Genomic DNA, 57,671 nt, shown 5'->3' on the forward strand with positions numbered 1-57,671 from the left:
AGCAAAAAAAATAGAAGACTCTAATAAAGATAGACTAAACCCTGTAGCTAAAGCATCAATACTCGTAGCGATCGCTAAAGCAAATAAAGTATAATTATCAAGAGGATTAAACTTTTTATCATCTTCTAATTGAAAAGCTTCATAAATCATTTTTCCGCCAATAAAAGATAATAAAATAAAGGCTATCCAGTGATCAAAATTAGATAAAAGATTTCTAAAAGTCAGTCCAGTTATCCAACCAATTAAAGGCATAACACCTTGAAATACACCAAAGAATAAAGCAATTTTTAACGCCTTATTAATCTTAATATGTTGAATTAGACAGCCACTGGTTACAGAAACAGCAAAAGCATCCGCCGCTAACCCAATTGATAAAAAAGTTGTATTGAGTAATTCCATTTATTTTTAATTTAGCTCTTTCTAAAGCATAGCTAATTTATTCAGGAAAAACTTTCATTTTTCTTTCATTATTAACTCATATATTGCTCAAATTTTATTGTTTTAAGATTAGGGAGAAAAAAATATAATTAATTTATATAAGTACAAATAACGACTTTTTCAAGTAATATTACTTAAATATTTTTATACTATTAGGCTAACGCGATATATATAAGCAATATATACGAATATAAATAGTTGTTATTTAAAGTTTTGTAACATTATACGAAAAATGTAAATTCTTGCTGAATCAATACTTTAATCATCTGGTTATTCGAGAACAGTTTTTATGACAAACACAACTACGAGTATACAAAAGCCAAAAATAGTGACTCCAATTGCTGTTGTTGGTATGGGCTGCTATTATCCTGGAGCTAGTGAATTATCAATGCTTTGGGAAAATATATTAACTAGACGATGCCAATTTCGACAAATTCCAGACCAACGCTTGCCCTTGGCAGACTATTACGATGCTGATCGCAACGCACCCGATAAAACCTATGGCAGTCGGGCAGCCGTCCTTGACGGGTTTGAGTTTGATTGGGTCAAACGACGGGTTCCTAAATCCGCCCTTGACTCCACAGATATTGTTCATTGGTTAGCCTTAGAAGTTGCCTTAAAAGCCATAGAAAATGCAGGTTACAGCCGTGAAAATGTACCTACCCAAAAATCCGGGGTCATCTTAGGCAACTCCTTGACAGGGGAACATACCCGCGCTCAGACCATGCGTTTGCGTTGGCCTTTTGTCAAACGGTCTTTGCAGGCCGCAGGAGCAGCCAAAGGCTTACCTAATCAAGTGATCGAAGAATTGAGCCAAACAATGGAACAATTCTATAAATCTGTGTTTGCAACCATTACGGAAGACACTTTAGCAGGGGGACTTTCTAATACTATCGGTGGCAGAATTTGTAATTTCTTTAATTTTGATGGGGGAGGATACACAGTAGATGGTGCTTGTTCTTCTTCTCTAATCGCCGTCACAACAGCCGCGACAGCTTTAGCAACTGGGGACTTAGATCTGGCCTTGGCCGGTGGGGTTGATATTAGCTTAGACACTTTTGAACTGATTGGCTTTGCGAAAACTGGCGCCTTAACCGCCCAAGATATGACCGTTTATGACCGTCGTGCTAGCGGTTTTATCCCAGGAGAAGGCTGTGGTTTTGCTGTTCTCAAACGTCTTGAAGATGCACGCGCAGATGGAGACTACGTTTACGCCGTTCTTAATGGTTGGGGAATCTCATCTGATGGCAAAGGAGGTATCACCGCTCCCTCAAAAACTGGACAAGCTAAAGCCTTGCGTCGCGCTTATGAGAAAGCTGGATATAGTCCTCAACAACTTCATTTTGTAGAAGGACACGGTACAGGAACCCCCGTCGGCGATCGCACAGAAATCGAAGGAGTGGCATTAGCTCTCAGTGCCGATGGAGCCATTAAACCGCGCTCTTGTGGTATGACTTCTTTTAAATCCCTTGTGGGACATACCAAAGCCGCCGCAGGGATTGGTGGATTTATTAAAGCCGTCATGGCGGTCAATCAAAGAATTTTGCCCCCAACAGTCAACTGTCAAGAACCCAACGCCTTGTTTGATGGTGTAGCCCAGGGACTCTATCCGATTGTACAAGGAGAAGTTTATCCCCCCACAGAAATCATCTACGGGGGGGTTTCTGCAATGGGTTTTGGTGGGATTAATTCCCATGTGACTCTATCTTCGGGAGATGCTCCCGCACCGTCGTTAAAATCGACCCTAGACGAAAGAGCGTTATTGGTTTCTCATCAAGATACAGAAGTATTTGTGTTGACTGGGGCTTCAGTAAGTTCCTTATTGGAACGGACTCAGATCATAAAACAACAAGCTCAAGGCATGAGTTTAGCGGAATTAGTTGATTTAGCCGCAGAACTTTCGAGCCAAGTTAATTCTCAGTTTCCCTTACGAGCAGCCATAGTCGCAGGTACACCCAAAGAGTTATTAGAACGGTTGGGACAGTTAGAGCAAATGCTTAACGATACCCCTCCTGCTCCCCAGGAAATCAAAGTCAGTCAGCAACGGGATATTTGGATTTCTAATCAAGTCAAACGCGATCGCGTAGCCTTTTTGTTCCCAGGGCAAGGTTCACAACGGTTAAACATGGCTCGGACTTTAGTAGAGCGTTATTCTTGGGCCCGAGAATTTTTACAACAGAGCGATCGCTGGCTCGAAGAAATGGGATTTTCACCCATTAGTGACTATATTTACCGTCCACTAGATCGGGCAGTCAACGCCGAACAAGTCCAGAACTGGTTTCAAGAATTAACTCAAATAGCTCCCAGTGCCATTTGTTTTGTTTCCTTACTTTGGAACCGTTATCTTGAACGTTTGGGCATTAAACCGGTTGCTGTCGCTGGTCACAGTCTCGGAGAACTGGTTGCTTTCCATATTGCCGGTGCTTATGACGAAAAAGCATTACTAGGATTTGCCGCCATGAGAGGAAAATTAATGAGGGCAAAGGCAACTCAGGCCGGAACTATGGCTAGTTTAGGTTGTGATTATTTAACTGCTCAACAACTTTTATCGGGAATAGCTGGTTACGTTGTTGTAGCGAATATTAATAGTCCGATACTTTTTCACTAACATTCACTAACATTTCTATTAATGGGTTAACAATGCACAATCAAAGAGTCTTTGATTGAGGGTGTATCTACCAAAGCACGAAGGAAAATCCCCCGTGCGCCATTTAGATCCCTGTCCATTTTTTGCCCGTCAATTTTAGATTTAATTACTTTTCTACCACCCAAGTTATGTATTAATTCACCAGTCCAGCTAACAGTTTTAGACGTATAAGCTTCACAACAATCTATTACCAATTTACCTGTTTCAAAAGCTTTATGCTTAAGAAATTCAGAAAATCGATAATGCGACCAACTAAGCATTTGTCTAACTGATTTTGTGCGAATTTTTCTGCTATTTTTAAGAACCATTTCTGATACTTCAAAAGTAGGCAAAAGAATAACATCATAGTTATCGACCAAAAAACGGGCAATTTTATGATGAAGTTCATCAATCAAATTCCTGATTCTTGTTCTTAACCTATCACACGCTTTTCGATAACGTTTTCTGGTTTTGGCATTAACTTTGGTAGAACGGGAAATTAAATTATCTAATTGATAGCATAAACGTTGAATCTTTCCTATGTCCCGATTACCAATCCAACCGAAACTATTGGGAGAAAATAATGTTAGAAAACTTCTAACACCAGGATCTAAGGCAACGATACGTCCTTGGTTATCGGATTCGTATCGTTGCACTTCATAGGGGACAGTTAAATAGTATTCACCATTCCTGGCTACTAATCGACTATCCCCAAGCTTAACAGGCAATATTTCAGTGTAGCGAATTGCCCCTAATATTGTATGGTATATTCCTTTATCTGAAATAGCCGATTTAGGGATATAACAAGATTGTTGTTTATCTTTGCGGGAACGAAATTTAACTCGTTGAATTTCTTTTGTTTTTATATACTTTTGCTTTGCATTTTTAACCGCAGTACAAGCATCTTTGATAGCAATACTTTTTATTTGATAAGGAACTTCTTTAGCCCATTCTGGAAGATCGTTTATAATACCTGTTTTAATTGCTTTCCAGTTAGCCTTTGTTTCTGGTTCCTGCAAATATTTAACAGTTTTATTGAAAACAAAACGAGAAACCCCAAACCAGTGTTTAATGGTTTTCTTCTGCTCCGTTGTGAGGTAAATTCTTATCTTCTTTGATTTTCTTAGAGTATTTTCTAAGTCCGTGCATTCGACAAGAGAAGATGTGAAGTATTGAGAGTAAATCGGCGGTAAGCTCAGATTCGGGACTGTGTACAGTTTGGTCGAGAACCATGATTTGTCCACCGTTTCGCTCAACCATGTATTGTATAAGCTCGAATCCGAATCGACATAATCTGTCTCTATGGGCAACAACAAGTGTGAGCTTATCTCCTTGCAATAATCTGTCCAGTATGGTTTTAAGCCCTTTTCGTTTGAAGTTAAGCCCACTTCCAATATCTTTGATGATTTCTGCTTCTGGATAGAATGAGTACATGAAGTTAACTTGTCGGTCAAGGTCGTCTCGTTGCTTTGTTGAACTGACTCGGCAATAGCAAACAAGGGAAGTTCTAGTTACACCATTAATGTAGGATTGGACATCGTACAATCGTTGTCCAGCTTCATTTTTAATGCTTTTGATTTTTCCTTCGTCGGCATATTTTCTTAATGTATTGGGATGAAAACCCAAAATTTCAACAGCTTTTCGTAATGGAACAAACATTCGCTGATTTGTTAGCGTTTGTTAGTTAATGTTAGCAAAATGGTAGCTAGTTGTCAACCCTATTTTGTTTGTGCGCTTAACCCCTAGGCATATAGTAACACAAATTAATTTGTTTTAGTATGTAAAATACACAAAACTTAATATAAAGCCGCCCGGCGGGGTTTTAAACCCAATTTCTCGATAAACCGCGACTTGTACTGAGCTTAGCCCAAGTAAGCGTCCATATTCTCTAATTTTGTGTTATGCTATTTAGCGTAAAATGATGGTAGTGACGAAACCTTAATTATTAATCTGCCTCATGAGAAAAAGTGCTTTTTTGGTGACTATTCTAGTTTGTTTTTCCCTTGTATTTAATTATTTTGTTTGGACTCCCAATGCAGTAGCATTTACTGAACAACAAAAACTTGTTTTACAGTCTTGGAGACTGGTTAATCAATCTTATTTAGATGATACTTTTAACCATCAAAATTGGTGGGCATTGCGGCAAGATTTCCTCAAACGTCCTTTACATGATAGCAAGGAAACTTACCAGGCTATTGATGAAATGTTAGCCACTCTTGATGAACCTTTTACCCGATTATTACGCCCTGAACAATATCATAATCTACAAGTAACAACCGCAGGTTCTTTATCGGGAGTTGGGTTACAAATTAATATTAATTCTGAGACGGGAAATTTGGAGGTTGTCTCTCCTTTGGCGGGATCTCCAGCCGAAAATGCTGGCATTCAACCCCATGATCGCATTCTTCAAATTGATGGAGTTGATACTATTACTCTAACTCTTGATGAAGCTGCGACTAAAATGCGTGGCCCCAGTGGAACTAAAGTGTCTTTAACTGTTCAATCTCACGAAAATAATAGCAAAATTCGTGAATTAGAAATTGTACGGCAACGAATTGCTTTAAGTCCTGTTGTTGCTAATTTAGATAATCAAACTAATCATATTCCTATTGGTTATATTCGCTTGAATCAATTTAGTGCTAATGCAGCCCAAGATATGACTAAAGCAGTGAATGATTTAGAAAAAGAAGGGGCTAAAGCTTATATTTTGGATCTGAGAAATAATCCTGGGGGACTGTTACAAGCAGGGATAGAAATTGCCCGTCTTTGGTTAGATAAAGGAACGGTAGTTTATACTGTTAATCGTCAAGGAATTCAAGATAGTTTTGTGGCTAATGGCCCTGCTTTAACTGAAGATCCTTTAGTTATTTTAGTGAATCAAGGAACAGCTAGTGCGAGTGAAATTTTAGCGGGTGCATTACAAGATAATGGACGGGCTTTATTAATAGGAGAAAAAACTTTTGGCAAGGGTTTAATTCAATCTTTATTTGAGTTACCTGATGGGGCAGGTTTAGCAATTACAGTAGCTAAATATGAGACTCCTAGTCATAAAGATATTCATAAATTAGGAATTATTCCTAATGAAGTGGTTACTCAAGAACCTATTACTTATCAGGAAATTGGCACTGAAGTTGATGTACAATATCAAGCTGCTATTAAGGCGTTAATAGCTAATACTGTATTAGCTGATGCTTCTAAAATAGATGATGTGGAGGTAGTGAAATAATATGTTTGTAAATAGGTGTTTATAAATAAATATAGTGAACTGGCACAACTAATTTAGTTTATTATAATTTGGGTTTGTTGACCTCAGTTCGACATAAGGTAATTTGTGGAAAACTCGCCATAAGCAGGAGTCTGGCAACCCTTATTTTCTCGAATTATCCACGACGAACTCCGAACTCCTAACACCGAACTCCTAACACTGAACTCATGTTGTTGGGTTTCGTGCCTCAAACGCCACTTCCTCTAAGCTGTTGTGCATTTAAACCGCTTATTTTGAACTTTGGTACAGACGTTAAAACCCCCTCTCCCTGCTCCGAAGCTCCCTGCTCCCATGCAGTCACAACAGGTCAATTAAATGCGTGACAGCTTACTTGGGGAAACCCCAAGATCGGAGTGGCTTCCCAACCTACAATAAAAAATATCAATACATATTTTATGAAAGTTGCTAGTTGGAATGTTAACTCAATTCGTACTCGACAATCTCAGGTTATAGACTGGTTAAAAAATAATCCAGTTGAGGTACTTTGTTTACAAGAAACTAAAGTCATTGATCAAGATTTTCCTCGACTTCCTTTTGAAGAATTAGGTTATCATCTCTATATATTTGGACAAAAAGCTTACAATGGTGTAGCTATTTTTAGTCAACAACCAATGGAAGATGTAACAATGGGATTTACTTCTATTGTTGGAGAAAGTTTAACTCAAGAATTTGATGAGCAAAAACGGGTTATTACAGGTATTTTTCAAGGGGTAAGAATTGTTAATTTATATGTTCCTAATGGTTCAGAAGTAGGTAGCGAAAAATACCATTATAAATTACGATGGTTTAAAGTTCTTAAAGAATACTTGAAAAAAATATTAGAAGAATCTACTCAAGAATTATGTGTTTGTGGTGATTTTAATGTAGCCTTAGAAGATAAAGATATTTATGATTCTAAACGGAAAGAGAATCATATTATGGCATCCCCATTAGAAAGAGAAGCGTTAAGAGATATATTAACAATTGGCTTAAAAGATGGGTTTCGTAAATTTAACGATGAAGGAGGACATTTTAGCTGGTGGGATTATCGAACAGGGGGATTTGAACGTAACCGAGGTTGGCGTATTGATCATCATTATTTGACGGATAAATTGTACGAAAAAGCAATTAGTTGTATAATAGATATAGCACCAAGAAAATTAATAAAACCTAGTGATCATACTCCCGTTATTGTTGAATTTTAAGCTTAATAATGAATCAAAAAAGACCGATTGCCGTTGATTTATTTGCTGGCGCAGGAGGAATGACATTAGGCTTTGAACAAGCAGGGTTTGATGTCTTAGCTTCAGTAGAAATTGATCCTATTCATTGTATAATTCATGAGTATAATTTCCCCTTTTGTACAGTAATTTGTCGGAGTTTAGAGAATGTATCAGCAAGAGAAATCAGGGCATTATCTAAAATAGGAAATCAGACAATTGATGTAGTATTTGGTGGCCCTCCCTGTCAAGGATTTTCTCTTATAGGTAAACGATGTTTAGAAGATGAGCGAAATGCTCTGATTAAGCATTTTATCCGCTTAGTTTTAGAATTACAACCCAAATATTTTGTTATAGAAAATGTGCCAGGAATGGCAATCGGAAAACACCAGAAGTTTTTAGAAGAAATTTTTGATGAGTTTAGAGAGATTGGTTATCAAGTTCATCCTAATTATCGTATTTTAAATGCAGCTAATTATGGCGTACCCCAAAATCGAGAAAGACTATTTTTAATAGGTAGTCAGTTAGGATTACCTTTACCTAATTATCCTCAAATTATCACAGAATTCAAAAATAATAAAGTCAATGAAACAAATATTAATATTCTCAAAACACCTACCGTTTTAGAAGCAATTCAAGACTTACCAGAGGCTAACAATTATCCTGAACTTAATTATCAAGATTGGGTAATAACTGATTATGGAGAAGCTAGTAATTATGGAAAAAAACTAAGAAATTTATCTAAGATTGATGATGACTATTCCTATAAAAGAGACTATGACTTTAAACTACTTACGGGTAGTCTTAGGACAAATCATAACCAGACATCAATTTACAGATTTGCTAAGACTCCTCAAGGAAAAATTGAGCCAGTGAGTCGCTTTTATAAGTTGCATCCTGATGGTTTATGTAATACTTTAAGAGCAGGTACACCGAGTAACCGAGGGGCCCATACTTCACCCCGTCCAATTCATCCTTTTACCCCTAGATGTATCACTGTAAGAGAAGCAGCTAGACTCCATTCTTATCCTGATTGGTTTAGATTTCATGTGACTAAATGGCATGGATTTCGTCAAATTGGTAATTCAGTTCCTCCTTTATTAGCAAAAGCTGTTGCTGAAGAAATCATTAAAATTCTTGATATTAATCCTCTTAAATCTAATGCTATTTATTATTTAGAAAATGAGCAAAAATATCTCAGTTTTAATCTGTCTCAAGCATCCCAATATTACGGAGTTGATCCTAAAATATTTGGCACAAGAATTCGTAAAAATAGTCAAGAAAAACAGTTATGATCGATTAGTTAATTTTCCATCTTCCATATAAATAATACGATCAGCCACATCTAAAATACGATTGTCATGAGTGACTAGCAAAATGGTACATCCATTATTTTTCGCTAAACGTTGCATGATATCAACCACATCTCGACCCGTTTGACTATCTAAAGCAGCAGTCGGTTCATCTGCTAAAATCATCTTAGGATGACTAACTAAAGCACGAGCGATCGCAACTCGTTGTTTTTGTCCCCCTGAGAGACTATCAGGATAATAATTGACACGGTGTTCTAACCCAACTTCTTTAAGAATAGCTTCAGATTTATCTTGAGCTTCCCGATAATTAATCTTATCGTGTAACTCCATTGACATTTGTACATTTTGTCTAGCGGTGAGAAAAGGTAACAAATTATGTGCTTGGAAAATATAACCAATTCGACGACGAATTTGCACTAACTTGTCTTCATTTGCTCCCTTTAACTCTTCTCCTAAATTTCTTAAACTCCCTTCTTGAACTGTTCGTAATGCTCCAATTAATGACAATAAAGTAGTTTTCCCTGAACCAGAAGGCCCAGTTAAAATAACAATTTCTCCGGCATATATACTGATATTTATATCAAATAAAACTTGTTTTTTCAAACTAGTTTTACCGAAATAGTGATTAAGATTACTAATTGAGAGAACTTCCATAATTTACCTTAACCGTTAAAAGATATCGGCTGGATCGGCTGCTTGTAGCTTTCTCACAGCAGTAGCACCAGAAACAAAACACATAACTATAGTTAAGACTAAAACCCAAACGGCTCTGTTAACCGTCATTTCAATGGGCAACAAGGTAGATTGTTTAGCAAAATGATATTGAACCATAGAAAAGACAAATCCTGGCAAATACCCTAAAATAGCGATTAGCAAAGATTGTTTTAAGGTCATAGATAACAGATATCGATGTCTATATCCGATTGCTTTAAGGGTAGCATATTCTGATAAATGCTCAGAAACCGCAGTATAGAGAATCTGATAAACAACCACTACTCCCACTAGAATTCCTAAGAAAACTCCCAAGTTGAAAATAAACCCGATCGCTGTACTCGACTGCCAATAGTTTTTTTCAAACTTAATTAACTCTTCCTTGGATAAAATTTTAATATCTTGGGGAAGATAATTTTTGAGTTTTTCCATAAACATTGGGGTATCGGTAGACGATTTTAATTTAATTAAACCAATATCAATAAATCCTTTATCTCTAGTTTTGAAAATTCTTAAAAAATTAAGATAGCTAGTAAATAAATTACCATCAGATCCAAAAGACGTTCCTAATTCAAATAAACCCACAACCTCAATTTTACGATTATCTCCAGCATTATTACTTACTTCAGTTGTTACCGTTCCTGCTTGCTCAAAATTCTTCACAATAGTACCAAATTCAGCGCGAGAATTTTTATCAAAAAGAACCACATTAGGCAATTTTAATTTATCTAGATTTTCCAAAATTCCTGGTAAATCAAAATTAGGATATCTGAGATCTACTCCAATAACAAATATATTGCGCCAATAGTTTTTAGTTAAGGGATTTTTCCACTGAGCAAAATCTAAATAAATAGGATTGACAAACTCGACTTCATCAAAAGATAACGCTTGAAGAAGACGACGTTCTGGGAAAGTTTCCATCGCAATTAAAGAAGTGGAACGAGGACTAATTAAAAAAACGTCTCCTTGTAACCCTTTGTGTAAATGAACAGCACTATCAAATAAAGCATCACGAATACCTAATTGCATAAAAATGATGACCACAGCAAAAACAACCCCGGACAAAGCAACAATTAACCGAGTTTTTTGGTGGACTAGCTGTAACCAAGCCGTGGGAATTTTTCTCATCATAATCAGTCTAAGAATTTAATGATTTAGGCTCATTTTTGAATTGCTTTAGTGGTATTAATTAATACTTTGACTTGTAAATTAGTCAATTCTGAGACTTTTCTACTATCTTCAGGATTCAGGCGTATTTTCACTTCTACAACTCTCGCATCCACATCAGCCACCGGATCAGTTCCCAAAATATTTTTTGTCCCAATTTGTAACCCAATTTCATCTACGATTCCTTGCAATTCACCCAAGGAACGATCAATTTTAATTGTTGCTGGTTGTCCAATTTGAACACGACCAATGTCGGTTTCATAAACTTCTGCGGTTACATACATTTGACTTGTTTGACCAAGATCAACAATGCCTTGATCTTTGACTAACTCCCCAGGCCAAGTATGAATCTTTAAAATTTGTCCCGTTTTGGGCGATCGCACATAAGATAAGTTTAAATCCGCTTCAGCTTTTTGAATTGCGGCTTGGGCTGTAATAACATCAGCTTGAGCCACTTCGACATCGACTGGACGTACTTCCTCAACCGCATCAAGAGTAGCACTAGCTTGTTCAATCTGTCTTTTTTGGGTAGAAACGATCCGATTGAGGTTAGCTTGAGCTTCGTTGATCTTTTCGTGTAAGGTCATTTCAATGCGACTTAAGTTCGCTTGTCCTTCCCTGAGAGTTTCTTGGGTTGTTTTGGCCAGTAAACAATTATTATCCCGTTCTTGCTCGGACACTGCCCCATTCTCATATAATAGACCATAGCGGTTACAATCGGTCTGAGCGTTGTTTAACTCAGCTTTAAGCCGCTCAATTGTGGCTTGTTGCGCCCCTTTTTCTCCTTGTAACTGAGCCACCAAACTGGCAATAGTGGCTTTTTGTGTGATGATTTGTCCGGTCAATTCTGCTTGAGATTGTTGAAATTTGGCATCTTGTGCTTGAATATCTCCAATTTTGGCACCTGCTTTAACTTGAGCTAAGCGAGCATTTGCACTAATGAGTTGGGATTGAGCCTGTTTTAAAGCTGCCTCTAACCGAGGATGACTGTCAAGAATGGCAATGATTTGTCCGGTTTTGAGGAGATCGCCGCGTTTGACCAGCAATCGCTCAATTCTGGCCCCTTCCGCAAAAGCTGGAGCAGAAATTTTAATCACTTCGTCTTTCGGCTCTAAATACCCCAAAGCCGCCACTTTGGGCGGTGCTTTTTCCGTGGGAGAGACAGCAGGAGTGATCGTTTTTGCTTCAGATTGGTATCGTAGCATGGTATAAGTAGCGATTGAACTTGCCCCTATGGCGGCGATAGTAATCATAAGGGTAGTAGTCCACTGTTCGGGTTTAGCAAGGATTGGAGATTTCATTTTGGTTCTTGGTAATTGAAATTACTTCCTTCAAAGTTGGTGTTGCTACATAATAAAATGTTTAATCAGCGATCTATCGTGAGCTTTTAATCGAGTAACTTTCGAGGGTGAGTAATTCGTTTTAAAAGTTGTACCATCATACTGCGGGGTAACAGACGAGGAATAACATTGGCCAAAAAATAATTTTTTAGTCCTGGAATAACATAACTGCGCCCTGCTTCTAAAGCTTTTAACGCTTCTGTCACCACTTGCAATGGTGGAGTGGCCCCTCCATCGTCAAATATTTTGACTAATGCTCCCGTGGAAGTCGGTCCAGGACAAAGGGCTAACACTCGTAATCCTCGATTTTGATACTCTGCCCAAAGAGCTTCACTAAATGAGAGAACAAATGCTTTAGTTGCGCCATAAACTGCCATATAAGGCATAGGCTGAAAAGCACCACTAGAAGAAAGGTTGATTATAGATCCATCTCCTTTGGCAAGCATTCCAGGAATAAATAGATGAGTTAAATCAACTAAAGCTGTAACGTTGACCATTATCTGGTTGTGATCTTGTTGAATTCCAATTTGCTCAAAGGGATCATAATTAAGAAACCCGGCATTATTAATTAGCATATCCACTGTTAGCTGCATTTGTTCGACAGTCTTAAAAATATCGAAAGCAACATTTTCACGACTGAGATCAGCAACAATAACTTCAGTGCTGACATTATAAAGTTCATGAAGATCTCTAGCTAACATTCGGAGTTTTTCTTCACTGCGGGCGACCAAAATAAGGTTCATACCTCGTTTAGCCAGATTTTTTGCAAATACTTCACCGATTCCAGAGGATGCTCCAGTGATTAACGCGGTCTTGCCTTGATAATGGAACATGGAAGTTTTCCTTAAACTTTTTGAACGTTTTTTGTATGTAGATGAATCTTATTTGCACGACAGGGTTTTAAACCCAAATCTTTGATAAAATAATTCCTCCTAATAGAACAAACCCCTGCCAAACATTTTGACCAAAAATCTCGCCATAGGTAGACATAGGAATTTCAGGAGAACTCAAACGAATATATTGTATCACCCATCCCACTAAAGCGATTCCCCAAGCGATCCAATATCCCACACTGAGAGGCATTATTACCCCCAAATAAGCGAATAATCCGGCTGTAGTGGCAAAAAAGACCCCCACTGCTTCGGCGGCATATTTCCCGAAAAATAAGGCACTAGAATTAATGCCAATTTTTTGATCATCTTCTCGATCAGACATGGCGTAAACTGTATCAAACCCCAATGTCCAAAAGATGGTTGCTCCCCATAATACCCAAGTAGCACCCTCTATATTGCCCGTTACTGCCGTCCAACTAATCAAAACGGCAAATCCCCAGGCCAAGGATAACACCAATTGAGGAATGGGAAAAATTCGCTTAGCTAAAGGATAACCCACAATCACGGGAACCGCCGCCACACATAGCCAAAAACTCAGGGAATTGAGATAAAATGCTAGAATAGCTGCACATCCTAATGCGATCGCGGCGATTCCTATGCCCACTTTAACGGATAGCGCACGGGAAGCTAAGGGACGGGTGCGGGTTCGTTCCACTTGGGGGTCAATATTTCTGTCCCACAAATCATTAATAACACATCCCATGGCACTTGTGGCTAGGGTTCCTAAAATAATAACCCCGACTAAGGGTAAGGGAGGAATACCCCGCGCAGCTAAAAAAATAGCCCATAATGCGGGAATCATCAAAATGAACCGTCCGGCCGGTTTATCCCATCGTAGCAGACGAATAATGGTTAACCATGTGGGTTCGGTGTTAAGTTGGGATTGAATCACCATAGTCAATAAACAAAAAATATAGTAAATAATTCAAATTACTAATTATAAGTTTAACATTATGGTTCTACCGAATTTAGTCTTAATTGGTGGAGGACATAGCCACGCGATCGCTTTAAAATTATGGGGAATTAATCCTATTCCTGGGGTGCGTCTAACTCTTATTACTAATACCTGCTATACCCCTTATTCGGGTATGTTACCAGGTCATGTGGCAGGTTTCTATAAGTTTGAAGAAATTCACTTAGATTTACGGTATCTATCCCAATTTTCTCAAGCTCAATTTTGTTTAGAGCAAGTGATAGGATTGGATTTAATTAATAATCAAGTAATTTGTCAGAATTATCCGCCTATTTCTTTTGATTATTTATCTATTGATATTGGCAGTACACCGAAAACTGATCAGGTTCCTGGTGCTTCTACATATGCGATTCGAGCTAAACCTGTACCTCAATTTTTAGAAGCTTGGAATCAATTAATTAATCAAGTTATTAATACCCCACAAAATACTTATTCTGTGAGTATTGTTGGTGGTGGTGCAGGGGGAGTTGAATTAGCCTTAAATATGCAAACTCGTCTCCAGAATATTTTACAAAATTCTCATCAACCGTTAGATAATTTAACTATTCATTTATTGCATCAAGGTTCAACTCTTTTGACAGGTCATAATGATTGGGTCAGTAAACGATTTCAGCAAATATTAAAGGAAAGAAAAATCCAAATTTATTTAAACGAAAAAGTAACAAAAATTGCTCCTAAAATAGACAATAATTATCAAATAATATGTCAATCTGGGTTAATAATTCCATCTAATCCTATTTTTTGGGTGACTCAAGCATCTGCACCTAATTGGATCAAAGAGTCAGGATTAATGACCGATGAAAAAGGATTTATTTTAGTCAATAATTACTTACAATCTCTTTCTCATCCTCATATTTTTGCCACAGGAGATATTGCCACAATAGAACATTATCCTCGTCCTAAAGCGGGGGTTTTTGCCGTTCGTCAAGGTCAACCTTTATTTAATAATTTACAGCGAATTATTTTAGACAAACCATTAAAAAGTTATATTCCTCAGAAGTATTATTTAAGTTTAATCGGAACTGGTGATAAAAAAGCGATCGCATCTTGGGGTTGTTTCGGATGGGAATCTTCCTGGTTATGGACTTGGAAAGACTATATTGATCGACAATTTATGGCTAAATTTAAGCCTAAATAAACTAGATTTTAGCTTATGATCTAGCTCGTAATTCAATCTGATTTTGTTTAATTGTTACATCATAGCTACCATAAAAATTTTGACCTAAAAGTCCAATTTTAGACAAAGAAGGATTAATAGAAACTTCCAAATTTTTAGCCATAAGTTCTCCAGCTTTTACAGAATAAACTCGGCCAATACCAATGGGAACCATACCACCTGCGGTTTGAGAATAAGCACTGTCATGAGCTTTTATTCCCATTGCAGATGCCATATCAGTCCCAATTGTAATACCACTCGCCCCTGTATCAAACAACATTTCAACTGTATATTTTCCATTAAAAGTAACATCAACTACTGGAATTCCAGACACTCGACGTTTAATAGGCAATTTAAACATTCCACTCTTAGGAGAAACAGTCTCTTGCGAAGGTGGAGAAGTTGGATTGCCACATAAATGACTAAGATCAATAAGTTGACCATTACTTCCCTGTAAAAAACAAGGTTGCTGAGCTTTAATTGTGGTAATATTAGGAGCAAAAGCAATACCAGCAAAGGCAACTACAGCAATAATCGTTTTCTTAATCATCATGACAAATTAATCAATCCGTTAAAAGTTTTCAATCTTAATATTCCCCAAGTATTAGCCGAAATTAACATAAAAAGTCTCTGCAATAAATTGACTTATTCCAAGTTAATTAGCTTTGTCTCATTCTATAACAACTCTTAGTTAATAAGAAATAAACATAATCTTAACTTAATGTCAGTGATCTTGATCACACTTAATAAGTGATTAAAATCATCATTGTTAAGGTAATTTTTGCAACAACTTCGGGAACACTAACGATAGCAGAATCATGAGAGTTAGTGCCACATGAGAACTCAGTCAGTTATCCTTGCTTCTTTAGTGTCGAGTAGTTTAATGATGGCTTTGCCCTTACAAGCTCAGCAAGTTTCTCGTCATAACCCCTATAATATTAATAGTTGTAATTACAGTCACTATTGGGTTAATAATCAGGGAAAGTGTATTGATTTACATGAACCGAATATTACTCGATATAATGGGTATGAAGAAAAATTTTTCAAGGCTTTAAAAAAAATTGGTATTGTCTTGAGTTATGAAAGCTGTGAACCTGGATTAATGGGTCATTATAAACCTTTCTATAATCGGTTAACAATTTGTCAAAATAATCGCAGAGACTTTTCTTTATATATCGAAACTCTTGCTCATGAAAGTTGGCACGTAGTTCAAGATTGTGCTACGGGTTTAAATAATGAGCGTGTTGCTCCTATTTTTAACTCAAATTCCTCTAGATTTCGAGCATCAATAAGCAGTTTAAAGTCTTCAGACTGGAAGGATTTGAATCTTTATGAATCTGAAGATTTACCCTATGAAGTTGAAGCATTTTTTATGTCAAAACATCCTGATGCTGTTTTAGAAGCGTTAGAGGTATGTTCAGCTAATATTACCAGGAAAAAATAGACTAAGAATTTAGATTTAATATTAGTCATCTAAAGATTACTTTGTGTATTAGGAAGGAACTTACGTTCCTTGCAAGCTAAGGTTTTAGAGCGTTAAGTTGACAGTAATAAATGATATTAGACACCTACAAAAGGTATCTTTTTCTGCTTAAACTGAGGCCAATGTAACCTGAACAGTTTGTCCAGGTTGAGGAGTTAATACAGAGGTTACAAGATTGTATTTAGCTAACATTTGACGAAAACCTGCAATAGTTCCTTCTTCTCGTATTACACTACTTAGAAATCCTTCATAGTCTACTTTTCCTGATCCTGCTGTTGGTAAAATAACCTGTGGTTTAAGAGTTTGGCAAAGTTCTAAAGTGGTTTTTTCTCCTTTAAGAATGGGTACTAAATGAAGTATACTTAGACCAACAATGGGAGTAATAACTACATTAATTTTTCCTTCTTCTGTTAATGTCGAAGAATGATAACCATGAGGTTCATAATAAATTTTTTGTTGTTCAATTAAATCCGTAATGATATAACCATTTTCAGTTAATTGAGGGCCAAGAGGCGAGCCAGGGACAGCTTTAATTGTAATACTATTATCTAAAGTATAACTTTGTCCATGGGCTAATTCTGTGACTTGTTTATAACCTAATTCTTTAACGATTTTAGCTGCATTAGGTGAAGCAACCACAGGAATATTATGGTCTAATTCTGTGAGGGTTGGAATATGGGTATGATCTTCAAGTCCTTGAGATAAAATAATTAAATCTATGGGTTGATCAATGGTATAGGTAATAGACTTAATTCCCTTAAAAAGCCAGTCTAGATTACCAAAAACAAGGGAACCAACTAACCAAGGGTCAATAAGGATTCTTTTTCGGGCAATTTCTATTAACCAGGAATTACTATCAAGCCACGTTAATTGCATAAACCTTAAATTAAGTGTTTTGTTTGACATTTACTTACTATTATATCTAAGTCCCAATGGTTTTGCTCGACTGAAAATCGAGCAGCTAGTTTTTCTCAATTATTTATTTTCTCAAATGAATCAAGGTTTGTGCTAGACTAAAAGATAATCTTAAATCAGGTAAAATGCGAATTTTAATTGTCGAAGATGATCCCCTAATGCAGTTGGGATTAGAGCAAGCCTTAAGTGAATATCCTGACTTTGAAATCATCGGACAAGCTGAAGATGGTTATGCCGGAGTACAAAAGGCATTAGAACTTAAGCCTGATTTAATTGTAATGGATATTGGTTTACCTCGTTTGGACGGAATTGCTGCTACTAAGCAGATTAAGGAAAAATCACCCAATATTCATGTGGTGATGCTTACTTCTCATACCTCACAGACAGAGGTAGTAGCAGCTTTATCGAGTGGGGCTGATGCTTATTGTATCAAAGGGGCGAGTTTAGAACGATTATTAGCAGCTATTGAAGCAGCTAAAGATGGGGCAACTTATCTTGATCCCCAAATTGCTCGATTAGTATTAGATAATCTTAAACCACCTAGCCCAGAAGTTAATCAAAATATTAGCTTACTTTCTGAACGAGAATTAGAGGTTTTAAAGTTAATTGTGGAAGGAAAAAGTAATAATGAAATTGCTGAACATTTATATCTTAGTACCAATACAATTAAAACTCATGTCAGAGGGATTATGAATAAATTAGCCGTTGATGATCGAGTACAAGCGGCCGTTATTGCTTTGCGTTCTGGACTGGTATAATAATGTTTTAGGGAACATAATTATTATCTATAAATATGAGCAATAAGGATGTTATTATTTTAGGCAGTGGTTTATCAATTTTAGACTTATCATCTGAGGAAATTAACTATATAAATCAATGTGAAGTAATCATAGCAATCAATAAATTTATGGCTTTTTATCAAAAAAGTCAAATTCTTCCTAATCATATTTACTTTGTTGATGCCTACGATCTTTCCAATGTTAATTTTTTACAACATATTTTTAATGTGTGTAGAAAAAATAAGTTAGAAGGATTGACTTTTATTATTTCTAAGACAATCCTAGAACATCCCATGACTGGTCAAAGATTTTGTTCAAAAAGAATTGCTTTTATCTTAAAAAAGAAATACTTAGAAATTGAAAACGAAATTCATAACAAATTGTTTCATGGGGAAAAAGCGAATACCAACTTATTCTTAATTCCAGAAAATTGTAAATTTGAATTAATTTCTCATCAACATTGGTTAGAAGGGAATATTTGGGGTGATAGTTTACAAAAGCCACTTTTTCATTATAGAGGCAGCCTAAGTACCGTTTTAAATTATGTTTCTATCAAATATCCTCAAAGAACTATTAAGTTAATTGGTGTTGATTTTAATTCTCCTCGTTACTTTTTTCAAGATGAGCTTGAAAAACTCAATTTCGTCTGGAAAGACTGGACAACCTCTATCACTCAAGAAAAAAAGACTCATTTTAGTGCCATTCCCTATCAGGGAACTACAATTTTTGATAAATTCGATTTTATGCTTAAAAATCTTGACGGAACTGGGAATATCGTGTATAGTTGTAATCGTGACAGTTTATTAATAGAAAAAGGATTAGTTAAATATTCTGCGGTTATAAGTTGAATAAAAGTATGTCATAATCTCATAATTTAAGGAGTTTAAGAGAAGATGAATCCTAAAATATTAATTATTATCTTAAATTGGAATGGAAAAAAAGATACTTTAGAGTGTTTAGAATCAAGTACAAAAATTGATTATGATAATTATGAGATTGTCGTTGTTGATAATGGTTCTACAGATGATTCTGTAAAATCTATAAGAGAAAAATATTCTCACATAAAAATAATTGAAAATAATGCTAATTTAGGGTATGCAGAAGGTAATAATGTAGGAATTCGCTATGCGCTCTCAGAAAATACAGATTATATATTATTGCTAAATAATGATACTATTGTTGATAAAAATCTTTTGACAAACTTTATAAAAGCCAGTGAAAATTATCCCAAAGCAGGTATTTTTGGAGCTAAAATCTACTATTTTGATACCCCTAATAAAATTTGGTTTGCGGGTGGAACTTGGCAACTAGAAAAAGCTAAATCTGAGCATATTGGAGGTAATGAAATTGACGATTCAGGGTTTTGGAATGATGTTAAAGAAGTTGACTATGCTTGTGGATGTGCTTTATTAATAAAGAGTGAAGTGATCCAAAAGATTGGTTTGCTTGAATCAAGATTTTTTCTAACCTGGGAAGAACTCGATTGGTGTTACAGAGCTAAAAAACTAGGATATCAATCTTTGATCGTGCCTAGTGCTAAAGTTTGGCATAAAATTTCTGCCTCTTTTGTTGGGGGTGCAGGTAAATTTCATCAGCAATATTTTATGGAAAGAAACCGATTATTATGGATGGAAAAACATTTACAATTGAATCAGATAATATCAGTGTATAAACGAATAATATTACCAGAAATTTATGAAAGTATGCGAGGTTATTTAAGTTCTAATTCAAGTCCTAACAAAAAAGCAAAATGCAAAGTTAGTTTAGCTGCTTTTAGGGACTATATACAACGTAGATTTGGAGATTGTCCTTCATGGGTTCGTTCTATTAAAGAATAACTGGAATTGTTAACTTACTTAAGCAGTTTTCAACTGATGACATATAAAAAAGTTGTTTTATTTTTTCCTCATAATCCTTGGCCTCCCAAAAGCGGCGCTCACAAACGTTGTCTTGAGATAATTTCTGGGTTAAAAGAAATAGACTGTGAAATTTTTTTATTGAGTTCAACACTTTCTTCTGAAAATCAATGGAAAGAATCAAGTATTGATGCCTTGAAAAAAAAGTTTGTTAAAGATGTGTTAATATATCATCCTAATAAATGGGATAGTTACTCGATAAAATTAAACCAAAAATTCTATACTTTTCTTAAAATAAATCCTCCTTTAAATTCCGGTATAAATAGTCCAATTGGTATCTGTCTATGGAGCAGTAAGATTATTAGAGAAATTGTTCCTGATATTATCTTCATGAACTATTGCTATTGGGATAAGTTAATAAATCATCGGGAATTTCAATCTATAAGGAGAGTGATTGAAACTCATGATCTGGTAACTATAAATACAAAAATGCGAGATATAATTAGTCCCTATTTATCAAATAAATTTATTAAAGCTAATAGAATAGATGATGAATTATTGAAAGAGAATTTTTTTGAAGTTTTGAATTTACAAACAGATGAGGAAGAGTATAAAATTTATGATCAATATCAAACAACAATTGCTATTTCTTCGACAGAAAAAAATCTGATTGAACAAAATACAAATAAAACGAAAGTTATTTTACTTCCCATGACACAAGAACCTTGTTATTTATCTAATCAGTATCAAGATTCAGCCTTATTTCCCATAGGGCCTAATCTTTTTAATATACAAGGTTATTTTTACTTTACTCAAAAAGTTTTACCTCAAATTTTACAAGAGATTCCCTCTTTTTCATGGCAAGTTACAGGAAATTTCCAATTTAAGTTAATTCCTAAACCGGAAGAAAGAGTTATAATCAGAGGATTTGTTCCCGATTTAAAAAAGGTGTATGAATTATCAAGCTTTGTTATTTCTCCTGTGATTGGTGGAACTGGTCAACAGGTAAAAATTGTTGAAGCTATGGCTCATGGACTTCCTGTTATTGCGCTTAAACAAAGGGCTGAAAATTCGCCTATCAATCATGGTATTAATGGATTTATAGCTAATAATGCTGAGGAATTTGCTGATTATGTGAAACAACTTTGGCAAGATCGTACCTTATGTCGTAAGTTAGGAAAAGCTGCTCAAGAAACGATTGCAGCTAATTTTTCTAGAGAACTTTTGACGGAAAAATTATTATTAATTATTAGTTAGATTCAATATTAAAATTATGCGAATTCTTTACGATGGTCAAATATATAAGTATCAGGTAACTGGCGGAATTAATCGTTACTTTTCTAATATAATTAAAGGACTTTCTAATAATTATTACCCAACTTTATTAACGGAAAATAATCGTGATTTAAATTACCCTGAACACCCCAATTTAAAAATCATCAGATGGCATCAAAAATTTCGTCCTGAGCGTGTTCGTATTCTGGTTGATAAGTTATATGCTGAAGCAATTAACAGATTTAATAATTTTGATATTGTCCATCCGACCTATTATTCATTAGTTAATCGACAAAGTATTGAATCTTATCGATTGCCAATGGCAATTACAGTTTATGATATGATTCATGAACTTTTTGCTAATAATCTACCGGATAGTCGTTTTACAATTCCCATCAAACGTAAGGCTATTATGGCAGCACAAGCAATCATTTGTATTTCTGAAAATACAAAGCAAGATTTAATCAATCTATATGCTGTTCCAGAAGAAAAAATTTGGGTGACTTATTTAGCTCCCGAAATCGATATTAGTCTTTCCTATAGTTCTGAAACTATTCCTCAAGCTCCTTATTATGTGTTTATTGGCAGTCGTTCTAAATATAAAAACTTTGATCGTTTACTCTCTGCATTTGCTCAAGTTTGTGATGTTGAGTCAGACTTAAAACTTTGTGTTATTGGCGCACCATTTAATAAACAAGAACTCAAAATGATTGATGACTTAAAATTAGATAATCGTCTTGAAAATTATGGCTATGTCACAGATACTCATCTAGCTAAACTTTATCGTAATAGTATTGCCTTGGTTTATCCCTCACTTTATGAAGGGTTTGGCATTCCTCCCTTAGAAGCTATGGCTTGTGAAACGGCTGTTATTGCGTCCAATTGTTCTAGTATTCCTGAAGTAGTGGGAGAGGCTGCTTTATTATTTAATCCTGAGTCGATTGATGATCTTATTGAATCATTAAGATTCCTCTTAAAAAACCCAATTGAACGGGATAATTTCATCCAAAAGGGAAAGGAAAGAACTAAGTTATTTAGTTGGGAAAAAACCGTTAGTCAAACCATCGATGTTTATCGCTCTTTAGGGAAATAAACTAGTAAAAAAAACTCCCGCCGTTAAAAGCAGGAGTCCTTAAATATTTTGACCTAAATCTTAGTCAAGATCAGGCATAGCGAGTACGGGTTCAGTCTCACGATCAATCCCTTTCTCAAATCCAGCAGCAGCCGCCCGCGCACGTCCAGCGTGCCACAGATGACCAACCAGGAAGAAGAAACCAAGGGTAAAGTGAGATGTCGCTAACCACGCACGAGGAGATACATAGTTGAAAGCGTTAACATCGGTGATAACCCCACCCACAGAGTTCAAAGAACCTAGAGGAGCATGGGTCATATATTCAGCAGCACGGCGAACTTGCCAAGGCTGAACATCATTTCTTAACTTGTCTAAATCTAAACCGTTAGGACCACGTAGAGGCTCTAACCAAGGGCCACGGAAGTCCCAGAAACGCATGGTTTCACCACCAAAGATGATTTCACCAGTAGGAGAGCGCATCAGGTATTTACCTAGACCTGTGGGGCCTTGAGCAGAACCGATATTTGCTCCCATACGTTGGTCACGCACTAAGAAGGTGAAGGCTTGAGATTGAGAAGCTTCCATGCCAGTTGGGCCATAGAACTCACTGGGATAAGCAGTGTTATTAAACCAAACAAACACAGAGGCAATGAAACCCATCATGGACAACGCGCCTAAACTGTAGGAGAGATAAGCCTCACCAGACCAGATAAACGCGCGACGGGCCCAAGCAAAAGGTTTAGTTAAGATGTGCCAAATACCACCGAAGATACAAATCAGGCCAATCCAAATATGACCACCGATAATGTCTTCCATGTTGTTAACACTAATAATCCAACCTTCACCACCGAAGGGGGCTTTGACTAAATAGCCAAAGATTACCGCCGGATTGAGAGTAGGATTAGTTATCACACGCACATCTCCGCCACCAGGGGCCCAAGTGTCATAGACACCGCCAAAGAACATGGCTTTGAAAACCAATAACAACGCACCACATCCCAAAAGAATGAGGTGATAACCGATGATATTGGTCATTTGGTTCTTATCTTTCCAGTCATAACCAAAGAAACTGGAATATTCTTCTAAGGTTTCAGGGCCCCGTAGAGCATGGTAAATACCACCGAAACCGAGAACCGCCGAAGAAATAATGTGTAACACCCCAACGACAAAGAAGGGGAAAGTATCAGTAATTTCACCGGCCGGCCCTACACCCCAACCTAGAGTAGCAATGTGAGGCAGAAGAATGAAGCCCTGTTCGTACATGGGCTTTTCAGGGATAAGATGAGCAGTTTCAAACAGGGTCATAGCCCCTGCCCAGAAAACGATTAAACCAGCGTGGGCGACATGGGCCCCTAGAAGTTTACCGGAAAGGTTGATTAGACGGGCATTTCCCGACCACCAAGCAAATCCAGTAGATTCTAGGTCACGTCCACTGGTAGCAGGCATATTAGAGAGCGTTACCACGGGGAAGTACCTCTTCAGGGAAGATAAAGTTTTGATGGGGTTGGTCTTGGGGAGCCATCCAAGCTCGTAGACCTTCGTTTAATAAAATATTTTTGGTGTAGAATGTCTCAAATTCAGGGTCTTCAGCAGCCCGTAATTCTTGGGAGACAAAATCATAAGCCCGTAGGTTGAGGGCCAAGCCTACAATACCAATGGAACTCATCCACAGACCCGTTACCGGGACAAATAACATGAAGAAGTGTAACCAACGTTTGTTGGAGAAAGCAATACCGAAAATCTGTGACCAGAAACGGTTAGCTGTCACCATTGAGTAGGTTTCTTCTGCTTGGGTTGGTTCAAACGCCCGGAAAGTGTTCGCTTGATCACTATCTTCAAACAGGGTATTTTCTACTGTAGCACCATGAATAGCACAAAGTAGCGCACCACCGAGAACACCCGCTACTCCCATCATGTGGAAGGGATTAAGTGTCCAGTTGTGGAAACCTTGTAAAAAGAGGATGAAACGGAAAATTCCGGCTACTCCGAAACTAGGAGCAAAGAACCAGCTAGATTGTCCCAAGGGGTACATCAGGAATACGCTGACGAAAACCGCAATAGGAGCAGAAAAAGCGATGGCGTTGTAAGGACGAATACCTACTAGACGGGAAATTTCAAACTGACGTAGCATGAAGCCAATCAGAGCGAAAGCACCGTGAAGGGCGGTAAATGTCCATAAACCACCGATTTGACACCAACGGGTAAATACACCTTGAGCTTCAGGGCCCCAAAGGAATAAGATGGAGTGTCCGAAGGCGTTAGCAGGGGAAGATACAGCAACGGTCAGGAAGTTACAACCTTCGAGGTAGGAACTAGCCAATCCGTGAGTGTACCAAGAACTAACAAAGGTGGTTCCGGTTAACCAGCCGCCTAAAGCCAGATAGGCACAGGGGAATAGTAGTAAACCAGACCAACCAACGAAGACAAAGCGATCGCGCTTAAGCCAGTCATCGAGGATATCAAACCATCCTCTTTCTGGTGCGCGTCCGACTGCAATGGTCATAGGGTCTTAATCCTCTAGCAACTCGATGGCAAGATTTCTTAACGGGAGTGTTATCTAGTTTAGGTCATTATCGTCCCATTTTCTTATTAGGAGGCGACCGAGATAAAGCTTTTCAGCTTGACTGAGTAGGCTGGTAAAATTGGCTTTTTGAGCCGTTTTCACTCCTCTAGGGACTTAATGAGTGGATCATTAATATTTCTTAAACTAGCACAATCTCACCCCAATCCCTGATCAAGTCTGGGATATTAGGAGAGGCTTGTGTTTAGCCGTCCTTAGACTATTATTAGCAAAAAATTTACAATTTGACACATCTTGTCTCATAATTCTTCTGACCCTACCTTACCACCCCTGGGTCAGTTGGGGGAAATCCCCTAAGTTACAATAAGGGCGACTATAGCTTAAAGGCGGTTCTAAGGCGTGTTTCGCTAAAAAATCAGCATCACTCATCACCTTGTCTGTGTCTCCATCATAGACAATTTTCCCTTGACTCAAAATAATTGTGCGATCGCATAAGTCCCAAGCTAAATCTAAATCATGGGTGGCGATTAATTGCGTCAGGGGTAGGGTTTGTAATAAATTAATCAATTGACGGCGCGATCGCGGATCTAGTTGGGCTGAGGGTTCATCTAAGACTAACACTTGGGGCTGCATGGCCAAGACCCCTGCGATCGCCACTCGTTTTTTTTCCCCACCGGAAAGGTTATCCGGGTTCCGATGGCCATACACTTGAGGGTTAAGATTAACGGTTTCCATCGCTTCTAGGACTCTGAGTTCTAGTTCTTTTCCTTTGACTCCCCCATTCATAGGGCCAAAGGCCACATCTTCCCAAACCGTAGGCATAAATAATTGATCATCGGGATTTTGAAATACTAACCCAACAAAATTACGAATAAGGGCTAAATTTTGAGAATTAACTAACCATTGTCCTATTTTTATTTTTCCAGTTTGAGGTAAAAAAATTCCATTAAGATGAAGTTGTAAAGTGGATTTTCCTGAGCCATTTGCTCCTATTAAAGCTACTCTTTCATTGGCTTTAATTGATAAGTTGATATCATTAAGAGATGAAGTACCATCAGCATAAGTATGGCTGAGATTTTCAATTAATACTGGGTTATGGTGCATTTTTACAACTTAGAATCAACCTATTATCCAACTATTTAATCAGTCTTAACTAGACGCACTGGTATAAAATCCTAACGCAAATTTCCAAAAATAGTGAGATAAGATTAATAATAATATTGCCAGTAATCCTGACCCTAACATCCAAGAAAGATTATATCTTCCTAACAAGGTTTCTGCGGGAACTGTCGTTAAAAAAGTTACCGGAACCACAAAGGTAAAGAAAAATCGATAGGCAACCGGATAAGCGACTATGGGAAATCTTCCCGCTTCTAATAATCCTCTCAATACTTCTGTTACATTATAGATTTTAACAAACCAAATACTGGTTGCTCCTAACATAAACCAAATACTATATAAAATGATAATACCTAATCCAAGAATTAGACTACTTATTAAATAATCTAATATTGTTATCTTTAGTTGACATCCAGCATAAATAATGATACTTATTCCAAAAATTATATCAGGAATTCCCCAAGGAGAAATGATTCTCGCAGATAACCAAAATTGACTACTAATAGGTTTTAATAAAATAAAATCTAAGGTTCCTTTTTGAACTTGTTCTACAATTCGATTAAGATTCGGAACTAAAAATATACTTGAAACTCCTTGTAATATGGTGAAGATTCCCATTACTATCATCGCTTCTTGCCAAGTCCATCCCTCAAAAGTATAGCCAGTTCTATAAAAAAGAAATAAGCTAAATAGACTGCCAATTAAATTAGCTAAACTACTAAGCATGGCAATCAAAAAGTTTAAACGATATTCTAATTCGGCCGCGATCGCCGTTATCCAAAATAGTTTCAAAACTTTAAAATAAGTTTTCATTATCTTTTAATTACTACTCAATAACATTGTATGGATTCTTAATATAAAAATCTACTTTTCTATTTCTTCCTGAACGACCCTTAAATTTTTTGTTTTTCTCAAAGCATATTTTTTGCCGATCTAAAAATTCTGAAACCTGGTCTAATATAGATTTTAAATCTCTAGTTCTAAAAGTAAACCAAATATCCGAAATTCTTAATGCAGTTTGTGCTAAATCTGTAACAGCAGCAGCTATTTCTTCTAATTTTTTTATTTTAATAATTAGCATTCCTTTATATTTTTCAACTCCAAAGGTTAAAAGGGTATCTTTGAGCAATTATTCTTGCTTTTCTGACATTTTTTGAGATATACTTTGCATCTTTAACCAACGTATTGTTTCTCCTAAATCTGTTAAAATGTAGCCTTCTTCCTTCTGTTTTAAGTACAAATCAATAAAGTCCCCATCTGGATAGAGATAGGGAGTACGAATACGGACAAAACCATCAATGGTCGAACAAGAAAACTGTCTACCGATAGTTAATGAAATAATTTGGTATATTTCAGACATTATGGAAATATATCTAATTGCGATAGTGGTGGATCATTCATTAAACCATTATGAGTAATATTAGACTCAATGCAGAATTGTTGCCAAACTGTTGTAGGTTCATCAACGGAAGCTGTTATGTCTGGAGGAACATAAGCTTGTTTATCTTTATACATTTTACTTTTATCATTAATTAAACCTTCAAACTCATCTTGTGTTAGCACAATTAAAACAAAATTGATCTACACCTTATCATTTATTTTACTCAATCAAGCTGTCAGTTACTAACAGGCAAGCTCACTGACATTTTAATATTAGCATTAATAGTGCTAGTGGAATGAATATCTTTAGATTTTACTTAGATCATAATATTTATTAATAATTACGGCATAAACTCGAATAAAATACTAAATTGACTATCTTTTTTTGCTCTAGAATTTTGTTTTTCGATTTCGGTAGAGATACGAATATTTCTAGTAAGTGCATATCCAAATGATACTGTTGTAATTCCTACTTCATTACTATCCCCTGGAGAGATAAAACTTTGAGAAAATGAGATATCAGATGCACCTGTACGAGATAAAGGAAGAATGATTTTACCCCCAACATTAACCCCATCTTCAGAATAATTATTAGTTCTAATATAACGATATCCTACCAAGGGAGCCATGTTAATATAACTGCCTAATGGTAAGACATAATAGTGTAAATCTGCTCCTCCTGCTTCACGATTTCCAAAAGAAGTTTGATAATCTCCACTAATAGTTAATCCGGTTTTACCGATAAAAATATCTTCTGCACCAATATTAATTCCTCCTCGATGTCTAGTAGAAGGAAACTCAGCATATCCCATTCGTATACGAGTCCGAAAACTTGGATCATTATCAATATCTTCTAACACATTAGGAACTTCTTTTAACCATTGTTGTAAGACTGGACTATCTTTTAAAATTTCAGGGGATAAGTCAATTGTCTCCTCTGATGAATTATTATTAAAAGTATTCGGTGGTGTAGACTGACTCATGGCAGGAGTAGTTATCTTAAAAAAGAGTAAACCAGTTCCTATCACTATCAATAAAGTTTTCCATTTAGCATTATTTTTCTGGTTTAACATTTGCTTAAAAATTATTTTTGGATAGTTTAATTATAACCGATGGATTAAATTTAACTAAATAGCCAAATATTTAAACTTATGATAGTTATCATAGTCGAACTGACAAAAGCTGAATTTTTTTCCGAAAAATTAAAAATTTGTAGACAACCATTATATAAAATCAGAATAGTATAACATAAGGCAAAAATCATCAAGATTAATTTCACAAAATTAGGAAGATTAAGAAAATTAGTCATAATGATCAGTGTAGCAGGCAATAAAGATGCTCCAACAACAAATATAATAGATGCTAAATTAGGTATTCTGTGATTAATTAAATAAAAAATTAAGCTTAAAATAGTTAAAGATATAAAAGGAAAAAGTCCTAATATAAATAAATTTATTAAATAAGTTTGAGATAACATATCTTGTTTATTTATGTAAATATTTAACACATTTATAATATTCCCTAACAGGCCATAAAAACAACCAATTATTAATGCTTGTTTTGGGGTTAACTTTGACCAAGAAGACAGAATTCTTCCTCCTGGATCAATTATAATATTAAAAGATGTTGTAAAAATCAGTTTAATAATAGAAGTTTTGGGAGTAGAAAAATCACGATTGAATAATTGCTCTATAGGGTTAATTTTTTTGTTGATATAATTAATTTTATTTTGTGCTAATTGTAAACCCCTAAAATCTCCTTTTATTTCAAAAATATTAGCTGCTTTATGTAAATCATTTAAAGCCTTAATTTTATCATCTAATTCGTCATAAGATAAGGCTCGATAATAATAAGAGTAAGCGGAATCATTTTTAATATCAATTGCTTGAGTATAAGCTTCAATTGCTCCGTTTAAATATCCTAATCTTTGTCGAGACCGACCCAAATAATAATAACCTTCAAAACAATGAGAATCAATTCTAATAATTGATTGACAATCTGCTAAGACTTGATGATCTTGATTCAAGTTAAAATAAGCCTCACAACGCTTAACATAAGCTTCTAAAAAATTATGTTTAAGTTTAATTGCTTGATTATAATCTTTAATAGCTCCTTGATAATTTTTATCCAAGGCCTTATTAATTCCTTGAATATACAAAGACTTGGCTGAAGAAGAATCCTTTTTTTTTGTCTCAAAGTCTTCTGGAAGATTACGATCATATTGTATGCGTTTATCAGGATTTATCAAAATTTCATAAGCCTCACAAACTTCTTTAAATTTGTCTTCAGAAATAGGATCATTAGGATGTAAATCAGGATGATATTGACGAGCTAAGCGACGATAAGCTTCTTTTATTTGTGCCACAGTTGCTTGACGAGAAATTTGTAGAATTGTATAGTAATTTTTGGCGTTTTTCATCAACTTAGACTAAAATTTTATTAATTATATCAGAAAATAATAAATATTTTTATTGTTTTAACCCTTGCCTAATTCGTCAATAATGATTATTATTCATTTTAGTTCATCTCCTTTATGTCTATGAAGCCTAAATTTAAGAATACCCTAGACTGGGAACAAGCTCAATTATTAATGCAGCCTACTTTCATTCGTGTTCTTGATCACTTGCGTCAAAAATTAGAAACGTCAACTTGGATAGGCACTTATGAAGATGTGCAAACTCCATTACCCGGATATCAACTCTGTTTGACTCATCAAGAATATTTAATTAAAATAAATATATGGGATATTTGTTTTCAAGTGTGTTTTATTGATTATAATCCTTATTTAGACCAAGATGAAACTTCTCCATCAGAAACACAAATTGTATCAATAGATACTAACTTGATTGACAAAACAGGAAATATTAATTGGCCCTGCTTAGATGATAAAGCAAAACAAAAAATCCAAGAAATATTTGCTAATTTACCTATCCATTAAACCCGAAATCTTTAAGGTTGATTAATATGCTAGAACAATTACGAGAACGGCAACTACAACTAGAAGGAATTTTAAACGAAACCGAAACAGCTATCACTACTTTTGGCAATGACTCTCAAGCTTATCAAGCGGCTTATAATCAAGTAATTTTATGGCATAATTGTCACTGGGGACTGTTAAAATTAACAGGCAATGATCGCGCTCGTTTTCTTCATAATCAAACTACAAATAATATCAATTCTATAAAATCTGGTCAAGGATGTCAGACAGTTTTTGTTAATTCCACTGGACGAACTTTAGAACTTGCTACAGTTTATGTGACAGATGAAGCCATTCTTCTGTTAATTTCTCCTAACCGTCGTCAATTCTTATTAGAATGGATGGATAAGTATCTTTTTCCCCTGGATAAAGTAGAAATAACCGATATTTCTGATGAGAATGCAATTTTTAGTTTAATCGGCCCTGAAAGTGATAATATTATCAAACAATGGGGAATTAATGATATTTTGGGACAACCTCAAAATAGTCATCATTTAGTGACAGTTGACAATAATGTGATTAGAGTTGGTGTAGGAAATGGCTTAGCTATTCCTGGTTATACCTTAAGTATTCCTATTAACCAAGTAGCAGAAGTTTGGACAAAATTAATAGAATTAGGGGCTATTCCTGCAGGGGATAATGTTTGGGGAAAACTAAGAATTAAACAAGGGCGACCATTTCCTGATAATGAATTAACCGAAGATTATAACCCACTAGAAGCCGGTTTATGGTCAACCATTTCCTTTGATAAAGGTTGTTATATTGGACAAGAAACAATTGCCAGATTAAATACTTATCAAGGTGTTAAACAACGTCTTTGGGGGCTAAAATTAAGTCAATTAGTTGAACAGGGAACTCCAGTTACTCTTGATGAGAAAAAAGTAGGAATTTTAACCAGTTGCACAGAAATAAATCAAGAATTTTGGGGATTAACTTATGTTAAAACTAAAGCAGGAGGAGAAGGATTAAGAGTTATAATAGGAGAAGCAACAGGAGAATTAATAGCTGTGCCATTTTTAAGTCATGATTATTATCAACCTGCTGCTATGTAAGAAACAGTGGTTTTTCTAGTGGAACTTGGCTAAAGTAGAAAAAGCTTATCAAACATTCCATCCTAAAGAATGATAGAGAATTCGGACGAAATTAGATAGAATAGAAGTTTAGGGATAAATATATCCTGCCCAAGAAACAGAAGTCTGAAACCTTTAATTTTATGACTGTTCAACCTTTAACCTCTCCCTTTCCACAAGCGAACGCCACATCAGCCGTAACCTCACCTGCTTCAGACTTCAAACCTTGGCGGGGGTTAATAGAAACTTATCGTCCCTATCTTCCTGTCACCGAAGCGACACCAGTTATCACCCTTCTCGAAGGTAACACTCCTCTTATTCCTGTTCCCTACATCTCTCAACAAATAGGACGAGGAGTCAAAGTATTTGTCAAATACGACGGTTTAAACCCCACAGGAAGCTTTAAAGATAGGGGGATGACCATGGCCATCTCTAAAGCCAAAGAAGAAGGGGCTAAAGCTGTTATTTGTGCTAGTACCGGAAACACTTCTGCTGCTGCGGCCGCCTACGCAAGACGGGCCGGAATGCGGGCTTTTGTTATTATTCCTGATGGGTATGTAGCACTTGGTAAACTTGCCCAAGCTTTATTATATGGGGCAGAAGTCATCGCCATTGAAGGGAATTTTGATGAGGCTTTAAATGTAGTTCGCAACATAGCAGAAACTTATCCCGTTAAATTAGTTAATTCTGTCAACCCTTATCGTTTAGAAGGACAAAAAACTGCCGCTTTTGAAATAGTTGATGTCTTAGGAAATGCCCCTGACTGGTTATGTATTCCAGTAGGAAATGCGGGAAATATTAGTGCTTATTGGATGGGTTTTTGTCAATATCATAGTTTAGGAAAGAGCGATAAATTACCTAAAATGATGGGGTTTCAAGCTGCGGGTGCTGCACCTTTTATTCTTGGTAAACCTATTTCTAATCCTCAAACATTAGCTACTGCTATTCGTATTGGCAACCCTGCTAGTTGGGATAAAGCTTGGGCAGCAAAAGAAGCCAGTTTAGGAGAATTTAATGCTGTTACTGATGAAGAAATATTAGACGCTTATGGTATTTTAGCATCTCAAGAAGGGATATTTTGTGAACCAGCTAGTGCCGCATCTGTAGCCGGTTTATTAAAGGTAAAAGATAAAATTCCCCATGAGATAACAATTGTTTGCGTCTTAACAGGAAATGGACTTAAAGATCCTGATTGTGCTATTAAACATAGTAACAATCAAGTGAAATCAGGGGTTAAACCTGATTTATCAATTGTTGCTGAGGCTATGGGTTTTTAAGGGACTTGCTATTGAATAAAGTACCAATTAATACTTAACATTGCTCAATCCAGTTAAATACATTAGTGCCGTAGAAAGCCAGAACTTACCCAAAAGTCTAGAACTTATCGGGTTAATTCTACCCAAAGTTAACCTTTTTCTTTACCTTTTCAGGATATAAATATTTGAGTAGATCAATATTATTGATTTCTCAGATTCCCTAAAGAGGTCATATGAACGTTATTCTAGATACTTTACAGTCGATTATTAATACTCCTGATTCAGCAAATCCCCTATCTTCCATGGAAAACCCTATCCTAGATCAAGGTAAACTAGGAGATAATTTGAGTATTAATAATTTACTAGATCAACAAACTGGATGGGTAGGTAATAAATTAGGTCATGTGTTTTGCAATTCCAATTTATCTTGTTCTTGTTCTAGTTGTACAAATCCAATATTATTAGATAATATTACTCCCCAAAATACGGTTAGTAGCGGAACCACTTCTCTCTCTCCTCAAGACACAACGACTAACCTTCCTATAGATGCCATTTTGTCTGGAACTCAGTGGTATTTGACATCAACAAATAAGACTGTTACCTACAGTTTTTATGAAGATACTATCTTTGCTGGTTCATATTATGGTTTTCAAACAGGAATTAGAGAAGTTAGTGAAGGTATCAAAAGCAATGTTAGATCTATTTTAAATTGGGTTCAAAGTATCATTAATGTCAACTTCCTTGAAGTTCAAGAAACTGATACCAGTACTTATGGGCAGATGAGATTTATGCTATCTGATAGCCCTAATTATGCTTATACTTATTATCCTTTCATAGATGATTTAGCAGGAGATGTATACCTTAAGGGAACCTATGATAATGCTGCCAATACTAATGGGTTTCAAAATCCAGGAGGTAAACATGGTTTTATGTCTCTTATTCACGAAATTGGTCATGCTTTAGGATTACAACATTCTTTTGATGGAGGTTTAGATCCCTCTTTAGATAACTCTAATAATACCGTGATGGGTTATAATTTCAAATATGGAGATGTCAGTACCGCCTCAACATTTGCACCCCTAGATATTGCCGCTTTACAATCACTTTATGGGGCCAGAGTCACTACTACTAATGATACTTATTTATTTAAAACCATTGATAAATTTACCGTCAATGGTCAATCGGGATTAAATACTAATAGTCCTAATGTTGTCAAACAAACAATTTGGGATGGAGACGGCAATGATACGATTGATTTATCCCTTGTTGCTGCTAATACTGCCGGATATCGAGTTGACTTAAATCCTGGGGGATTTATTACTCAAAATAATGTTTATCAGGCAAAGACTTATACCATCAATGGTATTGCTTATCAAACCACTGCTTCAGGAACACAAATTGCTTATGATACCTTCATTGAAAATCTCATTAATTCTAAGAGTAGTGACAATATTTACCTCAATGCTATAGCTAATAAAGTAAGTGGTTATAATTCCACAATAGAGACAGGTAACGATATCATTTACAATGGAACCAGTCAAGATATTTTACAACTAGATTATAATTTCTCTGAGGTTACTCATACCCAAAATCTTAATGACTTAGTGCTAGGATTAGGAACAAATGGTTCGATTACCTTAAAAGATTATTACCTTAATCTTACCGATCAAATCAATATTCAATATGCTGATATCTTAAGGGTTTCTATTAGTGATGCTCAAGTTATCGAAGGTAATAGTGGTTTAACTAAGTTATTATTCACCGTTAATCTTTCTGATGCTGCCACTGAAGCATTTACCCTTAATTATAACACCATTGATGGAACAGCAACGGGAGGAATTGATTATGCTTCAATAACTAATGGAAGTCTTAATTTCTTAGTGGGTGAAACTCAGAAAACTATTGAAGTACAAGTTAATGGTGATCTAACTGATGAAGACAATGAAAATTTTATCTTACAACTGTTTAAAAATAGCACTACTCCTGCATCTATTTCTTTGCTAAACTCTCAAGGTTTGGGAAATATTATCGATGATGATGTACAAGCAAGATTATCTATTACTGATGTTACTGTTAATGAAAAAAATGGTACAGCAACTTTAAGGGTTAATCTCTCTAAGTCTCTTGATAATGTAGTCAGTGTAGATTACAATACTACTAATAGTAGTGCGATCGCTGGACAAGATTATACGGATCAGACGGGGACAATAACATTTAATGCAGGGGTAACTCAACAATTCATTACGATTAACCTAATGAATAACACTGTTTATGAACCTACTGCCGAAAAGTTTTTTGTGAATCTTACTAATGCGAAAAATGCTACTATCAGTGATAATCAAGGAGTTGTTACCATTACAGATAATGATAGTAAACCTACTATTTCTATTAATGATGTTACTAAATTAGAAAGGAATATTTCGGGAACAACAACAACTTTCTGGTTTACAGTTAGTCTTTCTAATGCTAGTAGTCAAAGTATAAGCGTCAATTATAATACCCTTAATAGAACGGCGGTTGCGGGGTCTGATTATATAGGTAAGAGTGGAATACTGACGTTTAACCCACTACAAACTAGAAAAACCATTAGTGTTACAGTGAATGCGGATTCTAATAGTGAAGCTAATGAACAATTTTTTGTCAATTTAAGTAATCCAACTAATGCTACTATTGCCGATCGACAAGGAATAGGAACTATTCTAACTGATGATGCTATCACTACGGTAACAAAAGTAGCAAGCATTACACGACCCTCTGCTACATTGTTAAATTCGACTGATAAGATTGATATTCTAACTGGAACTACACAAGCAGATTTATTTAGTTTAGGAAATAGTAAATCTGCTTATTTTAATGAGATAGGTTTTGACGATTTGCCTATCCTTAAAAATTTTCAAGAACAACAAAATGATACTATTCAACTAATGTATCGATTAATATCATCTTTTGAAGATGATATTAATAGCAGTAAAGATGTCAAAGGAACAGAAAATTTCTACAACAATCAGGATAATCAAGAACTGATCAGTATTGTTTCAGACCTTAATTCTATGAGTCTTGAAAGTAAAGCATTTAGCTTTGTGTAATCACGATTAATTAGTTGTTATGGAAAATCAATTTATCCCTAACAACTAATATGAAATCCAATTCAGGATCTCCCGTACCTGTGGTGATAAGTAAAGCTTATAATTCGTAGGGTGGGTTAGACGCGGCTATGATTTTGATGAAAAACTAATAATTTTTAAGGCGCGTCGTAACCCACCATATAAAGTATTGTAGCTGATTATACATTTTATACCAAGATGTCGGGAGAGCCGGTATTGGGAAAATCGGTTCTGAGAACGGCTTTTTGGCGGATGGGTAATCCGCCACTAATAGAAATAGTATTTACATACAAAAAAACGACTATCTTTTTTGTCTTAACAGGAAATTTACTTAATTAAAAAAGAATATTTATCATTAATTTTACTTACACATTTATACTAAACTTTAATATTTCCTCAATTAAGCTATCAATAAATACCTAATTTTAATCAAAACTTTAAAAAATAAGTAATCATTTAACAGTGATGCTACATAGATAACTAAGTGTTTATAATTAATAATTTTATAATTTAGTATAGTCACTAATAATATCTGATAAAAATCAAATCTTCCGAGATTACTCTGTGGGCATTGCCAAAAAGCATCAGTTAAATTTGAAAAAAGATTAAATAACTGAGACAACTTTATTTAAGAGGCGGAAAAAGAAGTAATTATGGATATTAAATTGATTCTAGATGCTTTGCATTCGATTATTAATCCTTCTGATGCAACAGATTACGTATCTTTGATAAAAAAAACTAGCGATTTTATTATTGAACATAGTAAGGAGTTAGGGTTATCTGTTAATAGCATAAATCCAGTAAATTCACCGATAACATTTAATCATTCAGATGTTAATCAAAGCTTAGAAAAATTTAGTAATTTAGAAGAACGTTTAAATAAGATTTTTGATAACATCAATTTGCCAAAACAATCTCAAACTCTTTTACGAGAGCAGATTACAAAAAAAATCTTAGACAAAATAGCTGGACTAGATCAAGGAAAACTAGGACATGAATTAACCAACAATAATCAAATACTAGGAGAAATAAATGACCAATTAAATTCAAATTTAGGGTCATTTATTTCTCATTTTACCACTAATAATTTACTAGAGCGACAAATTGGATGGGTAGGTAATAACTCAGACGATAAATTCTCTACTCCTAATTTATCTTGTTCTTGTCCTAATTGCACAAACCCAATATTATTAAATAATACTACCTCCCAAAATATTGTTAGTGGCAAAACAACTTCTCTGTCTCCTGAAGGAACAACTACTAATCTTCCCATAAATGCTCTTTTGTCTGGAAATAAGTGGACTTTTCCATCGACCAATACTACTGCTACTTCCACTTCCAGTCCTACACTTACCTACAGTTTTTATGAAGACACTATCTTTGCTGGTTCATATTATGGTGTTGAAACAGGAGTTAGAGAAGTTAGTGAAGGGGTCAAAACCAATGTTAGATCTATTTTAAATTGGGTTCAAAATACTATTAATATCAACTTCCTTGAAGTCCAAGAAACTAATAAAAGTACCTATGGACAGATGCGATTCATGATATCTGATAATCCTAATTATGCTTATGCTTATTATCCTTCAACAGGTACTATGGGAGGAGAGGTACATCTTAAAGGAAGCTATGATAATACTAGCACTACTAATGGGTTTCAAAATCCAGGAGGTAAACATGGTTTTATGTCTCTTATTCACGAAATTGGTCATGCTTTAGGATTAAGACATTCTTTTGATGGAGGTTTAGATCCCTCTTTAGATAACTCTAATAATACCGTGATGGGTTATAATTTTAAATATGGAGATGTCAGTGCCGCCTCAACATTTGCACCCCTAGATATTGCCGCTTTACAATCACTTTATGGGGCTAGAGTCACTACTACTAATGATACTTATCTATTTAAAACCATTGATAAATTTACCGTCAATGGTCAATCGGGATTAAATACTAATAGTCCTAATGTTGTCAAACAAACAATTTGGGATGGAGACGGCAATGATACGATTGATTTATCCCTTGTTGCTGCTAATACTGCCGGATATCGAGTTGACTTAAATCCTGGGGGATTTATTACTCAAAATAATGTTTATCAGGCAAAGACTTATACCATCAATGGTATTGCTTATCAAACCACTGCTTCAGGAACACAAATTGCTTATGATACCTTCATTGAAAATCTCATTAATTCTAAGAGTAGTGACAATATTTACCTCAATGCTATAGCTAATAAAGTAAGTGGTTATAATTCCACAATAGAGACAGGTAACGATATCATTTACAATGGAACGAGTCAAGATATTGTACAATTAGATTACAAGTTTTCTGCAGTTACTCGTACCCAAACTGTCAATGATTTAGTGCTAGGATTAGGCACGAAAGGCTCGATTACTTTAAAAGATTATTACCTTAATCTTACCAATCAAATCAATGTTAATTATCTTGATAGCTTAGGGATTTCTATTAGTGATGCTCAAGTTATCGAAGGTAATAGTGGTATAACTAAGTTATTATTCACCGTTAATCTTTCTGGTGCTGCCACTGAAGCATTTACCCTTAATTATAATACCGTTGATGGAACCGCAAAGGGAGGAATTGATTATGCTTCAATAACTAATGGAAGTCTTAATTTTTTAGTGGGTGAAACTCATAAAACTATTGAAGTACAAGTTAATGGTGATCTAGTTTATGACGGCAATGAAAATCTGACATTACAACTGTTGAAAAATAGCAATATTCCTGGCTATATTTATCTGCTAGACTCTCAAGGTTTGGGAACTATTATCGATGATGATGTGCCATCAAAATTATCTATTACTGATGTTACTGTTAATGAAAATGGTACGGCAACTTTAGCTGTTAATCTTTCCGGTGCAGCAGGTACAACAGTTAGTGTAGACTACAGCACTGCTAATGGTACCGCGCTGTCAGATTCAGATTATACGGCTCAGACGGGGACACTAACATTTAATGCAGGGGTAACTCAACAATTCATTACGATTAGTCTAATAAATGACACAGTTTATGAACCCACTGCCGAAAAGTTTTTTGTTAATCTAACCAATGCAAAAAATGCTACTATCAGCAATAATCAAGGAGTTGTTACCATTATAGATAATGATAGTAAACCAACCATTTCTATTAATGATGTTACTAAATTAGAAGGGAATGTTTCGGGAAGTATAAACAAAACAACTTTCCAGTTTACAGTTAGTCTTTCTAATGCTAGTAGCCAAAGTATAAGTGTTAATTATGCAACAGCAAATGGCACAGCAATCGCGGGGAGTACATCAGATTATCTGAGTAATAGTGGAATACTGACGTTTAGCCCATTACAAACTAGCAAAACCATTAGTGTTACTGTAAACCGGGATTCTATTAGTGAAGTTAATGAACAATTTTTTGTCAATTTAACTAATCCGACTAATGCTACTATTGCCGATGGACAAGGAATAGGAACCATTACAAATGATGATGTTATTACTGGGGCAACAAAAACAGCAAACCGTCGTAAAATACTACCCTCAGCTACGGTTTTAGCTTCGACTGATAAGGTGGATATTTTAACAGGAACTAACAAAAAAGATTTGTTTACTTTAGGAGATAGTAAATCAGTTTATTATGCTCAGAGAGGGTTTGATGATTTAGCTGTCATTAAAGATTTTCAAGAAGGTGATACTATTCAACTGCATGGTGATGCTTCTATGTATAAATTAATGTCATCTTTTGATGCTAATATTTATGGCATTGGAGATTTTAAAGGAACAGGAATTTTTAACAACAATCAAGATAATCAAGAACTGATTGGTATTGTTTCAGACGTTAATTCTATGAGTCTTGAAAGTAAAGCATTTAGCTTTGTTTAATTACAAATTAATAGATGATAAGTAAGTAGTCGGACATAAATAAACAATACTATGTTGAGAAATGTAACTAGGTTGTAACCCCTCTCCCTGCTCCCCGCTCCCCGCTCCCCTGCTGACTTCACCGTAACATTTATTTTTGTCCAGGTACTTAGTAGGTGTCAACGGCCGTTGACCCCTACTTGTTCATGAAGGTCGTAGAACCATTTATTTTAATCTTCCTGACCTCAAAATACTAATAATTAACCACATTCCTAATAAACTTGCTGCGGCAAATAACACATTACTAATGACGGATAATTGTTGAGTCTGGGAACCCGTAGAAATAATAGCAGCCCCCATAATTAATGAACCCAAAACAATACTAAATGATAATCTATTGGCTGAAGAATCAACACTACGTCGTAAGGGTTCTAATTCCTTAATTCGTAAATTCCATTGCAAAGTTTCTGAAGATAAACGATCTAATAATACCTCAATTTGTCGGGGTGTTTTTAAGTAAATAGATTTGAGATCTAAAACTGTTCTTAAGCTAGTTTGTAAGGGGGTATCACCAATCAATTGACGACGAAATAAATCTGTCATTAAGGGTTTAATTTCATCAAAAAGATTAACCGAGGGATTAAATTGACGGGCCGCACCTTCTAAATTGGCTAAACATTTAGCATATAATCCCAGATTTCCCGGTACTTTTAGTTTATTTTTTCGAGCAATTTGTAATATTTCATAAACTACTTCACTAAAATTAAATTGACCAACACTTAAATCATAATACTTGCGTAAGATTTTCTCATAGTCTCCTTGTAATCGTTCTAAACTAACAGGTTGACCTGATTCTGATAACTCAATTGTTAATTGAGTACATCCTCTTGCATCTAAATCAAAAATCGCAAGTAATAGTTGGGTTAAAATTTGTTGTGTTCGTGGATCAAGACGACCTACCATACCACAATCAATAATAGCAACTCGACCATCTTCGAGATAAAAAATATTACCTGGATGGGGATCGGCATGAAAAAAACCATCAATATAAAGTTGTTGAAAAAATGCTCTAAATAATAAGGTCGTTACTTGTTTTTTGCGTTGTTCAATGGATATTTCAGTAGTAGGAATATTGAGATCAGCTTGTAAAATTGGTTGCCCATTTAACCATTCTAATACTAATATTTTTTCTGTAGTCATTTCCCAATAAACTTGAGGAACTAGTAAGTCTTTAGGATTAAACCAACTACTCTTAGATAAATTCTGACGCAGTTTATCAGTATAACGTCCCTCTTGAGTAAAATCTAATTCTTTTGTAATTGCTTGAGCAAATTCATCGGCTAAATTTACAATATCATAATTTTGTCCAAATTCAGTTAATGAAACTAGCTCAGCAATACCTTTAATTAAGATGATATCTTGATCTACAATACTGTCAATTCCTGGTCGTTGAACTTTAATTGCAACTTGTTGACCATCAGTTAAAGTTGCGCGATGAATTTGTCCAATTGATCCGGCGGCAATAGGATTAGGATTAACTTGAAGAAAAATAGTCTCTAAAGGTTGTTTTAATTGTTGACGAAGTAGTGTTTCAATTTCTGTCCAAGCAACCGGAGGAACATTAGCTTGTAAATCTGTTAAAGCATTAATATAATTAGGTGGAAGAATATCAGGTCTGGTACTCATAAGTTGACCTAATTTAACATAAAATGGCCCTAGTTCTACTAATATATTACGCAAAACTTCGGGAGTGGGAATCTGAGGATTATCTGCTTTCCCAACGGTTAAAAGTCCTTTCATATAATCCCAACCATTACTAAATACAACTTCAATAATTTCTCTTTGACGCGCACTGGTTTTAGTTAAAGAAAACATAGTTTTTAAAGTTAATAATTGAAACTTTTACAAAGGTGGTTATAATTAAAGTCACCATAGAAAAGTGCCTCTCCCGACATCTTGGTATAAAATGTATAATCAGCTACAATACTTAATATGGTGGGTTACGACGCGCCTTCAAAGTTATGGGTTTTTCATCAAAATTATAGCCGCATCTAACCCACCCTACGAATTATAAGCTTTACTTATCACCACAGGTACGGGAGAGCCACCCAGGGCGGGTTTAAGCTAAAACGCATTTACAATGCGTTTTAGCAAGGCAAAAGGCAAAAAGCAAAAGGCTTTCATGGAAGAGGATTGTAGCTTTTTTCTTGCATTTAACCAATAAGCAGTTTAAATGCACAACAGCTTATTTAACTTTTTTGTGAAAATCATTGCTTTATGTAAAAAACCCAGGGCGGGTTTATTTAACTTTTTTGTGAAAATCATTGCTTTATGTAAAAAACCCGCCCCTACAAAATTTTGGGGAATTATTTTTTGTACTTACTTGGTATTAAGTTCTTACATTCAAACATACTCGTGTCTTTTGTATTCAACTTTTTTCATTTTTTATGCCTCTAATTCCTTAAAGAAGTTTTTCTAATTGAGAGTTTTTACTTAATAATTGAAGCACTTTTTTAATGTCTTGAGTTCGTTCTTTATTAACAACAAGGGTGACATTTTGATCTCGAACAATGACGACATTTTCTAAGCCAATGGTGACAATAACTTCATCATCATTACTAGCATAAATAATCGCTCCTTGAGTATCAAGTCCAACATGATTTGCTAATTCGACATTCTGACCTTTACTCTCAATTAAGCGTTCCAAAGAATTCCAATCTCCTAAATCATCCCAACCAAAATTAGCAGGTAAAACATAAGCTAATTGAGTTTTTTCCATCAAAACATAATCAATACTTTTCTTTTCTAAATTCTCATAGGCCTCTTGGCCTTTATCTTGTAACAATTGAACCATCTGAGGGGCATATTTTTTTAATTCTTCTAAGACAACCCCTGCACGAAAAATAAACATCCCACTATTCCAACTAAATTTACCCGTTTCTATAAATAATTCTGCGGTTTCTCGATTGGGTTTTTCCGTAAAGCGACTAACAGAATAGACGAGTAAATTATTAAATTCACCGTAATGTTTCCCCTGTTCAATATAACCATAACCCGTAGAAGGATAGGCCGGTTTAATGCCTAATGTTACGATAGCATTTTCAGTTAAAGCAACCTCACTAGCGGCTTTTAAAGTCTGTTGAAATGCGTCATTATCTCCAATCCAATGATCCGCCGGAAAAAAGCCAATTACGGCATCTTTTCCATAATGTTTGGCTATTTCTAAAGTTGCCCAAGCAACGGCCGGTGCTGTATCTTTTCCTTGGGGTTCTACTAATAGATTCGTCTCTGGTAATTGGGGTAATTGTTCCCTGACTCCATCGGCAATGGGGGCCGCTGTAATTACCCACAAATTTTCCCACTTTTGGGCCAAAGGAAGCAAACGATTGGCGGTTGATTGTAATAAACTATCACCAGTTCCATCAAGACACAGAAATTGTTTGGGACGATGACGACGACTTAGGGGCCAAAACCGTTCCCCTTTACCACCAGCTAGAATAACAGGAATTAAAGTTTTAGTCATGGGTGATTCCAATTACTTGTTAGTTTATTAATCAATTGTATACTTATATATTAAATCGGGTTAGGCACTAATTGTAATATCAATTTTCCAAATCTAAAATTGCTGATCAAAAGCAGCCTAAACTATCTCTAGTAGATACTCCCGTAACAGGATTAATACCTTCAGCCCTCTCACACATTAAAGATACTTGATAACGATCAATTACAGCATCCGTAAAATCAGCCCCCGTAATAATACTGTCATAAAAACGGGTACGAGTAGCGATCGCGTCTACTAAAATGGCATTAGTAAGATTAGCAAAATCTAAGGTCACACGGTCAAGTAAAGACGCAGTTAGATTAGCATCTTTGAGATTAGCTTTTAATAAGACTCCTTCTGTCATAATCGAGTAGGATAAGTTAGACCCCTCAAAAGAAGTTTCTCGCATATTTGCCGCCGCAAAAACAGCCCTTTCTAAATCTTTATGAGAGAAATCTTGATGTTGCAAATCAGCATAAGTATAGTTAACCGATTTATCTTGGGCCAAGGCAGGATGGGCATCTAATAATACCAAAAATACGGCTAATAGTAATAGGAATATTAACCCCAAAAAACGCAAAATTAAACTTTTAATTAATTTCATTGCCTCCCATCTCCTAATTGTCTGGCTGTTTGAGAAAGTCTTCCCCTAAGACCAAATTTTTCGCATCAAGACCAATTCTTAGGGTGAGTTGAGAATCTAAATCTCCGGTGGATGATGCTTCTACTCTACCGATTCCTAAAGCGGTTTGCAAGAGTTGAGCCGCTTCTAAATCTCCTTTTTGTACTATGATTTCGCTTTCTCGTAACAGTTCAGGAGCATCCCCAATAGTATAAACGTTGTGGAATCCTTCTTTAGCCAAATATTCAATCACTTGTTGACTTAAGGCTGGGTCATCAGCCCCATTCTGTAAAGCGATTCTAACCCTATTAGGAGAGTGTTCAGACTGAGTTTCTCCCGAAATGCCAAAATATTCCTGCATCACCCTGTCTCGTCCCTCTGAGGAAAGCACCCAATAACTACGGGCATCAAATTCTTCTTCTTGACTAAAACGGCCTGGTAACATGACCATTTGTACTTTATCCCGCTCTAATTGTCGGCCAAAATTGACTAAAGCTAACATTTCTTCCCAAGTCATATTAGTATCAATATGCTTTTCTAATAGGCTGATAGCTTGGGGAATACGGGGTATAATGGTCGGATTAGTTAGTTTTTGACGTAAGGATTTCAGTAAAACTTGTTGTCTTTGTACCCGTCCAATATCCCCATAACCATCTTTACGAAAACGGGCAAATTGTTCTGCTTGTTCCCCATTGAGGGTTTGTTGACCTTCTTCTAAATTAATTGTTAATTTCTGGGTTTTATCTTCGTATTGCATAGCGTGAGGGACATATACTTCCACTCCTCCCACTAAATTTACTAATTCTTTAAACGCATCGGTAGTGACGCGAACATAACGGTCAATGGGGAGATCATTCAAGGTCTTACTCAGAACCCTAGCAGTTAAAGCGGGGCCGCCATGAACGTTAGCATCATTGATTTTACTGTAGCCTACCTCTGGAATGTCCACACGACTATCTCTAGGGACAGACAACATTTTGACTGATTGGGTTTCGGGATCAAAACGCAATAGCAATATTGTATCACTACGTCCGCCAAATCCTTCTAAACTACCAGGGGGGGCATCTAATACCCGATCAATACCCAACACTAACACATTGACGGGGCGAGATAAACGATAGGGTAACAGCAAATTAGTTCCCATGCTTGGGGCCGCATTCGGGGCGGTTTTGGGGTTAAAGGCAGTTTGCCAAGGGAGTTTGACCTGTTGAATAAAGGGCAGTACATTATTAGATAGGGGACTCATGAGGGTTAAACCTGCCCCCACAGTAGCTGATAATGCGGCGGTACAACTGAAGGTCATCCCCCACAAAAGTCCTCGATATAATGGGGAAATTTTTTTTTTCTTAACTTGTTGATGGGTAACAGAGGATTTCGAGACACTATCAGGGCCTGGTTTTTGCTTTTTTCGCGGGGCTGATTTAGATTTAAAACCAGAACCTGTAGACACTCTTTCAACACTATTTGCCATGTTTTACCTCAACCACAACAAACCACCCTATAATTGTCTATGGATTTGCATCAGATTAGTTTGAATTAGATTAGAGCAAAAAAGTTCCCTGTTCTTTTTCTCTTTGTCAGAAATTTTAGGATAGTTAAGACTAAGGTATAATTAATGGTGACAAATAATGATTTTAAGTTAAGATGCTCAAGGGTTATGTTTTTAATATTTATTTATTCTATTGACGAAAAATTATGTCAGTTTATTTGAGATATTTTTATGCTAAATTCTTTTTATAAACTGCCTCGTTGGTTACGGTTAAGTATTATTTTTCCTCTGGCTTTTCTCAATGGATGGTTATTGTTTAAGTTAATTGGTTATCTAGAACCATTAGTAACAATGTTAACTACAGCCACTTTACTGGCTTTTTTATTGGATTTACCCATTCGTTTTTTACAACAAAGAGGCATGAAAAGGGGATGGGCAGTTAGTATTGTTCTGTTATTAGCTTTGATTATTATTACTTTAATAGCTTTTATTTTAATTCCTTTAATTGTCAATCAACTCAGCGAATTATTGGCGGGTTTACCTCAATTACTTGCATCAGCTAATCAACAATTAGAAGAGTTAAAACAACGGGCCATTTCTCAAAGACTTTCTTCAATAGACTTTTCTGGGATCATAACACAATTTGCAAGAAAAATATCAGAAGTATTAGAATCTGTTGGCAACCAATTTTTAAATTTAATCGGAGGAACAATTGGAACTATATTTAATACTCTCATTATTTTGGTATTAACTGTTTTTTTAGTGTTAACAGGAGAAAGTATTTGGACTGGTATATTTAGTTGGGTTCCTACTCCTTGGAATCTGATAATTAGAGAATCTTTAAGAAATACTTTTCAGAGATATTTTGCCACTCAAGCTATTTTAGCTGGTCTTTTAAGTGTGGCACAAACTATTGTCTTTTTAGTTCTTCAAGTTCCTTATGCTGTATTATTTGGTTTTACTATCGGTATCACTACTTTGATTCCTTTTGCTAGTTCTATTACGATTATTGTAATTAGTATTTTATTGATGTTTCAAGACTTTGAATTAGGTCTAAAGGCTTTAATTGCAACTGTTATTGTGGGACAAATTAATGATAATATTATCTCCCCAAGATTAATGGGAGGAATGATCGGATTAAATCCGGTTTGGATTATTATTTCCTTATTTATTGGGGGAAAATTAGCGGGAGTATTAGGATTATTAATTGCGGTTCCTTTAGCTAGTGTCATTAAAATTATGGTAGATACATTACGTTATCCTCCTGAGTCAATTGACAATGGATAATGGATAATGGATAATGGATAATTGATGATGGATAATGGATAATGGATAATGGATAATAGACATTTTATTATGGATAATTCATAATTCATAATTCATAATTCATAATTCATAATTCATAATTCATAATTCATAATTCATAATTCATAATTCATAATTCATAATTCATAATTCATAATTCATAATTCATAATTCATAATTCATAATTCATAATTCATAATTCATAATTCATAATTCATAATTCATAATTTATAGTCATGACTATTGCTAGAACAATTTGTTTAGGTTTTGTTGCTGTAATTGCTATCGGAACTCTGTTATTAATTCTTCCTTTTTCCACCCAAGATGGTAGTTGGAATAATCCCATTATTGCCCTATTTACATCAACTTCAGCAGTTTGTGTAACTGGTTTAGTAGTAGTTGATACGGGAACTTATTTTTCCTTTTGGGGACAATTAATAATCATGTTATTAATTCAAGTAGGGGGTTTAGGTTATATGACTACTACTACTTTTTTGATATTATTAGTAGGAAGACGCTTTAATTTAAGACAAAAATTAGCTATTAAAGAATCATTTGATCGTCCATTTCTTCAAGGAAATAGTCAAAATATTATTCAGTCCATTATCGCTACTACCTTACTTTTTGAACTTGCTGGCGTGTTAATAATGCTGAATGTATTTTCTAGTAAATATGGAACCTTAGAGGGACTTTGGTTGGCGATATTTCATAGTGTTAGTGCTTGGAATAATGCAGGATTTGGCTTGTTAAAAGATAATTTAATGAGTTTTACCGGTTCATGGAGTATTAATTTTGCCATTACCATGTTAATTATTTTTGGTGGTATTGGCTATCAAGTTATTATTGAAATGTATTTATTTTTATTACATAAAATAAACAAAAGACAAGAAAGAATTGTTTTCTCTCTGAATTTCAAGGTTGCTACTAGCACCACCTTATTATTATTATTAGGAGGAACTGCTATCTTTTTTTTAGTTGAATTTAATAACCCCGATACCTTTACACCGCTTAATTTAAAAGATAAAATATTAGCAGCTTGGTTTCAATCAGTCACCAGTAGAACCGCAGGATTTAACACAATTGACATTGGTCAGATGACAATTGCTGGATTATTTACTACCATGGGATTAATGTTTATTGGTGCGAGTCCTGGTGGAACTGGAGGAGGAATTAAAACAACAACATTAAGGATTCTAAGTGACTGTACTCGCTCAGTTTTACGGGGTAATAACGAAGTAGTTCTTTATGGTCGACAAGTGCCTATTCCTTTAGTTTTAAAAGCGGTTGCTGTGGTGTTTGGTTCCGCAAATTTAGTAATTTTTATGACCTTTTCTATCTCCTTTATTGAAGTTAGTTTAAATCCTATTTTCTTTGATGAAAAATTTAATTCACTTCAAGTATTATTTGAGGTTATTTCTGCTTTTGCTACGGTAGGATTATCAACAGGAATTACTGCTAGTTTATCATCTATGTCCCAAATTTTATTAGTCATCACCATGTATACTGGAAGGGTAGGCGTTCTGCTGTTAATGGCTGCGATTGTAGGGGATACTCGTCCTAGAGTCGTTCAATACCCGGAAGAAACCTTATTAGTAGGATAATCATTAACTTAAAAAAATTGATAAAAATTAGCTCTAATAAGCTACAATCATAAAAATCATGTATATCAATATTATTTAACCAAAATAGGGATGGGTTATTAAGTTGAAATCTTTGAAATTTTTGAATGGTATACGTTCAGAAAATCGCCAATTTGCTGTGATTGGTTTAGGGCGTTTTGGACGAGCAGTTTGTCAAACTTTACATAAATTGGGGTATGAAGTCTTAGGGACAGATATTAATGAATCTTTAGTCGCACAAGCTTTAGCAGAAAAAATAGCTTCTAGTGTAATTGAATTAGATTCAACCAAACCCAATGCGTTAAAAGAAGCAGGTATTTTTGAATTTGATACCGTTATTGTTGCCATTGGAAACTATTTAGAAGAAAGTATTATTACCACCCTAAATGCTAAAGAAGGAGGGGTAAAATATGTTATTGCTAAAGCATCTTCTGATATTCATGGTAAACTATTAAAACGGGTAGGAGCAGATAAGGTAGTATTTCCTGAATATGATTCTGGTCGTGAATTAGCCTATACTTTGACTAAACCTGCTATCTTAGAAAGATTCGATCTTGATCCCGATCATAGTATCATAGAAACTCGTATTCCTGAAGAATTTCACGGTAAAACTATCGAAGAATTAAAATTACGTACTCGTTACCGTATTAGCATTTTAGCTATTGGAAGGGAAGACAAATTTAACATTAATCCTGAACCGAAAGAAAAACTGAATAAAGACTTAGTAATGGTAGTCATTGGTAACAATAAAGATATTCAAAGATTACCCATTTAGTTTTTAAAAAATTTCTGTTGTTTCTAATTTGTCTCTAGCAACTGATGTCGGGTTTAAGAGAAATAAGCCTGCATTTTTTGCGGTCTTTTCTGATAATTTAATTTTAGTTAAAGTTACTAACCCATCTTTAAGGAAAGAATCTCTGACTAATACTTTATCTCCTTTATTAAATTCTGTCTCATAAAAAACTTGTTTTATTCCCGCAGAAATGATTAATTTTAAACAAGAAATACAGGGTTCTAAAGTAACATAAATAAATGCTCCATTAGTCGAAATTCCGTGTTTTGCTGCTTGTGCGATCGCGTTAGCTTCTGCATGAACTGCACGGGAAGGTAAACTACTAGAAGCATCACAACTACTTAATCCAGGATAGCAGAATCCTTGGGCTGTACAATGGGCTGAACCTGATGGTGAACCGTTGTATCCTGTTGCTAATACTTGTCTATCTTTAACGATAACAGCACCCACAGGAAAGGCTAAACAAGTTGACCTGGTGGCGGCTAATTTAGCTATCATGATAAAGTATTCGTCCCAAGTGGGTCTTTGTTCTTCTAAAGAAATCATGAAGGGGTTTAAGTAAGAAATTATTGGGCTTTTTGTCTATTCAATACTTCATTATTATCTGTTAATGGGACAAGTGGCAACTTGATTAAGATTTCTCGTAATTGAATTAACGCATCATCGATAGGGTAAAGAAAGTTAAATTTAGGAAAACCAGGATATTTTTTCTCTTATAATTAAGTTATGTAGTTAACATTCTAGATTAGTAATATGCCAAAATTACTTAACACTAAACTAACAACTATCTTAGATGAATTAAAACAAAGTTTGAGGAATATTTATGGTGAGCAACTATTCCAACTTATTCTTTATGGTTCCCAAGCAAGAGGGGAAGCTCAACCTGATTCCGATATTGATATTTTAATTGTCCTTAATAAATCTTTTGATTATTCCCAAGAAATTGAACGAACTAGCCACTTAATCGCTGATTTATCTCTTAAATATAATACCCTTATTTCTCGCTCTTTTATCGACAGCCTACGCTTGACTTCAGAAAATAGTTCCTTTATTCGTAATATTAATAATGAGGGAATTTTGTTATGACTCCTTCTCAACAAGGTCTTCTTAATAAAGCCCAAAGGAGTTTGGACGCGGCAAAAACTTTAAAAGTAGAAGGATTTACAGAGTTTGCCGTTTCCCGTGCTTATTATGCCATGTTTTATCTGGCAGAAGCTTTGTTAGAAGGAGAAGGGTTATCTTTTTCAAAACATTCGGCTGTTATTTCTGCTTTAGGTGAGCGATTTGCCAGAACTAATCGTATTCCCCAAAATTACCACCGTTATCTTATTGATGCCCAAGCACAGCGTAATCGAGGGGATTATAACATTGACCCCAATCTCAGTGAGGCTGATGCTGAATTACTAATCTTTAGAGTCGAGACTTTTCTAGATTTTGTTATTAACAATATTGACTCAATTTAATCAACGACAAAATTACTGATCTTGAATATACTGTTGGCCCATTTTAAGACATTGATAAGCTTTCTGTAACTCAATTCCTAAATATCCAATATGATCAGGTTGTATTGCAGGAGAAGCAGCGCAAATTTCTCGAATTAACTTGCCCGAATTTTTCCCAGAATAACAAGCAACAATTTCTCCACTTCCTGGAGTAGTTTGCTTAACCATAATTTGTCCATCTTCCACTTCAATTAAAAAGTTACCTGATGGATCAAAATAGTCTCGATTATTAATAATTTTAGCATATTGATTAGTGATTAATTTATCAACATTTTCCCAAGTATCATCATAAATATGTGCGCTTTGACTAATAGTAATTAATGGCCCCATCTGTAAATTATAGTCTGAACGCTTAGCAATTTCATCACGAATATGTTGTTGTAATGCTCTTAAACCCATTGCATTTGCAGGCCAAGCAGCGAACATATCATTACTGCGTAAAGTAGCAGTTAAAGACAATTCATTCTCCACAACTCTTATCCAAATATGATTTAAACAAGGACTTCCTCCTTTATCATGATCATTAACATCCCAGAGAGACATTACCCCGCTTGCTGCATCAATTTCACCAATCAATTTATTAATAACTTGTTTAATTTGATCTTTTTTAAACCAAGACCTTAAACGCTGACCATAAGTATATTTTACTCCTTCAGTATAAGGTGCATCATCTAAAATTTGTGGGATATATTCTTTAAGGAAAGAACGATCAATAGGTAAATAATTAGGATCAGGAAAATAAACCTCAGCAGGTTCATTAGTAATGACTGCTGTTAAATCAATTAATTCTTGCCATTTTCCATCATAACCTGTCGGTCTAATAGTTCCGGTTGTTTTAATTCTATGTAATATTTTAACCCAAGTTTCTGCAATAGTTTTTCCTTCAATACGATGGCCATATCTTGGGCCAGGTAAAACGGTTAGAGTAGTTTCTAATTGAGGAAAAATCAAAGGATTTCCCCAAGGTTGCTTATTATTTTGATCGGCAAATTCTTTAATATAATCAACTGCTTCCCTAATAGATTTTGCTTCTTTATAGTCCAAATATTGACGCAAATTTTCTAACGCATCAGCATCAATTTCAATGTCAATATATCCAGTAATCTCAGAATTAATAACCCATGTATCTCGACCTGTATCACTCTTCCCTTGAGTAAATCCATGTTGTAAAAAGTCTAGTAAACATTGACATCCACCAGCATTTTTATCTTCTTTTGTCGCTTGTAAAATGACTAAAAACCTCACATGAGGATTAGCTAATAAATTACGAATTAAAGGACTTATTCCTCTGGTTGGACTATATAAATTACCAATAACTGCATAATCTTCAGGGTTTAAATGTTTAGCAACTGACTGTTTAACTGTCCATCCAGTAATAATTGCTGTTTGTCCATAACCACAAATTAATTGATTAGGTTTATAATGAGGAGTATAAGTAAATTGATAATTAGATGAGGTAATAGTCATAGTTTGTCAATAGTTTATAAGTAGGTAGAAAAAATTAATTACACAAAATTTGTAGGGGCAGGTTTTTGTAGGGGCGGGTTTTTTACATAAATCAATGATTCTCACAAAAAATTAAATAAACCCACCCCTACTGCCTTTGTTACTCAACCATTACAACTATATCAAAACCCGCCCTGGCTTTGCAATTAATTTTGCTTCGGTACTTACAATAATTTTAATGTGTAGTAAAAATTAATTTCTTTCAATCATCTTCCCTTTTAGGGAGAGGTAATTATCCATTATCCATTGTTAAATGTCATCTTCAGGAAGATAATCAGAGGTTAAAATTTCAGTTTTAGTAAAGGAACAAACTTCAGGAAAAATATTAAGAGGTAAATGAGTTTCTGCTTTAGCATATTTTCTAGCATTTTGATAACACTTATCAAAAATCTCATCAAAATAAGGATTAAAACTAGGACTATCTTCTAAATCTTCTAAAATCCTATTACGATGTTCTAAGATAGATTTTTCCCAACTTCCTGTACGTTTATTTGGCTGATATTTCCATTTTAGCAAGTGCATTAATAATTGTTCTAAATTACTGCGTAATCCTTTTTTTTCACTTCTTCCCATTGCTTCGATTTCTTCGATTAAGTTATCAATATCTAATTGATCTAACTTTTTTTGTTTAAGTAATTTAACTGTTTCCTGTAACCAGAGATTGAAGTCTGTCTCATATAGTATTTTAACTGCCTTCATCTTCATTGTCTTCCATGTAATATTATATTGATTGTAGCATAATAATTTTTTGTTTATAACGAGAAATAAATAGATTTGCTGGAGTGTCAATAAATTGATAATTTGATGAGGATATAGCGAATAATGGCTTAAAAAACCTTTTTTTCAAGGTAATTAATGATTTTTTTATGAATATTATCAACAGTTTGTTCTCCTTCTAATCTTAATATATTTCCCTCATAACTTTGAAAAACCTTAGAATAATTTTCTCTAACTTTATTTAATTTTTCTTGAGTTTCATAAACTTCTTTTAAGGAATAATTACTAATACGAGATAAAGCTAATTCTAAAGAAATATCGATATAAATAACTAAATCTGGATTGGGAAAACGTTTATTTAAACCATAAACAAAGTCAAATTCTTCTTGATTATTACAATTATAAGCAAGAGATGAAAAATAATAACGAGTGGCAATAACATGAGTTTTCTGATGTTTAATTAATTGATAAACACCATCGATATCATTGTATAAATGATAATATCTATCAGCCGTAAATAAATAAGCCATCTGTTCATCAAATTTTGCTTTATCTTGAATAGTAATTATTTGATTTTGCATCGCATTACGAATTAACTTACCGATGGGGCCATCTGTAGGTTCAGAACTAATAATTGCGGCATTTCCTTGATTAATAAAATAGCTTTTTAATAATTCTGCTTGAGTTGATTTTCCTGCTTTGTCAATTCCTTCTAAAACGATAAATAAAGGTTTCATATTTACTAAAATTTAATCAAAATTTATGATATTAAATTAATCTAACTGTAGGGTTAACGCAATACTATAAATTTTCGTAGGTTGGGTTTCACTATCGTTCAACCCAACCTACATTTACTGTTTATGGCTATACTTTCTTATTTTAAAAATGTCAAAATTATGCCAACTAATGATCCAATTAATAACACTAAACTACTTAAACTAGCAATAGCAAAACCTAGTATTCTTTTTTCGGCTGCTTGATAGTATCCCCAAGCATAAACAATACGACCAAGTATCCAAAATCCACCAATACCAGCCCCCCAAATTGGGCTAACATATAAGGAGAAAATCCAAAGTAACGGGAAAAATAAAACCATCTGTTCTATGGTATTTTGTTGAACCCTTAAAACTCTTTCAAAGTTAGGATTTCCTGTTGTTGCAGGGGGAGAAACATTATATTTAGATCTCGCACGACCGACATTTATGGTTAGAATAAAGTAGAGAAATAAAGTGAGTACGGTGACTAAACTAGGATAAATTTCCATAACAGTTTAATGAATGAATTAATGTTGACTACTAATAGTATAAGCTAAATGTTATCTAACGGACGACTAGCTAATCTTGAATGTATTCTATGTTTTGAATTAAAGCAATTTCAGCCCTAATAAATTCTCGTCCTAAATAGGCAGCATGGTTTAACATAGTAATAGGACAATCAGAATTTTCTTCAATAACTTTGACACATAATTCTTTAGCTGTCCGTCCTGTAAATAAGGTTTCAGAAACTCTGTTAACTTTGCCTTTTGCGGGAATAACTTTACCAGTTTCAGGATCAACTGCTAATCCTTTTTCATTAATAATATTAGTAAAATGTTTAGCACAAATTAAGCTGTTATCTCGATCAAGATAGATAATAAAATATCCCCCCGGATCAAGATCAATGTGACGTTTTGAAAGTTCATTATCAAGGGTCGTTATCGTGTCAATTAATGAGGACATAGAACTTCTAGACTATAAAAATAAAGCATATATATTCTATCCTAATTTATGGTATTATGGGTCAGGTACAATTTATTGTATCAAATTAATTGAACTGTAAAACGCCAGAAAATCCAAAATGAGAATAGTGACTAAACTAGGATAAATTTACATGACATTTTTATAAATTAATTTACAGATTTTATACTGGTATTTCAACAATTTGTGCAGTGGAGTCTGTCGGTTGACTTTCACCAGCTACCTCTAACCATCCTTGAATGGCATCTTGAAGGTTTTTAGTGACTTCTTCCATCGTATCTCCTTCAGTAATGCAACCAGGGAAAGCAGGAACTTCCGCCCAGTAACCACCTTCTTCTGCGGGATGAATAATAGCTTTGATTTTCATTTTTTCCCTCAATATTATTTAGAATGAACCATCATCATGACTTCCCCCCATTGTCCCGGAATAGACAAATCCTTTTTGAGCATCTATAGTAATAATTGCCCCATCACGAATCATATTAGTTGCTTCTTTAAACGCTACAATTACAGGAATTCCTAAACGCATTCCAATGACTGCCGCATGACTCGTTAAACTCGACTCATTGGTAATAATTCCGGCTGACTTACGCATCATCTCGACAAACTCCGCATTGGTCGAAGGAACCACTAAAATGTCTCCGGTCTCAAAATCTCCCAATTGTCTAGCTTGTTGGGCAACTCTGGCGCGGCCACTGGCAGATCCTTGACCAATACCAATTCCCTTACCTAAGATCGCCTTAACCATTTCCACTTTAATTAAATCTGTCGAACCAGCCACCCCTTGAAGACTTCCGGCCGTCATAACCACTAAATCTCCATCTTGGAGTAAATTATTTTCTTGGGCCACATTAATAGCAGATTTAAACGTTTGACTAGGAGAAGGTAAGTCTAAAACTAATAAAGGTTTAACTCCCCAAACTAACTGTAATTGTCTGGCTACATCCACATGAGGGGTAACAGCTAAAATGGGAATTTGAGGACGAAATTTTGACACATTGCGGGCCGTACTTCCCGTTTTTGTGAGGGACATAATAGCAGCCGCATTTAATTGTTGGGCAATTTGACTCACCGCGGCCGATATAGAATTAGTAATAGTTTGTTTTGGTTGGGAAGAATATTTAAGGGCAGTGGGTTCTTTTTCGATGCGTTCGGCAATGGAGGCCATGGTGGCGACGGCCTCAACCGGAAATTTGCCCACAGCAGTTTCATTAGACAACATTACCGCATCTGTTCCGTCTAAAATCGCATTAGCCACATCTGAAACTTCGGCCCGAGTAGGACGGGGGTTACTGACCATACTATCAAGCATCTGAGTCGCGGTGATGACAGGTATGCCCAACTTATTAGCAGTAGCAATTAACCGTTTTTGTAGGATAGGAACATCTTCGGCCGGTAATTCTACTCCTAAGTCCCCTCGGGCCACCATTACACCGTTACATAAGCAAAGAATATCTTCCATAGCTTCGATCGCTTCATGTTTTTCAATTTTAGCGATTACAGGAACAGATTTTCCAGCATTGGCGATCAATTCTTTAATTTCTAAGATATCTTGAGGATTACGGACAAAACTCAGGGCCACCCAATCAACCCCTTGATCAAGTCCGAACATTAAATCTTCTTTATCTTTATCAGTTAAGGCCTTAACTGAGAGATAAACCCCTGGAAAATTGACTCCTTTATTACTAGAAAGAACTCCCCCAACCACTACCCGACAGTGTAATTCTTTGCGATCATGATCGATTTTTTCTACCCGCATTTCCAACTTCCCATCATCGAGAAGAATGCGCGAATAGTTAGGAACCTCATCAGTGAGGTAAGCGTAACTAATAGAACTAATATTTTGATTACACTCTACCTTGCGACTGGTGAGAATGAAGGGATCACCATTTTTGAGGATAACAGACTCCATCGCAAATTTACCTACCCGAATTTTAGGCCCTTGTAAATCTTGTAAAATGCCTACAGGTTGATTGAGTTCAAAGGCCATTTGACGGATGAGACGAATGCTATGTTGATGATAATCGTGATCACCGTGGGAAAAGTTGAGACGGAGAGTGGTTGCGCCCGCTAAAATTAATTGACGCAAAACTTCTTTATTTTGGGTAGCTGGGCCGATAGTCGCAACAATTTTAGTTCGACGGGGTATGGGGCGCGGTTCCATGGGGGTATTCAAAGCTAAGGGCCAACACGGATTATAATCCACTTGGGGAGATCATTTATCTAGGATCTCACGAATGGAACCTCTTGAAGATTAAATTCCGTATTTTTTTAGGGATCATTATCACATGACTGACTCAAGTTGGCATTCAGCGGCCGAAATTCAAGGTATTTTTGATCGCATTGCCCCGGTTTATGATCAAATGAATACTTGGTTAAGTTTAGGACAGCATCGCATTTGGAAGCTAATGACTGTAAAATGGAGTGATCCGCAACCTGGGCATATGGGCTTAGATGTATGCTGTGGTAGTGGTGATTTAGCCCAATTATTAGCCCGTAAAGTGGGAAAAACTGGCCGGGTGGTAGGTTTGGATTTTTCGTCACAACAATTAGCGATCGCTCGTCAACGGGCCCAATATTATTATCCTTCTCTTTGTTTAGATTGGGTAGAAGGAGATGCGTTAAAGTTGCCTTTTGAGGATCAGACTTTTAATTGTGCCACAATGGGTTATGGTCTGCGAAATGTGACGGATATTCCTGCTTGTTTAAAAGAATTATATCGTGTCTTGAAACCAAATTCTAAGGTCGCTATTTTAGATTTTAATCGTCCTTCTCAACCTTGGATGGGTCGCTTTCAACAATGGTATTTAGACACTTTGGTTGTTTCTACGGCGCAACGTTTTGGTTTAACTGACGAATATGCTTATATTAATCCTAGTTTAGACCGATTTCCTACAGGAAACGAGCAAGTTAAATTAGCTTATGATGCGGGGTTTAGTCAGGTAGTTCATTATGCGATTGCGGGGGGAATGATGGGGGTTTTAGTTGCTACTAAATTTTAAACAAGTATTAATTAATCGTCTATAATTATGAACTGTAGGGGCATGGCACTAATAAGATTTTGCCTGGACAAAAATTTGAATAATGCCATGCCCTAAGTAACTGGACAAA

53 protein-coding genes (1 of these 53 only partly in view) are annotated in these 57,671 nt (G+C 35.3%); 22 read left to right on the forward strand and 31 right to left on the reverse strand.

Features of this window, described 5'->3' with window-relative positions:
• Positions 1 to 399 carry the 5' portion of a manganese efflux pump MntP gene (locus tag AsFPU1_RS11945; protein WP_124974818.1) on the reverse strand. The gene continues 165 nt to the left of window position 1, outside the view, so the window shows 399 of its 564 coding nt (coding positions 1-399); it begins with the start codon at positions 397 to 399; its stop codon lies off the left edge, out of view.
• A 328-nt stretch (positions 400 to 727) separates the two neighbouring features.
• Between AsFPU1_RS11945 and AsFPU1_RS11950 the strand changes: the two genes are divergently transcribed.
• Entirely contained in the window at positions 728 to 3,046 is a 2,319-nt protein-coding gene (locus AsFPU1_RS11950) for a beta-ketoacyl synthase N-terminal-like domain-containing protein (protein WP_124974820.1), read from the forward strand.
• A 26-nt stretch (positions 3,047 to 3,072) separates the two neighbouring features.
• On the opposite strand, the gene AsFPU1_RS11955 is transcribed toward AsFPU1_RS11950, so the two are convergent.
• Positions 3,073 to 4,248 carry an RNA-guided endonuclease InsQ/TnpB family protein gene (locus AsFPU1_RS11955; RefSeq protein ID WP_124974951.1) on the reverse strand — a complete coding sequence of 392 codons (1,176 nt, stop codon included), beginning with the start codon at positions 4,246 to 4,248 and terminating at the stop codon, positions 3,073 to 3,075.
• Positions 4,133 to 4,723: an IS607 family transposase gene (locus AsFPU1_RS11960; RefSeq protein WP_124974822.1), complete on the reverse strand. Its 591-nt coding sequence runs from the start codon at positions 4,721 to 4,723 to the stop codon at positions 4,133 to 4,135. Before AsFPU1_RS11960 ends, AsFPU1_RS11955 begins: the two co-directional genes overlap by 116 nt.
• A 298-nt stretch (positions 4,724 to 5,021) precedes the next feature.
• Here AsFPU1_RS11960 and ctpA point away from each other — a divergent pair, with 298 nt between their 5' ends.
• The 3 genes from ctpA to AsFPU1_RS11975 all read left to right on the forward strand — a co-directional run bounded on the left by ctpA (position 5,022) and on the right by AsFPU1_RS11975 (position 8,823).
• Positions 5,022 to 6,290 carry a carboxyl-terminal processing protease CtpA gene (ctpA, locus tag AsFPU1_RS11965; RefSeq protein WP_124974824.1) on the forward strand — a complete coding sequence of 423 codons (1,269 nt, stop codon included), beginning with the start codon at positions 5,022 to 5,024 and terminating at the stop codon, positions 6,288 to 6,290.
• A gap of 434 nt (positions 6,291 to 6,724) precedes the next feature.
• On the forward strand, positions 6,725 to 7,513 hold the full coding sequence (gene xth / locus AsFPU1_RS11970; protein ID WP_124974826.1) for an exodeoxyribonuclease III: 789 nt from the start codon (positions 6,725 to 6,727) through the stop codon (positions 7,511 to 7,513).
• 8 nt (positions 7,514 to 7,521) lie between these two features.
• A complete protein-coding gene (locus AsFPU1_RS11975; RefSeq protein WP_124974828.1) occupies positions 7,522 to 8,823 on the forward strand; it encodes a DNA cytosine methyltransferase in 1,302 nt (433 codons plus the stop codon).
• Here the strand turns inward: AsFPU1_RS11975 and AsFPU1_RS11980 are convergent.
• The 5 genes from AsFPU1_RS11980 to AsFPU1_RS12000 form a co-directional block, all read right to left on the reverse strand.
• Positions 8,818 to 9,495 carry a DevA family ABC transporter ATP-binding protein gene (locus AsFPU1_RS11980; protein WP_172957500.1) on the reverse strand — a complete coding sequence of 226 codons (678 nt, stop codon included), beginning with the start codon at positions 9,493 to 9,495 and terminating at the stop codon, positions 8,818 to 8,820. The two genes, AsFPU1_RS11975 and AsFPU1_RS11980, sit on opposite strands and share 6 nt — an antisense overlap.
• 15 nt (positions 9,496 to 9,510) lie before the next feature.
• The gene (gene devC / locus AsFPU1_RS11985) at positions 9,511 to 10,683 is read right to left on the reverse strand and encodes an ABC transporter permease DevC (RefSeq protein WP_124974832.1); all 1,173 of its coding nucleotides are present in this window, start codon (positions 10,681 to 10,683) and stop codon (positions 9,511 to 9,513) included.
• A gap of 29 nt (positions 10,684 to 10,712) precedes the next feature.
• Positions 10,713 to 12,020, reverse strand: a complete 1,308-nt coding sequence (locus AsFPU1_RS11990; protein ID WP_124974834.1) for an ABC exporter membrane fusion protein — start codon at positions 12,018 to 12,020, stop codon at positions 10,713 to 10,715.
• Positions 12,021 to 12,106: 86 nt separating this feature from the next.
• Positions 12,107 to 12,892, reverse strand: coding sequence for an SDR family NAD(P)-dependent oxidoreductase (locus tag AsFPU1_RS11995; RefSeq protein ID WP_124974836.1), 786 nt, complete (start codon positions 12,890 to 12,892; stop codon positions 12,107 to 12,109).
• A gap of 67 nt (positions 12,893 to 12,959) precedes the next feature.
• On the reverse strand, positions 12,960 to 13,847 hold the full coding sequence (locus tag AsFPU1_RS12000) for a 4-hydroxybenzoate solanesyltransferase (RefSeq protein ID WP_124974838.1): 888 nt from the start codon (positions 13,845 to 13,847) through the stop codon (positions 12,960 to 12,962).
• A gap of 55 nt (positions 13,848 to 13,902) precedes the next feature.
• Between AsFPU1_RS12000 and AsFPU1_RS12005 the strand changes: the two genes are divergently transcribed.
• A complete protein-coding gene (locus AsFPU1_RS12005; RefSeq protein WP_172957501.1) occupies positions 13,903 to 15,063 on the forward strand; it encodes an FAD-dependent oxidoreductase in 1,161 nt (386 codons plus the stop codon).
• 13 nt (positions 15,064 to 15,076) lie between these two features.
• Here the strand turns inward: AsFPU1_RS12005 and AsFPU1_RS12010 are convergent, their stop codons facing one another.
• The gene (locus tag AsFPU1_RS12010; RefSeq protein ID WP_124974842.1) at positions 15,077 to 15,634 is read right to left on the reverse strand and encodes a retropepsin-like aspartic protease family protein; all 558 of its coding nucleotides are present in this window, start codon (positions 15,632 to 15,634) and stop codon (positions 15,077 to 15,079) included.
• A gap of 282 nt (positions 15,635 to 15,916) precedes the next feature.
• Between AsFPU1_RS12010 and AsFPU1_RS12015 the strand changes: the two genes are divergently transcribed.
• Positions 15,917 to 16,525, forward strand: coding sequence for a DUF8637 domain-containing protein (locus tag AsFPU1_RS12015; protein ID WP_124974844.1), 609 nt, complete (start codon positions 15,917 to 15,919; stop codon positions 16,523 to 16,525).
• A gap of 147 nt (positions 16,526 to 16,672) precedes the next feature.
• On the opposite strand, the gene AsFPU1_RS12020 is transcribed toward AsFPU1_RS12015, so the two are convergent.
• Positions 16,673 to 17,440 (reverse strand): MBL fold metallo-hydrolase, encoded by a 768-nt coding sequence (locus AsFPU1_RS12020; RefSeq protein WP_124974846.1) that lies wholly within the window; start codon positions 17,438 to 17,440, stop codon positions 16,673 to 16,675.
• Between the two features lie 164 nt (positions 17,441 to 17,604).
• Here AsFPU1_RS12020 and AsFPU1_RS12025 point away from each other — a divergent pair, with 164 nt between their 5' ends.
• Genes AsFPU1_RS12025 through AsFPU1_RS12045 form a run of 5 tightly spaced genes read left to right on the forward strand, consistent with a single transcriptional unit; the run spans position 17,605 to position 22,482 of the window.
• On the forward strand, positions 17,605 to 18,237 hold the full coding sequence (locus tag AsFPU1_RS12025; RefSeq protein ID WP_124974848.1) for a response regulator: 633 nt from the start codon (positions 17,605 to 17,607) through the stop codon (positions 18,235 to 18,237).
• Positions 18,238 to 18,272: 35 nt separating this feature from the next.
• Positions 18,273 to 19,106, forward strand: coding sequence for a hypothetical protein (locus AsFPU1_RS12030; RefSeq protein ID WP_124974850.1), 834 nt, complete (start codon positions 18,273 to 18,275; stop codon positions 19,104 to 19,106).
• 45 nt (positions 19,107 to 19,151) lie between these two features.
• A complete protein-coding gene (locus AsFPU1_RS12035) occupies positions 19,152 to 20,096 on the forward strand; it encodes a glycosyltransferase family 2 protein (protein ID WP_124974852.1) in 945 nt (314 codons plus the stop codon).
• A gap of 36 nt (positions 20,097 to 20,132) precedes the next feature.
• On the forward strand, positions 20,133 to 21,371 hold the full coding sequence (locus AsFPU1_RS12040) for a glycosyltransferase family 4 protein (protein ID WP_124974854.1): 1,239 nt from the start codon (positions 20,133 to 20,135) through the stop codon (positions 21,369 to 21,371).
• Between the two features lie 16 nt (positions 21,372 to 21,387).
• Entirely contained in the window at positions 21,388 to 22,482 is a 1,095-nt protein-coding gene (locus AsFPU1_RS12045) for a glycosyltransferase family 4 protein (protein ID WP_124974856.1), read from the forward strand.
• A 60-nt stretch (positions 22,483 to 22,542) separates the two neighbouring features.
• Here AsFPU1_RS12045 and psbC read toward each other — a convergent pair whose 3' ends face one another.
• The 9 genes from psbC to AsFPU1_RS12090 all read right to left on the reverse strand — a co-directional run bounded on the left by psbC (position 22,543) and on the right by AsFPU1_RS12090 (position 29,900).
• Positions 22,543 to 23,925 carry a photosystem II reaction center protein CP43 gene (gene psbC, locus AsFPU1_RS12050; protein WP_124974858.1) on the reverse strand — a complete coding sequence of 461 codons (1,383 nt, stop codon included), beginning with the start codon at positions 23,923 to 23,925 and terminating at the stop codon, positions 22,543 to 22,545.
• Positions 23,909 to 24,964 carry a photosystem II D2 protein (photosystem q(a) protein) gene (psbD, locus tag AsFPU1_RS12055; RefSeq protein WP_124973550.1) on the reverse strand — a complete coding sequence of 352 codons (1,056 nt, stop codon included), beginning with the start codon at positions 24,962 to 24,964 and terminating at the stop codon, positions 23,909 to 23,911. Before psbD ends, psbC begins: the two co-directional genes overlap by 17 nt.
• Positions 24,965 to 25,303: 339 nt before the next feature.
• The gene (locus AsFPU1_RS12060) at positions 25,304 to 26,086 is read right to left on the reverse strand and encodes an energy-coupling factor ABC transporter ATP-binding protein (RefSeq protein WP_124974860.1); all 783 of its coding nucleotides are present in this window, start codon (positions 26,084 to 26,086) and stop codon (positions 25,304 to 25,306) included.
• A 45-nt stretch (positions 26,087 to 26,131) separates the two neighbouring features.
• Entirely contained in the window at positions 26,132 to 26,914 is a 783-nt protein-coding gene (locus AsFPU1_RS12065; protein WP_124974862.1) for an ABC transporter permease, read from the reverse strand.
• A gap of 13 nt (positions 26,915 to 26,927) precedes the next feature.
• Positions 26,928 to 27,230 (reverse strand): hypothetical protein, encoded by a 303-nt coding sequence (locus AsFPU1_RS12070; RefSeq protein ID WP_124974864.1) that lies wholly within the window; start codon positions 27,228 to 27,230, stop codon positions 26,928 to 26,930.
• Positions 27,231 to 27,461, reverse strand: coding sequence for a DUF1828 domain-containing protein (locus AsFPU1_RS12075; protein ID WP_124974866.1), 231 nt, complete (start codon positions 27,459 to 27,461; stop codon positions 27,231 to 27,233).
• Positions 27,461 to 27,664, reverse strand: a complete 204-nt coding sequence (locus AsFPU1_RS12080) for a hypothetical protein (protein WP_124974868.1) — start codon at positions 27,662 to 27,664, stop codon at positions 27,461 to 27,463. Before AsFPU1_RS12080 ends, AsFPU1_RS12075 begins: the two co-directional genes overlap by 1 nt.
• A gap of 158 nt (positions 27,665 to 27,822) precedes the next feature.
• Complete coding sequence (locus tag AsFPU1_RS12085; protein ID WP_227873519.1) at positions 27,823 to 28,464, reverse strand: hypothetical protein; 642 nt, start codon at positions 28,462 to 28,464, stop codon at positions 27,823 to 27,825.
• 140 nt (positions 28,465 to 28,604) lie between these two features.
• Entirely contained in the window at positions 28,605 to 29,900 is a 1,296-nt protein-coding gene (locus AsFPU1_RS12090; protein ID WP_124974872.1) for a J domain-containing protein, read from the reverse strand.
• A gap of 120 nt (positions 29,901 to 30,020) precedes the next feature.
• Here AsFPU1_RS12090 and AsFPU1_RS12095 point away from each other — a divergent pair, with 120 nt between their 5' ends.
• From AsFPU1_RS12095 to AsFPU1_RS12115, 5 genes are all read left to right on the forward strand, one after another.
• Positions 30,021 to 30,419 (forward strand): hypothetical protein, encoded by a 399-nt coding sequence (locus AsFPU1_RS12095; protein ID WP_124974874.1) that lies wholly within the window; start codon positions 30,021 to 30,023, stop codon positions 30,417 to 30,419.
• Between the two features lie 26 nt (positions 30,420 to 30,445).
• Positions 30,446 to 31,510, forward strand: a complete 1,065-nt coding sequence (ygfZ, locus tag AsFPU1_RS12100; protein ID WP_124974876.1) for a CAF17-like 4Fe-4S cluster assembly/insertion protein YgfZ — start codon at positions 30,446 to 30,448, stop codon at positions 31,508 to 31,510.
• A gap of 161 nt (positions 31,511 to 31,671) precedes the next feature.
• Positions 31,672 to 32,805 (forward strand): threonine synthase, encoded by a 1,134-nt coding sequence (gene thrC, locus AsFPU1_RS12105; protein WP_124974878.1) that lies wholly within the window; start codon positions 31,672 to 31,674, stop codon positions 32,803 to 32,805.
• 212 nt (positions 32,806 to 33,017) lie between these two features.
• Complete coding sequence (locus AsFPU1_RS12110) at positions 33,018 to 35,870, forward strand: Calx-beta domain-containing protein (protein WP_227873516.1); 2,853 nt, start codon at positions 33,018 to 33,020, stop codon at positions 35,868 to 35,870.
• 671 nt (positions 35,871 to 36,541) lie between these two features.
• Positions 36,542 to 39,751 (forward strand): Calx-beta domain-containing protein, encoded by a 3,210-nt coding sequence (locus AsFPU1_RS12115; protein ID WP_124974880.1) that lies wholly within the window; start codon positions 36,542 to 36,544, stop codon positions 39,749 to 39,751.
• Positions 39,752 to 39,955: 204 nt separating this feature from the next.
• On the opposite strand, the gene AsFPU1_RS12120 is transcribed toward AsFPU1_RS12115, so the two are convergent.
• From AsFPU1_RS12120 to AsFPU1_RS12135, 4 genes are all read right to left on the reverse strand, one after another.
• Positions 39,956 to 41,605 carry an ABC1 kinase family protein gene (locus tag AsFPU1_RS12120; protein ID WP_124974882.1) on the reverse strand — a complete coding sequence of 550 codons (1,650 nt, stop codon included), beginning with the start codon at positions 41,603 to 41,605 and terminating at the stop codon, positions 39,956 to 39,958.
• Positions 41,606 to 42,191: 586 nt separating this feature from the next.
• A complete protein-coding gene (locus tag AsFPU1_RS12125) occupies positions 42,192 to 43,253 on the reverse strand; it encodes a mannose-1-phosphate guanylyltransferase (RefSeq protein ID WP_124974885.1) in 1,062 nt (353 codons plus the stop codon).
• A 106-nt stretch (positions 43,254 to 43,359) separates the two neighbouring features.
• Positions 43,360 to 43,875: a pentapeptide repeat-containing protein gene (locus AsFPU1_RS12130; RefSeq protein ID WP_124974887.1), complete on the reverse strand. Its 516-nt coding sequence runs from the start codon at positions 43,873 to 43,875 to the stop codon at positions 43,360 to 43,362.
• Between the two features lie 13 nt (positions 43,876 to 43,888).
• Positions 43,889 to 45,364, reverse strand: coding sequence for an LCP family protein (locus AsFPU1_RS12135; protein ID WP_124974889.1), 1,476 nt, complete (start codon positions 45,362 to 45,364; stop codon positions 43,889 to 43,891).
• Positions 45,365 to 45,613: 249 nt separating this feature from the next.
• Between AsFPU1_RS12135 and AsFPU1_RS12140 the strand changes: the two genes are divergently transcribed.
• From AsFPU1_RS12140 to AsFPU1_RS12150, 3 genes are all read left to right on the forward strand, one after another.
• Positions 45,614 to 46,669, forward strand: a complete 1,056-nt coding sequence (locus AsFPU1_RS12140) for an AI-2E family transporter (protein ID WP_124974891.1) — start codon at positions 45,614 to 45,616, stop codon at positions 46,667 to 46,669.
• 254 nt (positions 46,670 to 46,923) lie between these two features.
• Positions 46,924 to 48,288, forward strand: coding sequence for a TrkH family potassium uptake protein (locus tag AsFPU1_RS12145; RefSeq protein WP_124974893.1), 1,365 nt, complete (start codon positions 46,924 to 46,926; stop codon positions 48,286 to 48,288).
• Positions 48,289 to 48,391: 103 nt separating this feature from the next.
• Positions 48,392 to 49,081: a potassium channel family protein gene (locus tag AsFPU1_RS12150; protein WP_124974895.1), complete on the forward strand. Its 690-nt coding sequence runs from the start codon at positions 48,392 to 48,394 to the stop codon at positions 49,079 to 49,081.
• Between the two features lie 3 nt (positions 49,082 to 49,084).
• On the opposite strand, the gene AsFPU1_RS12155 is transcribed toward AsFPU1_RS12150, so the two are convergent.
• Positions 49,085 to 49,645 (reverse strand): deoxycytidylate deaminase, encoded by a 561-nt coding sequence (locus AsFPU1_RS12155; protein ID WP_124974897.1) that lies wholly within the window; start codon positions 49,643 to 49,645, stop codon positions 49,085 to 49,087.
• Between the two features lie 207 nt (positions 49,646 to 49,852).
• On the opposite strand from AsFPU1_RS12155, the gene AsFPU1_RS12165 reads away from it, so the two are divergent.
• Together AsFPU1_RS12165 and AsFPU1_RS12170 are read left to right on the forward strand one after the other, a co-directional pair.
• On the forward strand, positions 49,853 to 50,185 hold the full coding sequence (locus tag AsFPU1_RS12165) for a nucleotidyltransferase domain-containing protein (RefSeq protein WP_124974899.1): 333 nt from the start codon (positions 49,853 to 49,855) through the stop codon (positions 50,183 to 50,185).
• Positions 50,182 to 50,562, forward strand: coding sequence for a HEPN domain-containing protein (locus AsFPU1_RS12170; protein ID WP_124974901.1), 381 nt, complete (start codon positions 50,182 to 50,184; stop codon positions 50,560 to 50,562). The genes AsFPU1_RS12165 and AsFPU1_RS12170 overlap by 4 nt, the downstream gene beginning before the upstream one ends.
• A 12-nt stretch (positions 50,563 to 50,574) precedes the next feature.
• Here the strand turns inward: AsFPU1_RS12170 and AsFPU1_RS12175 are convergent, their stop codons facing one another.
• The 7 genes from AsFPU1_RS12175 to pyk all read right to left on the reverse strand — a co-directional run bounded on the left by AsFPU1_RS12175 (position 50,575) and on the right by pyk (position 56,724).
• Positions 50,575 to 52,068 carry a thymidylate synthase gene (locus AsFPU1_RS12175; RefSeq protein ID WP_124974903.1) on the reverse strand — a complete coding sequence of 498 codons (1,494 nt, stop codon included), beginning with the start codon at positions 52,066 to 52,068 and terminating at the stop codon, positions 50,575 to 50,577.
• Positions 52,069 to 52,356: 288 nt separating this feature from the next.
• Positions 52,357 to 52,806 (reverse strand): DUF29 domain-containing protein, encoded by a 450-nt coding sequence (locus AsFPU1_RS12180; RefSeq protein ID WP_124974955.1) that lies wholly within the window; start codon positions 52,804 to 52,806, stop codon positions 52,357 to 52,359.
• Between the two features lie 128 nt (positions 52,807 to 52,934).
• Positions 52,935 to 53,561, reverse strand: coding sequence for a dTMP kinase (gene tmk, locus AsFPU1_RS12185; RefSeq protein ID WP_124974905.1), 627 nt, complete (start codon positions 53,559 to 53,561; stop codon positions 52,935 to 52,937).
• Positions 53,562 to 53,698: 137 nt separating this feature from the next.
• Positions 53,699 to 54,088, reverse strand: a complete 390-nt coding sequence (locus AsFPU1_RS12190; protein ID WP_124974907.1) for an MAPEG family protein — start codon at positions 54,086 to 54,088, stop codon at positions 53,699 to 53,701.
• Positions 54,089 to 54,158: 70 nt separating this feature from the next.
• Complete coding sequence (locus tag AsFPU1_RS12195) at positions 54,159 to 54,542, reverse strand: DUF4346 domain-containing protein (RefSeq protein ID WP_124974909.1); 384 nt, start codon at positions 54,540 to 54,542, stop codon at positions 54,159 to 54,161.
• Between the two features lie 181 nt (positions 54,543 to 54,723).
• Positions 54,724 to 54,927 (reverse strand): type II toxin-antitoxin system HicB family antitoxin, encoded by a 204-nt coding sequence (locus AsFPU1_RS12200; protein ID WP_124974911.1) that lies wholly within the window; start codon positions 54,925 to 54,927, stop codon positions 54,724 to 54,726.
• 18 nt (positions 54,928 to 54,945) lie between these two features.
• Positions 54,946 to 56,724, reverse strand: coding sequence for a pyruvate kinase (gene pyk / locus AsFPU1_RS12205; protein ID WP_124974913.1), 1,779 nt, complete (start codon positions 56,722 to 56,724; stop codon positions 54,946 to 54,948).
• A 124-nt stretch (positions 56,725 to 56,848) separates the two neighbouring features.
• Here pyk and ubiE point away from each other — a divergent pair, with 124 nt between their 5' ends.
• Positions 56,849 to 57,562: a bifunctional demethylmenaquinone methyltransferase/2-methoxy-6-polyprenyl-1,4-benzoquinol methylase UbiE gene (gene ubiE, locus AsFPU1_RS12210; protein ID WP_124974915.1), complete on the forward strand. Its 714-nt coding sequence runs from the start codon at positions 56,849 to 56,851 to the stop codon at positions 57,560 to 57,562.
• The last annotated feature ends 109 nt before the right edge of the window (positions 57,563 to 57,671 follow it).

The sequence above is a fragment of the Aphanothece sacrum FPU1 genome, from assembly GCF_003864295.1.
Taxonomy (GTDB): Bacteria; Cyanobacteriota; Cyanobacteriia; order Cyanobacteriales; family Microcystaceae; genus Aphanothece_B; species Aphanothece_B sacrum.

Excerpts from the sequence above, each read along its gene's own strand:
- AsFPU1_RS11950 (WP_124974820.1), top strand. The coding sequence starts at position 728 with ATGACAAACACAACTACGAGTATACAAAAGCCAAAAATAGTGACTCCA.
- AsFPU1_RS11960 (WP_124974822.1), bottom strand. The coding sequence starts at position 4,723 with ATGTTTGTTCCATTACGAAAAGCTGTTGAAATTTTGGGTTTTCATCCC.
- ctpA (WP_124974824.1), top strand. The coding sequence starts at position 5,022 with ATGAGAAAAAGTGCTTTTTTGGTGACTATTCTAGTTTGTTTTTCCCTT.
- xth (WP_124974826.1), top strand. The coding sequence starts at position 6,725 with ATGAAAGTTGCTAGTTGGAATGTTAACTCAATTCGTACTCGACAATCT.
- AsFPU1_RS11975 (WP_124974828.1), top strand. The coding sequence starts at position 7,522 with ATGAATCAAAAAAGACCGATTGCCGTTGATTTATTTGCTGGCGCAGGA.
- AsFPU1_RS11980 (WP_172957500.1), bottom strand. The coding sequence starts at position 9,495 with ATGGAAGTTCTCTCAATTAGTAATCTTAATCACTATTTCGGTAAAACT.
- devC (WP_124974832.1), bottom strand. The coding sequence starts at position 10,683 with ATGATGAGAAAAATTCCCACGGCTTGGTTACAGCTAGTCCACCAAAAA.
- AsFPU1_RS11990 (WP_124974834.1), bottom strand. The coding sequence starts at position 12,020 with ATGAAATCTCCAATCCTTGCTAAACCCGAACAGTGGACTACTACCCTT.
- AsFPU1_RS11995 (WP_124974836.1), bottom strand. The coding sequence starts at position 12,892 with ATGTTCCATTATCAAGGCAAGACCGCGTTAATCACTGGAGCATCCTCT.
- AsFPU1_RS12000 (WP_124974838.1), bottom strand. The coding sequence starts at position 13,847 with ATGGTGATTCAATCCCAACTTAACACCGAACCCACATGGTTAACCATT.
- AsFPU1_RS12010 (WP_124974842.1), bottom strand. The coding sequence starts at position 15,634 with ATGATGATTAAGAAAACGATTATTGCTGTAGTTGCCTTTGCTGGTATT.
- AsFPU1_RS12015 (WP_124974844.1), top strand. The coding sequence starts at position 15,917 with ATGAGAACTCAGTCAGTTATCCTTGCTTCTTTAGTGTCGAGTAGTTTA.
- AsFPU1_RS12020 (WP_124974846.1), bottom strand. The coding sequence starts at position 17,440 with ATGCAATTAACGTGGCTTGATAGTAATTCCTGGTTAATAGAAATTGCC.
- AsFPU1_RS12025 (WP_124974848.1), top strand. The coding sequence starts at position 17,605 with ATGCGAATTTTAATTGTCGAAGATGATCCCCTAATGCAGTTGGGATTA.
- AsFPU1_RS12030 (WP_124974850.1), top strand. The coding sequence starts at position 18,273 with ATGAGCAATAAGGATGTTATTATTTTAGGCAGTGGTTTATCAATTTTA.
- AsFPU1_RS12035 (WP_124974852.1), top strand. The coding sequence starts at position 19,152 with ATGAATCCTAAAATATTAATTATTATCTTAAATTGGAATGGAAAAAAA.
- AsFPU1_RS12040 (WP_124974854.1), top strand. The coding sequence starts at position 20,133 with ATGACATATAAAAAAGTTGTTTTATTTTTTCCTCATAATCCTTGGCCT.
- AsFPU1_RS12045 (WP_124974856.1), top strand. The coding sequence starts at position 21,388 with ATGCGAATTCTTTACGATGGTCAAATATATAAGTATCAGGTAACTGGC.
- psbD (WP_124973550.1), bottom strand. The coding sequence starts at position 24,964 with ATGACCATTGCAGTCGGACGCGCACCAGAAAGAGGATGGTTTGATATC.
- AsFPU1_RS12060 (WP_124974860.1), bottom strand. The coding sequence starts at position 26,086 with ATGCACCATAACCCAGTATTAATTGAAAATCTCAGCCATACTTATGCT.
- AsFPU1_RS12065 (WP_124974862.1), bottom strand. The coding sequence starts at position 26,914 with ATGAAAACTTATTTTAAAGTTTTGAAACTATTTTGGATAACGGCGATC.
- AsFPU1_RS12075 (WP_124974866.1), bottom strand. The coding sequence starts at position 27,461 with ATGTCTGAAATATACCAAATTATTTCATTAACTATCGGTAGACAGTTT.
- AsFPU1_RS12085 (WP_227873519.1), bottom strand. The coding sequence starts at position 28,464 with ATGAGTCAGTCTACACCACCGAATACTTTTAATAATAATTCATCAGAG.
- AsFPU1_RS12090 (WP_124974872.1), bottom strand. The coding sequence starts at position 29,900 with ATGAAAAACGCCAAAAATTACTATACAATTCTACAAATTTCTCGTCAA.
- AsFPU1_RS12095 (WP_124974874.1), top strand. The coding sequence starts at position 30,021 with ATGAAGCCTAAATTTAAGAATACCCTAGACTGGGAACAAGCTCAATTA.
- ygfZ (WP_124974876.1), top strand. The coding sequence starts at position 30,446 with ATGCTAGAACAATTACGAGAACGGCAACTACAACTAGAAGGAATTTTA.
- thrC (WP_124974878.1), top strand. The coding sequence starts at position 31,672 with ATGACTGTTCAACCTTTAACCTCTCCCTTTCCACAAGCGAACGCCACA.
- AsFPU1_RS12110 (WP_227873516.1), top strand. The coding sequence starts at position 33,018 with ATGAACGTTATTCTAGATACTTTACAGTCGATTATTAATACTCCTGAT.
- AsFPU1_RS12115 (WP_124974880.1), top strand. The coding sequence starts at position 36,542 with ATGGATATTAAATTGATTCTAGATGCTTTGCATTCGATTATTAATCCT.
- AsFPU1_RS12120 (WP_124974882.1), bottom strand. The coding sequence starts at position 41,605 with ATGTTTTCTTTAACTAAAACCAGTGCGCGTCAAAGAGAAATTATTGAA.
- AsFPU1_RS12125 (WP_124974885.1), bottom strand. The coding sequence starts at position 43,253 with ATGACTAAAACTTTAATTCCTGTTATTCTAGCTGGTGGTAAAGGGGAA.
- AsFPU1_RS12130 (WP_124974887.1), bottom strand. The coding sequence starts at position 43,875 with ATGAAATTAATTAAAAGTTTAATTTTGCGTTTTTTGGGGTTAATATTC.
- AsFPU1_RS12135 (WP_124974889.1), bottom strand. The coding sequence starts at position 45,364 with ATGGCAAATAGTGTTGAAAGAGTGTCTACAGGTTCTGGTTTTAAATCT.
- AsFPU1_RS12140 (WP_124974891.1), top strand. The coding sequence starts at position 45,614 with ATGCTAAATTCTTTTTATAAACTGCCTCGTTGGTTACGGTTAAGTATT.
- AsFPU1_RS12145 (WP_124974893.1), top strand. The coding sequence starts at position 46,924 with ATGACTATTGCTAGAACAATTTGTTTAGGTTTTGTTGCTGTAATTGCT.
- AsFPU1_RS12155 (WP_124974897.1), bottom strand. The coding sequence starts at position 49,645 with ATGATTTCTTTAGAAGAACAAAGACCCACTTGGGACGAATACTTTATC.
- AsFPU1_RS12165 (WP_124974899.1), top strand. The coding sequence starts at position 49,853 with ATGCCAAAATTACTTAACACTAAACTAACAACTATCTTAGATGAATTA.
- AsFPU1_RS12170 (WP_124974901.1), top strand. The coding sequence starts at position 50,182 with ATGACTCCTTCTCAACAAGGTCTTCTTAATAAAGCCCAAAGGAGTTTG.
- AsFPU1_RS12175 (WP_124974903.1), bottom strand. The coding sequence starts at position 52,068 with ATGACTATTACCTCATCTAATTATCAATTTACTTATACTCCTCATTAT.
- AsFPU1_RS12180 (WP_124974955.1), bottom strand. The coding sequence starts at position 52,806 with ATGAAGGCAGTTAAAATACTATATGAGACAGACTTCAATCTCTGGTTA.
- tmk (WP_124974905.1), bottom strand. The coding sequence starts at position 53,561 with ATGAAACCTTTATTTATCGTTTTAGAAGGAATTGACAAAGCAGGAAAA.
- AsFPU1_RS12190 (WP_124974907.1), bottom strand. The coding sequence starts at position 54,088 with ATGGAAATTTATCCTAGTTTAGTCACCGTACTCACTTTATTTCTCTAC.
- AsFPU1_RS12195 (WP_124974909.1), bottom strand. The coding sequence starts at position 54,542 with ATGTCCTCATTAATTGACACGATAACGACCCTTGATAATGAACTTTCA.
- AsFPU1_RS12200 (WP_124974911.1), bottom strand. The coding sequence starts at position 54,927 with ATGAAAATCAAAGCTATTATTCATCCCGCAGAAGAAGGTGGTTACTGG.
- pyk (WP_124974913.1), bottom strand. The coding sequence starts at position 56,724 with ATGGAACCGCGCCCCATACCCCGTCGAACTAAAATTGTTGCGACTATC.
- ubiE (WP_124974915.1), top strand. The coding sequence starts at position 56,849 with ATGACTGACTCAAGTTGGCATTCAGCGGCCGAAATTCAAGGTATTTTT.